Annotated in this window: 47 protein-coding genes (2 of these 47 cut by a window edge); 20 read left to right on the plus strand and 27 right to left on the minus strand. The window is 74.2% G+C overall.

The window, feature by feature from the left end; genetic code table 11:
• The 4 genes in view from ACFYVJ_RS04935 to ACFYVJ_RS04950 are tightly spaced (at most 20 nt apart) and all read left to right on the plus strand, a layout consistent with a single transcriptional unit that may run on beyond the window.
• Positions 1–825: the 3' portion of an ABC transporter substrate-binding protein gene (locus tag ACFYVJ_RS04935; RefSeq protein WP_388886670.1), read on the plus strand. The gene continues 492 nt to the left of window position 1, outside the view; only the last 825 of its 1317 coding nucleotides appear in the window; its start codon lies off the left edge, out of view; it ends in the stop codon at positions 823–825.
• Positions 826–835: 10 nt separating this feature from the next.
• Complete coding sequence (locus ACFYVJ_RS04940) at positions 836–1843, plus strand: carbohydrate ABC transporter permease (RefSeq protein ID WP_388886672.1); 1008 nt, start codon at positions 836–838, stop codon at positions 1841–1843.
• On the plus strand, positions 1836–2690 hold the full coding sequence (locus ACFYVJ_RS04945; protein WP_388886674.1) for a carbohydrate ABC transporter permease: 855 nt from the start codon (positions 1836–1838) through the stop codon (positions 2688–2690). The genes ACFYVJ_RS04940 and ACFYVJ_RS04945 overlap by 8 nt, the downstream gene beginning before the upstream one ends.
• Before the next feature lie 20 nt (positions 2691–2710).
• Complete coding sequence (locus ACFYVJ_RS04950) at positions 2711–4072, plus strand: GH1 family beta-glucosidase (protein ID WP_388886819.1); 1362 nt, start codon at positions 2711–2713, stop codon at positions 4070–4072.
• A gap of 81 nt (positions 4073–4153) precedes the next feature.
• On the opposite strand, the gene ACFYVJ_RS04955 is transcribed toward ACFYVJ_RS04950, so the two are convergent.
• A complete protein-coding gene (locus ACFYVJ_RS04955; protein ID WP_388886675.1) occupies positions 4154–5509 on the minus strand; it encodes an MFS transporter in 1356 nt (451 codons plus the stop codon).
• 61 nt (positions 5510–5570) lie between these two features.
• Here ACFYVJ_RS04955 and ACFYVJ_RS04960 point away from each other — a divergent pair, with 61 nt between their 5' ends.
• Complete coding sequence (locus ACFYVJ_RS04960) at positions 5571–6542, plus strand: ArsR/SmtB family transcription factor (RefSeq protein WP_388886677.1); 972 nt, start codon at positions 5571–5573, stop codon at positions 6540–6542.
• 159 nt (positions 6543–6701) lie between these two features.
• On the opposite strand, the gene ACFYVJ_RS04965 is transcribed toward ACFYVJ_RS04960, so the two are convergent.
• Positions 6702–7490: an SDR family NAD(P)-dependent oxidoreductase gene (locus tag ACFYVJ_RS04965; protein ID WP_388886679.1), complete on the minus strand. Its 789-nt coding sequence runs from the start codon at positions 7488–7490 to the stop codon at positions 6702–6704.
• A complete protein-coding gene (locus ACFYVJ_RS04970) occupies positions 7487–7909 on the minus strand; it encodes a limonene-1,2-epoxide hydrolase family protein (RefSeq protein WP_388886681.1) in 423 nt (140 codons plus the stop codon). The genes ACFYVJ_RS04965 and ACFYVJ_RS04970 overlap by 4 nt, the downstream gene beginning before the upstream one ends.
• A 164-nt stretch (positions 7910–8073) precedes the next feature.
• Here ACFYVJ_RS04970 and ACFYVJ_RS04975 point away from each other — a divergent pair, with 164 nt between their 5' ends.
• Complete coding sequence (locus ACFYVJ_RS04975) at positions 8074–8895, plus strand: SAM-dependent methyltransferase (RefSeq protein ID WP_388886682.1); 822 nt, start codon at positions 8074–8076, stop codon at positions 8893–8895.
• Positions 8896–8935: 40 nt separating this feature from the next.
• Here ACFYVJ_RS04975 and ACFYVJ_RS04980 read toward each other — a convergent pair whose 3' ends face one another.
• On the minus strand, positions 8936–9490 hold the full coding sequence (locus ACFYVJ_RS04980) for a pyridoxamine 5'-phosphate oxidase family protein (protein ID WP_388886684.1): 555 nt from the start codon (positions 9488–9490) through the stop codon (positions 8936–8938).
• Positions 9491–9690: 200 nt separating this feature from the next.
• On the opposite strand from ACFYVJ_RS04980, the gene ACFYVJ_RS04985 reads away from it, so the two are divergent.
• Complete coding sequence (locus tag ACFYVJ_RS04985; protein WP_388886686.1) at positions 9691–10839, plus strand: DUF4185 domain-containing protein; 1149 nt, start codon at positions 9691–9693, stop codon at positions 10837–10839.
• Here ACFYVJ_RS04985 and ACFYVJ_RS04990 read toward each other — a convergent pair.
• From ACFYVJ_RS04990 to ACFYVJ_RS05065, 16 genes are all read right to left on the minus strand, one after another.
• Positions 10808–11767, minus strand: a complete 960-nt coding sequence (locus ACFYVJ_RS04990; RefSeq protein ID WP_388886688.1) for a putative protein N(5)-glutamine methyltransferase — start codon at positions 11765–11767, stop codon at positions 10808–10810. The two genes, ACFYVJ_RS04985 and ACFYVJ_RS04990, sit on opposite strands and share 32 nt — an antisense overlap.
• A 40-nt stretch (positions 11768–11807) precedes the next feature.
• Positions 11808–13478 (minus strand): bifunctional 3'-5' exonuclease/DNA polymerase, encoded by a 1671-nt coding sequence (locus ACFYVJ_RS04995; RefSeq protein ID WP_388886690.1) that lies wholly within the window; start codon positions 13476–13478, stop codon positions 11808–11810.
• A gap of 406 nt (positions 13479–13884) precedes the next feature.
• Positions 13885–14913: a lysophospholipid acyltransferase family protein gene (locus tag ACFYVJ_RS05000; RefSeq protein ID WP_388886692.1), complete on the minus strand. Its 1029-nt coding sequence runs from the start codon at positions 14911–14913 to the stop codon at positions 13885–13887.
• On the minus strand, positions 14910–16487 hold the full coding sequence (locus ACFYVJ_RS05005) for a lactate racemase domain-containing protein (protein WP_388886694.1): 1578 nt from the start codon (positions 16485–16487) through the stop codon (positions 14910–14912). The genes ACFYVJ_RS05000 and ACFYVJ_RS05005 overlap by 4 nt, the downstream gene beginning before the upstream one ends.
• Positions 16488–16618: 131 nt before the next feature.
• Positions 16619–17857, minus strand: coding sequence for a zinc-binding dehydrogenase (locus ACFYVJ_RS05010; RefSeq protein WP_388886695.1), 1239 nt, complete (start codon positions 17855–17857; stop codon positions 16619–16621).
• A complete protein-coding gene (locus ACFYVJ_RS05015) occupies positions 17854–20220 on the minus strand; it encodes an HAD-IB family hydrolase (protein ID WP_388886697.1) in 2367 nt (788 codons plus the stop codon). The genes ACFYVJ_RS05010 and ACFYVJ_RS05015 overlap by 4 nt, the downstream gene beginning before the upstream one ends.
• 61 nt (positions 20221–20281) lie before the next feature.
• A complete protein-coding gene (gene larC / locus ACFYVJ_RS05020) occupies positions 20282–21538 on the minus strand; it encodes a nickel pincer cofactor biosynthesis protein LarC (protein WP_388886698.1) in 1257 nt (418 codons plus the stop codon).
• A 140-nt stretch (positions 21539–21678) separates the two neighbouring features.
• Positions 21679–22428, minus strand: a complete 750-nt coding sequence (gene larB, locus ACFYVJ_RS05025; protein ID WP_388886699.1) for a nickel pincer cofactor biosynthesis protein LarB — start codon at positions 22426–22428, stop codon at positions 21679–21681.
• Positions 22425–23423, minus strand: a complete 999-nt coding sequence (locus ACFYVJ_RS05030; protein WP_388886701.1) for a TIGR00268 family protein — start codon at positions 23421–23423, stop codon at positions 22425–22427. Before ACFYVJ_RS05030 ends, larB begins: the two co-directional genes overlap by 4 nt.
• Positions 23420–24337: a ferritin-like domain-containing protein gene (locus tag ACFYVJ_RS05035; RefSeq protein WP_388886702.1), complete on the minus strand. Its 918-nt coding sequence runs from the start codon at positions 24335–24337 to the stop codon at positions 23420–23422. Before ACFYVJ_RS05035 ends, ACFYVJ_RS05030 begins: the two co-directional genes overlap by 4 nt.
• Positions 24338–24501: 164 nt before the next feature.
• Positions 24502–25128, minus strand: coding sequence for a TetR family transcriptional regulator (locus ACFYVJ_RS05040; protein WP_388886703.1), 627 nt, complete (start codon positions 25126–25128; stop codon positions 24502–24504).
• Positions 25129–25346: 218 nt separating this feature from the next.
• A complete protein-coding gene (gene fdhD, locus ACFYVJ_RS05045) occupies positions 25347–26198 on the minus strand; it encodes a formate dehydrogenase accessory sulfurtransferase FdhD (RefSeq protein ID WP_388886704.1) in 852 nt (283 codons plus the stop codon).
• Between the two features lie 6 nt (positions 26199–26204).
• Positions 26205–27077, minus strand: a complete 873-nt coding sequence (locus ACFYVJ_RS05050) for a 2Fe-2S iron-sulfur cluster-binding protein (protein ID WP_326794785.1) — start codon at positions 27075–27077, stop codon at positions 26205–26207.
• Entirely contained in the window at positions 27074–29011 is a 1938-nt protein-coding gene (locus ACFYVJ_RS05055; protein ID WP_388886705.1) for an NAD(P)H-dependent oxidoreductase subunit E, read from the minus strand. Before ACFYVJ_RS05055 ends, ACFYVJ_RS05050 begins: the two co-directional genes overlap by 4 nt.
• Positions 29002–30948, minus strand: coding sequence for a molybdopterin oxidoreductase family protein (locus tag ACFYVJ_RS05060; RefSeq protein WP_388886706.1), 1947 nt, complete (start codon positions 30946–30948; stop codon positions 29002–29004). Before ACFYVJ_RS05060 ends, ACFYVJ_RS05055 begins: the two co-directional genes overlap by 10 nt.
• Complete coding sequence (locus tag ACFYVJ_RS05065; protein WP_388886708.1) at positions 30945–32039, minus strand: 2-dehydropantoate 2-reductase; 1095 nt, start codon at positions 32037–32039, stop codon at positions 30945–30947. Before ACFYVJ_RS05065 ends, ACFYVJ_RS05060 begins: the two co-directional genes overlap by 4 nt.
• A gap of 152 nt (positions 32040–32191) precedes the next feature.
• Here ACFYVJ_RS05065 and ACFYVJ_RS05070 point away from each other — a divergent pair, with 152 nt between their 5' ends.
• The gene (locus tag ACFYVJ_RS05070; protein ID WP_388886710.1) at positions 32192–33409 is read left to right on the plus strand and encodes a molybdopterin molybdotransferase MoeA; all 1218 of its coding nucleotides are present in this window, start codon (positions 32192–32194) and stop codon (positions 33407–33409) included.
• A gap of 138 nt (positions 33410–33547) precedes the next feature.
• Complete coding sequence (locus ACFYVJ_RS05075; RefSeq protein ID WP_125933826.1) at positions 33548–34237, plus strand: GntR family transcriptional regulator; 690 nt, start codon at positions 33548–33550, stop codon at positions 34235–34237.
• Positions 34238–34424: 187 nt separating this feature from the next.
• Here the strand turns inward: ACFYVJ_RS05075 and ACFYVJ_RS05080 are convergent, their stop codons facing one another.
• The 4 genes from ACFYVJ_RS05080 to ACFYVJ_RS05095 form a co-directional block, all read right to left on the minus strand.
• The gene (locus tag ACFYVJ_RS05080; protein ID WP_388886712.1) at positions 34425–35810 is read right to left on the minus strand and encodes an OFA family MFS transporter; all 1386 of its coding nucleotides are present in this window, start codon (positions 35808–35810) and stop codon (positions 34425–34427) included.
• A gap of 70 nt (positions 35811–35880) precedes the next feature.
• Entirely contained in the window at positions 35881–38019 is a 2139-nt protein-coding gene (locus tag ACFYVJ_RS05085; protein ID WP_388886713.1) for an acetate--CoA ligase family protein, read from the minus strand.
• 3 nt (positions 38020–38022) lie between these two features.
• Positions 38023–39252, minus strand: coding sequence for a formyl-CoA transferase (gene frc, locus ACFYVJ_RS05090; protein ID WP_388886715.1), 1230 nt, complete (start codon positions 39250–39252; stop codon positions 38023–38025).
• A gap of 9 nt (positions 39253–39261) precedes the next feature.
• Positions 39262–40971 (minus strand): thiamine pyrophosphate-binding protein, encoded by a 1710-nt coding sequence (locus tag ACFYVJ_RS05095; RefSeq protein ID WP_388886717.1) that lies wholly within the window; start codon positions 40969–40971, stop codon positions 39262–39264.
• A gap of 165 nt (positions 40972–41136) precedes the next feature.
• Here ACFYVJ_RS05095 and sucC point away from each other — a divergent pair, with 165 nt between their 5' ends.
• The 5 genes from sucC (at position 41137) to ACFYVJ_RS05120 (ending at position 46060) form a co-directional block, all read left to right on the plus strand.
• Positions 41137–42270, plus strand: a complete 1134-nt coding sequence (sucC, locus tag ACFYVJ_RS05100) for an ADP-forming succinate--CoA ligase subunit beta (RefSeq protein ID WP_388886719.1) — start codon at positions 41137–41139, stop codon at positions 42268–42270.
• Between the two features lie 5 nt (positions 42271–42275).
• Complete coding sequence (gene sucD, locus ACFYVJ_RS05105) at positions 42276–43151, plus strand: succinate--CoA ligase subunit alpha (protein WP_388886720.1); 876 nt, start codon at positions 42276–42278, stop codon at positions 43149–43151.
• On the plus strand, positions 43148–43582 hold the full coding sequence (locus tag ACFYVJ_RS05110; RefSeq protein WP_388886722.1) for a carbonic anhydrase: 435 nt from the start codon (positions 43148–43150) through the stop codon (positions 43580–43582). The genes sucD and ACFYVJ_RS05110 overlap by 4 nt, the downstream gene beginning before the upstream one ends.
• Positions 43579–45114 (plus strand): aldehyde dehydrogenase family protein, encoded by a 1536-nt coding sequence (locus ACFYVJ_RS05115; protein WP_388886724.1) that lies wholly within the window; start codon positions 43579–43581, stop codon positions 45112–45114. The genes ACFYVJ_RS05110 and ACFYVJ_RS05115 overlap by 4 nt, the downstream gene beginning before the upstream one ends.
• A 124-nt stretch (positions 45115–45238) precedes the next feature.
• Positions 45239–46060 carry an SGNH/GDSL hydrolase family protein gene (locus ACFYVJ_RS05120; protein ID WP_388886726.1) on the plus strand — a complete coding sequence of 274 codons (822 nt, stop codon included), beginning with the start codon at positions 45239–45241 and terminating at the stop codon, positions 46058–46060.
• Here ACFYVJ_RS05120 and ACFYVJ_RS05125 read toward each other — a convergent pair.
• Entirely contained in the window at positions 46044–47666 is a 1623-nt protein-coding gene (locus ACFYVJ_RS05125) for a glycerol-3-phosphate dehydrogenase/oxidase (protein ID WP_388886727.1), read from the minus strand. The genes ACFYVJ_RS05120 and ACFYVJ_RS05125 overlap by 17 nt on opposite strands.
• Positions 47663–48262, minus strand: a complete 600-nt coding sequence (locus ACFYVJ_RS05130) for a TetR/AcrR family transcriptional regulator (RefSeq protein WP_388886729.1) — start codon at positions 48260–48262, stop codon at positions 47663–47665. Before ACFYVJ_RS05130 ends, ACFYVJ_RS05125 begins: the two co-directional genes overlap by 4 nt.
• A gap of 19 nt (positions 48263–48281) precedes the next feature.
• Between ACFYVJ_RS05130 and ACFYVJ_RS05135 the strand changes: the two genes are divergently transcribed.
• Positions 48282–49952: an FAD-binding oxidoreductase gene (locus ACFYVJ_RS05135; protein WP_388886731.1), complete on the plus strand. Its 1671-nt coding sequence runs from the start codon at positions 48282–48284 to the stop codon at positions 49950–49952.
• A 126-nt stretch (positions 49953–50078) separates the two neighbouring features.
• The gene (locus ACFYVJ_RS05140) at positions 50079–50870 is read left to right on the plus strand and encodes a diacylglycerol/lipid kinase family protein (protein WP_388886733.1); all 792 of its coding nucleotides are present in this window, start codon (positions 50079–50081) and stop codon (positions 50868–50870) included.
• A gap of 75 nt (positions 50871–50945) precedes the next feature.
• Here the strand turns inward: ACFYVJ_RS05140 and ACFYVJ_RS05145 are convergent, their stop codons facing one another.
• Positions 50946–52022 carry a S1 family peptidase gene (locus tag ACFYVJ_RS05145; RefSeq protein ID WP_388886734.1) on the minus strand — a complete coding sequence of 359 codons (1077 nt, stop codon included), beginning with the start codon at positions 52020–52022 and terminating at the stop codon, positions 50946–50948.
• 399 nt (positions 52023–52421) lie between these two features.
• Between ACFYVJ_RS05145 and ACFYVJ_RS05150 the strand changes: the two genes are divergently transcribed.
• The 4 genes from ACFYVJ_RS05150 to ACFYVJ_RS05165 all read left to right on the plus strand — a co-directional run.
• Complete coding sequence (locus ACFYVJ_RS05150) at positions 52422–53315, plus strand: universal stress protein (protein WP_388886735.1); 894 nt, start codon at positions 52422–52424, stop codon at positions 53313–53315.
• 251 nt (positions 53316–53566) lie between these two features.
• Positions 53567–54724: a winged helix DNA-binding domain-containing protein gene (locus ACFYVJ_RS05155; RefSeq protein WP_388886736.1), complete on the plus strand. Its 1158-nt coding sequence runs from the start codon at positions 53567–53569 to the stop codon at positions 54722–54724.
• A gap of 329 nt (positions 54725–55053) precedes the next feature.
• Complete coding sequence (locus tag ACFYVJ_RS05160) at positions 55054–55671, plus strand: transglycosylase SLT domain-containing protein (protein ID WP_388886738.1); 618 nt, start codon at positions 55054–55056, stop codon at positions 55669–55671.
• 263 nt (positions 55672–55934) lie between these two features.
• Positions 55935–56891, plus strand: the 5' portion of a protein-coding gene (locus tag ACFYVJ_RS05165; protein ID WP_388886740.1) for a sensor histidine kinase. It continues 792 nt past the right edge of the window; only the first 957 of its 1749 coding nucleotides appear in the window; the start codon lies at positions 55935–55937; the stop codon falls past the right edge of the window.

The raw sequence follows: 56891 nt of genomic DNA on the forward strand, positions 1-56891 counted from the left end.
AAGCAGATGTTCGCCGACGCCGGCATCGAGGAACCCCCGGCCACCTGGGAGGACTTCGTCGCCGTCGGCAAGAGGCTGACGAAGGACGGCAAGTACGGCGTCGCCGTCGAGGGCGGCAACCCGGTGGAGAACTCGCACCACGCCTTCGTCTTCGGCAAGCAGCACGGCGCCGACTTCTTCGACGCCGAGGGCAACCCGACGTTCGACACCCCCGAGGCGGTCGCGGCCGTCAAGCAGTACGTCGACTTCCTTGCCAACGACAAGATCGCCGCCGTCGGCAACGCCGAATATGCGCAGAACCAGTCGATCAAGGACCTCGCCACCGGCAAGGCAGGCATGCTCCTGTGGCAGGCCGCCGGCAGCTCGCTCAAGGCGCACGGCATGAAGCCCGAGGAGTACGGCGTCGCGCCCGTACCGATGCAGAGCGAGAACCCGCCCGAGGGCCGGAACGTCAACTCCATGGTCGCCGGCATCAACATCGCCGTCTTCAAGAACACCGACAACCTCGACGGTGCCCTGGACTTCGTGAAGTTCATGACCTCCACCGAGGAGCAGCAGATCCTCAACGAGACCTACGGCTCGATCCCGCCGGTCGCGGAGGCGCAGGAGCACGAGGCGTTCAGCACCACCGACCTGACCGTGCTGCGCGAGGTGCTGTCCACCAGCTCCGCGCCGCTGCCGCAGGTGCCGGACGAGGCGCAGTTCGAGACCCTCGTCGGCGACGCGATGAAGGAGCTGTTCGCGGACGCCGCCGCCGGCGACGAGGTGACCACGGAGTCGGTCCAGAAGCGGCTGACCGAGGCCCAGCAGCAGATGCAGAAGTGAGCGGCGCCGGATGACCGCGACCGCCCTCGACACGCCCCCGGCCGGCCCCGGCGACAAGCCGCCCGCCGGCCGGGGCGCCGCCCGCAAGCGCCGCCGCACCGGCCGCGGCCGCGTGCGCCGCGGCGCCCTGCCGTACCTCCTGCTGCTGCCCGCGCTGCTGCTGGAGCTGCTGATCCACCTGGTGCCGATGGCCGTCGGCGTGGTGATGAGCTTCAAGGAGCTGACCCAGCACTACATCCGCGACTGGGGCGCCGCGCCCTGGTCGGGCCTGGACAACTTCCGCGTCGCGGTCGACTTCGACGCCCCCGTGGGCGAGGCGCTGCTGCGCTCGTTCTTCATCACGTGCGCGTTCACGGTGCTCGCGGTCGGGTTCTCGTGGCTGCTCGGCGTGACCGCGGCGATCCTGATGCAGGACGCCTTCCGCGGCCGCGGGCTGCTGCGCGCGCTCTTCCTCACCCCGTACGCGCTGCCCGTCTACACCGCCGTCATCACCTGGTCGTTCATGCTCCAGCGCGACAACGGCCTGGTGAACCACGTGCTCCACGACCAGTTGGGGCTGACCGACCAGCCGGCGTTCTGGCTGATCGGCGACAACGCGTTCGTCTCGCTGGTCGTCGTCTCGGTCTGGCGCACCTGGCCGTTCGCCTTCCTGGTGCTCACCGCCGCGCTGCAGAACATCCCGCGCGAAGTGTACGAGGCGTCCGCGATCGACGGCGCCGGGATCTGGCAGCAGATCCGCCGGATCACGCTGCCGTCGCTGCGGCCGGTCAACCAGGTGCTGGTCCTGGTGCTGTTCCTGTGGACCTTCAACGACTTCAACGTGCCGTACATCCTCTTCGGCAAGTCGGCGCCGGAGTCCGCGGACATCATCTCCATCCACATCTACCAGTCGTCCTTCGTGACCTGGAACTTCGGCGCCGGCTCGGCCATGTCCGTGCTGCTGCTGCTCTTCCTGCTGGTCGTCACCGCCGGCTATCTGCTGCTCACCTCCCGGGGAAGGAAGGCGGCCCGTGCATAGCTCCCCCACCGCGCCGCCGCGGTCGTTCGTCTGGACCCGGCGGATCGTGCTCACGCTGCTGACGGTCTTCGCGGTCACGCCCGTGTACGTGATGCTCAGCAGCTCGCTGAAGCCGCTGGAAGACGTCACCGGGGCGTTCCGCTGGATCCCCAGCGGGCTGACCATCCGGCCGTACCTCGACATCTGGGACACGGTGCCGCTGGCCCGCTACTTCCTGAACTCGCTGATCGTGGCGGGCGCCGCGACCGGCTGCTCGGTGGTCATCGCGGTCTTCGCCGCGTACGCGGTCAGCCGCTACCGCTTCCGCGGCAAGCGGATCTTCACGGTCACGGTGCTGTCCACCCAGATGTTCCCCGGCATCCTCTTCCTGCTGCCGCTCTTCCTGATCTTCGTCAACATCGGGAACACCACCGGGATCGCCCTCTACGGCTCCCGCGGCGGCCTGATCCTCACGTACATGACCTTCACCCTGCCCTTCTCGATCTGGATGCTGGTCGGCTATCTCGACTCCATCCCCCGCGACCTGGACGAGGCGGCGCTCGTCGACGGCTGCGGGCCGCTGAAGGCGCTGTTCCGGGTCGTGGTGCCGGCGGCGGTCCCCGGGATCGTCGCCGTCGCCATCTACTCGTTCATGACCGCCTGGGGCGAGGTGCTCTTCGCCTCGGTCATGACCAACGACGTCACCCGGACGCTCTCCGTCGGGCTGCAGGGGTACGCGACCCAGACCGAGGTGTACTGGAACCAGGTCATGGCCGCCTCCCTCGTCGTCAGCCTCCCCGTCGTCGCCGGCTTCCTGCTGCTCCAGCGCTATCTCGTCGCCGGGCTGACCGCAGGAGCCGTCAAGTGACCACGTCCGAAAGGAACTCCGTGACCGACCTGCACCTCGACCGCCTCCCGTCCGACTTCGTGTGGGGCACGGCCACCGCCGCGTACCAGATCGAGGGCGCCGTACGCGAGGACGGGCGCTCCCCGTCGATCTGGGACACCTTCTCGCACACACCCGGCATGGTCGACGGCGGCGACACCGGCGACACCGCCTGCGACCACTACCACCGCTGGCCCGAGGACATCGCGCTGATGCGCCGGCTGGGCGCCGGGGCGTACCGCTTCTCGATCGCCTGGCCGCGCGTCGTCCCGGGCGGCGACGGGCCCGTCAACGAGCCGGGGCTCGCCTTCTACGACCGGCTCACCGACGCGCTCCTCGAAGCCGGCATCACGCCCTTCCCCACGCTCTACCACTGGGACCTGCCGCAGGCGCTGCAGGACCGCGGCGGCTGGGCGGAGCGCGCCACCGCCGAGGCGTTCGCGGCGTACGCGGACGCGGTGGCCCGCCGGCTCGGCGACCGGATCACCGACTGGGCCACGCTCAACGAGCCGCTCTGCTCGGCCTGGATCGGGCATCTGGAGGGCCGGATGGCCCCGGGGCTCACCGACCTCACGGCGGCGGTACGGGCCTCGTACCACCTGCACCTCGGCCACGGCCTGGCGGCCCAGGCGCTGCGCGCCGCCGTGCCCGGGGCCCGGATCGGGCTGGTCAACAACCTCACGCACTGCGAGCCGGCCTCCGACCGGGACGAGGACATCGCCGCGGCCGCCCGCGCCGACGGGCACACCAACCGCTGGTGGATGGACCCGGTCCACGGCCGCGGCTACCCGGAGGACATGCGCCGGCTCTACGGCGTGGACCTGCCCGAGCGCCCCGGGGACCTGGAGACCATCGCCGCGCCGCTGGACTGGCTGGGCCTGAACTACTACTTCCGCCAGGTCGTCGCCGACGACCCGGACGGGCCGCTGCCGTACGCGCGCCAGGTCGACCTGCCGGGCGTGCGGCGCACCGCGATGGGCTGGGAGGTGCACGCCGAGGGGCTGACGAAGACGCTGGAGCGGATGGCCGACGACTACCGCGCCCGCTGCCTGTACGTCACCGAGAACGGCGCCGCCTACCCGGACGCGGTCGGCCCCGACGGCCAGATCGACGACCCGGAGCGCACCCGCTATCTGGAGGAGCACCTCGCCGCCTGCGCGGAGGCGGTGCGCAGGGGCGTGCCGCTGGCCGGGTACTTCGCCTGGTCGCTGCTGGACAACTTCGAGTGGGCGTACGGCTACGACAAGCGCTTCGGCCTCGTCCACGTCGACTACGCCACCCAGCGGCGCACCGTGAAGGGCAGCGGCCGGCGCTACGCCGAGCTGATCCGCGGCCACCGCGCGGCGGCGCGGCGCGCGGCGTAGCGCGTACGGCACACGCTCCGCCCGGGTCCGCCGCCGCGTGCCCCGCACGGCGTCCCCCCACCGCGACGGCGGCCCGGGCGGTCAGGCGCGCGGCGCGCGCTGCCCGGCACCGGACTCCCGGTCCCGCGTCCCGCCCCCGCCACCGGGCGGATGCGGGGCCGGGTCCCCGGCCGGTGCGGTGACCTCGGCACCCGCCGGACCCGCCGGACCCGCCGGACCCGCCGCGCTCTCGTTGCTCGCCGCGCTCGCGTTGCTCGCCGTACCCGCGGTGCTCGCCGCGCCCGCCGCGCGCAGGCCCGGGGTCAGGGCCAGCGTGACGGCGATCGACAGCGCCGCCATCGCGGCCATCGCCGTCGCCGGCGAGGTCAGCTCCGCGACGCCGCCGGCGAGGGCGGCGGCCACGCCCTGCATGGTGAGCATCCCGGAGGTGTGCAACCCGAGTGCCTGGCCGCTGAGTTCGTCCGGCGTGAGCGCCATCAGCCGCTCCTGCTGGACGAGGCTCGCGGCGAACCCGGCCGAGGCCAGGGTGACCGCCACCGCCGCCACCGCCAGCGGCGGACGCAGCGCGAAGACCAGGTACGGGACCGCCAGCAGCAACAGCAGCGGCACCCCGAGCCGGGGCCGCCACCGGGCCGGCAGCACCCGGCCCGCGAGCACGTCGCCGGTGAGCATGCCCAGCGCGGTGAGGGCCAGCAGGACGCCGGCGCGGTCCGGTTCGTACGGCACGAACTGCGACTCGGCGCCGACGACGAGGCCGTTGGGCAGCCACAGCGCGAGATACAGGGTGCGGCGGTGCCGCGAGGACCAGAGCAGCGCGTTGACCCGCCAGGTCTCCGCGACCGAGGGCCGCCCCGCCGCGCGCGGCGCCCGGCGGCCGAGCCCGGCGCGGGCGACGGCGGCGCCGGTGAGGAACGCCGCGGCGGCGACGAGGAGCGTGCCGCGCGGGGACAGCGCGGTCACGAGCACGCCGCCGACCGCGAAGCCGGTGATCTGCATGGCGCCGGCGGACATGTTGACCACCGACCTGCCGAGCAGGTAGCCGTCGCGCGGCAGGATCTCGTTGAGCAGCCCGTAGCGGACCCCGCCGCCCACCGAGGCGAGCAGCCCCAGGCAGACCAGGATCGCGAACGCGCCCCACACCGGCAGCCCGGGCGCGGCCTGCGCGGTGGTGGCGGCGGCGTAGACGAGGGCGAGCGCGGTCATGGCGCCGCGCGGCGGCACCCGGTCCGCGGCGGACAGCAGCAGGGTCGCGCCGAGCACCTGGGCGAGCGAGGGGCCGAACATCGCGAGGGCCGACAGCAGCGGGGAGCCGGTCTGCTCGTAGATGTGCGTGCCGAGCGCCAGGCCGCTGATCGTCAGCCCGGCGACCTGGAGGGAGGAGGAGGCGAAGAGGGGCGTGAACTCCGGGGTCCTGAACAGCTCGCGATAGGTGCGCATGCCGGGCAGCCTCGGGGAGATCGAGGCCGTGGGGTTAGAGTTTCGCCGGGAGGCGAAAGCAATGGGGTGGTGGCAGGTCGACGCGGACACGCTGGCGGGCAGCCGGTTCGTGGTCTCGCCGCTCGCCGAGACCCTCGCGTCTCTGAAGATGCTCGCCCGCGGCACGCCCTCGCACCCCGGGGAGCGCACCTGGCTCGACGCCCACCTGCCCGCGTACCGCGCGCGGCAGGCCGCGGACCCGGTGGCGGACGAGCTGGTCCGGGCGGGCCTGCTGCGGCCGTGGAACGCGGACTTCCTCACCCCGACACCCACGGGCGCGGTCGGGGTGTCCTTCGAGGAGGAGCTCGCGGCGGTACGGGCCACGCCCCCGGACGCCGCCCGCGCCGACGTCGCCGTCTCCCTCGACGGCCGGCTGCCGGAGCGGCTGCGCCGCGACGACCTGCCGCGGCGGGCGGCGGACGTCATGGAGTGGGTGTGGCGGGAGACGGTGCTGCCGGACTGGCCGCGGCGCCGGCGGATCATCGAGGCGGACATCGTCGCGCGCACCGCGCAGGTGGGGCACGGCGGCTGGGCGGCGGCGCTGGACGCGCTGCGGCCGGGGACGCGGTGGCTGGGGGCGAGCCGGCTGCAGATAAACGTGCGCGACTACCCGCCGCGGGACGTCTCCGGCGCGCAACTGCTGTTCGTGCCCGTCGTGCCGCGCACCGGCTGGGTCTGCTGGGACGCGCCGCACCGCTACGCCCTCGTCTACCCCTGCGCCGGCGCCCTGGCCGACACGGGTGCCGCCGCGCCGGCGGAGTCGCTGGGCCGGCTCCTCGGCCCGGGGCGGGCGACGGTGCTGGCGCTGCTGGACACCCCGAAGAGCACCACGCAGTTGGTCGCGCTCACCGGGCAGGGCCTCGGCTCGGTGGGGCGGCATCTGCGGGTGCTGCGCGACGCCCGTCTCGTGGGGCGGCGGCGCGCGGGGCGGTCGGTGCTGTACTACCGCACGGCGGCCGGCGAGGTGCTGGTCGCGGCGCAGCGGGACGACTGAGGCCGCGGCGTACGGGCGGCGCGGCTCCGGAGGCGTATGGGTGCGCTGTGCGGCTTACGCGCGGCCGCGGGACGGCCGTATGCGGCCGCCGGGAGCGGGCCCGGCCGTCCCGGTCCGCCGGGCGGTCCGGGACGGTCGCGTGCGTACCGCCGGGAGGGCTCAGCCGGCCGAACGGTCGCGCTGGTAGCCGCCGTCGATGTCCCAGACGGCGCCGGTGACGTACCCGCTCTCCGCGCTGTCGAGCAGGGTCAGCGCCGGCCGGGCGATCTCCTCCGGGGTGGCCATCCGCTTGACGAGGTTGGTGGCGATCGTGGCCTCCTCCAGCCCCGGAATCGCCTTCGCCGCCTCGTACATCGACGGCGTGTACGTGCCGCCGGGGCAGAGGGCGTTGACGCGGATGCCGCTGGGCGCCAGCTCGATGGCCCAGGTGGACACCAGGTAGTGCAGCGCCGCCTTGGTGGCGCCGTACACGCCGAGGCCGGGGACGGGCAGCCGGCCGGTGGCCGACGACGTGAGGGTCACCGCCGCGCCCGGCCGCTTGGCCAGCTCCGGCGCCGCCGCCCGGACGAAGGTGATCGGGCCGCGCAGGTTGACCGCGAGCATGCGGTCCACGTGGTCCAGCGGCTGCCCGGCGATGTCGCCGGGCAGCAGCGTGCCGGCGTTGAAGTGCAGCAGGTCCAGGCCGCCGTGGGTGTCGACGGCGTGGGCGACCGCGCGGGCGGCGGTCTTCTCGTCGGCGACGTCGCCGGCGATGCCGGAGGCGGCCGGGCCGAGCTTGGCGGTGGCCTCGGCGAGCACGTCCTCGCGCCTGGCGACCAGGACGACGTTGGCGCCGCCGGCCACGAGCCCGGCGGCGACCGCCAAGCCGATGCCCTCGCTGGCGCCGGCGACGACCGCGGTCCTGCCCGCGAACCGCCCCCCGGGGTCCTCCCCGGTCTGCGCGGTCACGCGTCGCCCGCCATCAGGTGGGCCAGGAGCGCGGAGTCGTAGTAGTCGCGCCAGGACGTGATCTTCCCGTCGACGACCTCGAAGGTGCCCATCACGGGCAGCGACTCGACCAGGACGGCGCCGTCCTTGCCGGTCCAGTGCTCGTGGCGCTGGGTGAGCACGGTGCCGCCCCGGCTGGCGATCCGCAGCACCTCTCCCCCGACGCTCTCCAGTCCGGTCTGGTCGACGAGCTGCTGGAGGAAGCCCAGGATCTGCTCCGTGCCGCGGACCTCCGGCAGCCCCTGGTTGTCCCAGACGCAGTCGTCGGCCAGATGGCGGCGGAAGGCGGGCACCATCTCGGCGTAGGTGCTGCCCATGTCGGCGAAGAACTGCACGACGAGGGCTTCTTCTTCGGTGGCGGGTTCGTTCGGCGCTGGCATGCCCGGGACGCTATTGAGCGCCCTTGCCGCCCGTCAAGGCGAACCCGTACTTCTCGCCATCACCAATCGCCCCATGGCTCAAGGTCGTTGACCCATGATGCGGCGCCGGGTGGCAGCGGCTAGGCTCGCCCCCCACGTCACCAGGCGGGCAGAAAGGGACTGTTGTGCAGGACGAGGGCAACGGGCGGGCGGCCAAACCGGGACCCGGCGACATCGACACCACCAAGCCCAGCATCGCCCGGGCCTACGACGTGGTGCTCGGTGGCAAGGACAACTACAAGGTCGACCGCGCCGTCGCCGACCAGTTGCGGCAGACCATGCCGCACATCGACGACCTGGCGTGGCTCAACCGCGAGGCGCTGGGCCGCACGGTGCGCTACCTGACCGCGGAGGCGGGCATCGACCAGCTCATCGACCTCGGCGCCGGGCTGCCGACCATGGAGAACACCCACCAGGTCGCCCAGCGCCACCTGCCGGGCGCCCGCGTGGTCTACGTCGACAACGACCCCATCGTGCTCGCCCACGGCCGCGCCCTGCTGCAGGAGAACGACGACACGTTCGTCATCACCGCCGACCTGCGGCGCCCCCGGGAGATCCTGGAGCACCCCGACGTGCGCCGGCTGATCGACTTCTCCCGTCCGGTGGCGATCCTGCTCGTCGGCATCCTCCACCACCTCCACGACGACGAGGACCCGCAGGGCATCGTGGACGCGTACATGGACGCGGTCCCCTCGGGCAGCCACCTGGTGATCACCGCGTTCTGCGACGTCGGCGAGGAGGCCCGGGCACTGCAGGACACCTTCCTGTCCTTCCTCGGCACCGGCCGCTTCCGCACCGCCGCCGAGATCGAGAGCTACTTCACCGGTCTCGAACTGCTGGAACCGGGCGTGGTCTCGCTGCCGCACTGGCGTCCCGACAGGCCGGTCCGCATGGATCTGAAGCTCTACGAGCGCCTGATGGCCGGAGGCGTCGGCCGCAAGCCGTGACGCGGCGGGCCCGCCGCCGCGCCACCCGGGCCCCCGCGGCTCAGGCTCCGCCGGGCCCGCCGGCGGCGAAGCGGTAGCGGGTCTGGCCGAACGGCTTGCCCTTGGCGAAGGCGAAGGCGACCCTCGGGACCACCTCGAAGACCAGCGGGCCCTCGCCGTTGCGTACGGCCTCGGGCAGGCCGTGGAAGGTGCCCTCGGGCGAGGTGACGGTACGGCCGTACTTGCCGATGTACGCGTCCGCGACCCGGCCGAGCAGACCGGGGTCGCGGACCTGTGCGGCGTCGCCCTCGACGACTACGTCGAGCCCTTCGTCCAGGGCGTTGGCGCCGGTGACGACGGTGCAGTGCGGGTTGGCGGCGAGGTTGCGGGCCTTGCGCTCCTCGGCGCCGGTGCAGAAGTAGACGGCGCCGTCCAGCCAGACGCCGATCAGCGGGGTGACGTGGGGGCGGCCCTCGGGGCGCACGGACGTCAGCCAGAAGACCCCGGCGGTCTCCAGTTGGCGGCGGGCGTCCGGCCAGGGGGTGGCGGTGGCCTCGGCGTCGCTGAAGCCGGGGTGGAGCGCCGGCTCGGGCTCGCGGGATGTCTTTTCGGTCATGCGGACTCCTCGTGGTGCGCGTTCTTCCGCGGTCCTTCGTGTGCCGCGTTTCCTCGGAGGTGTCGACCAGCCTGGCGGCCGGAACTCATCGCGCGCGGCTGCGCGGGGGCGTGTCGGCGTTGTTGACGGTGCGGGAACGCGATGGAAGGCTCTGTTGCCGAGTTCGTGAAATCGATTTCTCGGGACCTTCGGGAGGGCCCATGGGCAGTCATCGCGAAGTCGGAGCGGGCCGCGGCGCGCCCATGAGCAGGGCGCGGTTCCTGAGAACGGCGGCCGGTGCCGCCGTCGGCGGCGGGGTGCTGCTGGGGACCGGGAAGGCGGCGGCGGAGCCGGCGGGCGCGGAGGGCGGGGCCGCCCCCGGGGCCGGGCGCGGAGCCGCGGCCCTGGAGGTGACCAAGATCCGGGACCTCACCGGGCCCGGGATCACCACCGCGTACCGGATGGAGGCCACCGACCTGGGCATCCCCGTGCGTACGCCGGACGGCCGGATGCTCTTCGTCTTCGGCGACACCTTCGAGGAGGCGCGCGTCGGCGGCGGCTGGTGGCGCTCGCCCGTCGCCCTGTACTCCCGGACGGCGAACCTCGACGCCGGCGTCACCTGGTCCGGCGCGGTGGGCGGGGCGGCGGCGCAGCAACTCTGGGCGTACGAGCACGACAACCCCGTCTTCTCCACCGTCCTGCCGTCCGACGTCATCACCATCGGCTCGACGATGTATCTGCACGCCATGGTCAACAAGGGCCTCGGCAACGTCGTCTGGACGGAGATCTGGCGCTCCGACGACAACGGCGCCACCTGGGTGCACACCGGCGCGAAGTTCGCCCCCGACCTGCACGGCGGCCTCTTCCAGTTGCTGACCTGGGGAGAGGGCAACGACGGCTTCGTGTACGTGTTCTCCACGGAGTTCACCCGCAGCAAGCCGATGATCCTCCAGCGGGTGCCGTCGGCCCGGATCGCCGACCCCGGCGCGTACGAGCCGTGGGGCTACCGCAACGGCGCCTGGGCGTGGGGCAATCCGCCGACGCCGGTGCTGGAGGGGCGCTTCGGCGAGATGTGCCTGCGGCCGATGGCGGGCAAGTGGATCCTCACGTGGTTCAACGAGGCCGACTACCGCATCGACGGCATCCTCATGGACACCCCCACGTCCAACCTGTACGAGGCGCACCGGCGGACGCTGGTGTGGGGCGGGCAGTGGGGCAACGAGGACGACTCACACGTGGCGCAGTTGTACGGCGGCTACGTGATCCCCGGGTCGACGCCGGACAACCTGCATCTGGCGGTGAGCCAGTGGAACACCTCCGCGGGCTGGCCGTACCGGGTCATGCAGCACCGGGTGCGGGGGTTCGTGTAGGCGGGCCCGCGCCGGGCCGCGCGCCGCCCGCCCGCGGCGCGCGGCCGGTGACGACCGTCGCCGCCAGGTCCGCGCACGCCGCCGTGTGCGCCGTCAGTCCGGCGGCGACGACGGCCGCGCGGGTACGGGGCTCCTGCCGCTCGCTCGTCTCCACGAGCAGCAGCCCGCCGGGCGCCAGCCACTTTGGGGCCGCGGCGATCACGCGGCGCTGCACGTCCAGCCCGTCGGCGCCGCCGTCGAGCGCGGTCAGCGGTTCGTGGTCGCGGGCCTCGGGCGGCAGGAACGGGACCTCGTCGGTGGGCACGTACGGGGCGTTGACGACGAGCACGTCGACGCGGCCGCGGAGGCGTGCGGGCAGCGGCGCGTAGAGGTCGCCCTCGTAGACGGTGCCGGCCGGCCCGACGTTGCGCCGGGCGCAGCGGACTGCGGCGGGGTCGACGTCGGCGGCGTGCAGTTCGGCGCCGGGCACGGCGGCGGCGACGGCGGCACCGATGGCGCCGGAGCCGCAGCACAGGTCGAGCACGACGGGGCGGGGGGCGGTCGCCGCCGCTGCCGCGGCGTGCCGGACCAGGAACTCGCTGCGCCTGCGGGGTACGAACACGCCGGGCTCGACGGCGATGTCCAGCCCGCAGAACTCGGCCCGGCCCAGGACCTGTTCCAGCGGCCACCCGGCGACGCGGCGGGCGACGAGGGCGTCCAGCTCGGCGGGGGTGGGGGCGGCGGCCGTCAGGAGGCGGGCCTCGTCCTCGGCGAAGACGCAGCCGGCGGCGCGGAGGCGGGCTACGAGGGGGGCCGGGGGGTCGGGTCGGGTCGGTGGGGGCGGTGCGGGGTCCTGTCGTGCGGGGTCTTGCGGTTCGGGGTCCTGCGGTGGCCGTTCGTGCCGTGTGGCTTCTCGGTGCGGGGCGTTCTGCGGCGGGGTCTTGGGCACGTACCCGTTCTACCGTGTGGTCCGTACGCTCCGCCCCTCCTTATTTCGCGTCCGCGTAACACTCCACCACCGCCGTCGTGAACGAGAACACCACCGGCGTCTCCCCGAACATCACCTCCCCCGCCCGCGCCGACGCCGCCGTCAGCGCCTTCTCCACCGCCGGAGCCTCCGCCTCGGGGCAGTGCACGATCACCTCGTCGTGCTGGAAGAACACCAGCTCCGCCCGCATCCCCGCCAGCTCCTGGCGGAGCGCCGCCAGCAGGCACAGCGCCCACTCCGCCGCGCTCGCCTGCACCACGAAGTTGCGCGTGAACCGGCCCCGCGCCCGCGCCGCGGCGCCCCCGCGCGCCGTCGCCCCCTCCCCGTCGTCCTCCTGCGGCAGCCCCGCCTCGCCGTCGTCCGCCGCGTCCGACGGCGCGCACGTGCGGCCCAGATGGCTGCGGACGAGCCGGCCCTCCTCGCCGGCGCGGGCGGCCTCGTCCACGTACGCCACCGCGGCGGGGAAGCGGCGGCGCAGATCCGCCAGGTACTTCAGCGCGTCGCCTGAGGTCTGGCCGTAGATCGCGCCCAGCAGCGCGAGCTTCGCCTCCGCGCGCCCGCCCGCGAACGCGCGGGCCGCCAGCGCCTCGTACAGATCCCGCGTGCCGTCCGCCGCCGCCATCAGCCCCTGGTCGCCGGAGACGGCCGCCAGCACCCGCGGCTCCATCTGGTCGGCGTCGGCCACCACCAGCCGCCAGCCCTCGTCCGCGACCACCGCGCGGCGCACCACCCGCGGAATCTGCAGCGCGCCGCCGCCGTGCGTGGTCCAGCGCCCCGACATGGCGCCGCCCGGCAGGTACTCGGGGCGGAACCGGCCGTCGTGCACCCAGGTCTGCAGCCAGGACCAGCCGTGGGCGGTGTGCAGCCGGTAGAGCTTCTTGTACTCCAGCAGCGGTGCCACGGCGGGGTGGTCGATGTCCTGCAGCTCCCACTTGCGGGTGGAGGTGATCCTGACGCCCGCCTTGCGGAACGCGCGGACGACCTCCGCGGGCAGGTCGGGGCGGACCCGCTCGCCGAACGCACGGGACACGTCGTCCGCGAGCGCGGCGAGGCGGGGCGGCTCCAGGCCGCCGGGGTAGCGGCCGCCGAGCAGCTCGGTGAGCAGGGCGTCGTGCACGTCGGCGCGCCAGGGCAGGCCGGCGTGGTGCATCTCGGCGGCGACGAGCATCCCGGCGGACTCGGCGGCGAGGAGGAGGCGCAGGCGGTGCGGGTGGGCGGAGGCGGCGATCCGGTCCTGCTGCGCGGCGTGGACGGCGAGGAGGGCGGGCAGGTCGTCGGTGCCGTGGGGGCGGGCGGGGGCGGTGTCGAAGAGGGTGGGCTCCGGCTCGCCGGCGAACGAGCGGGGCGGTGGGTCCTTCGGCACGGGCAGTCCGCGGAGTCGTGCCCAGGCGGCGGCGAGGGAGCGGGGCAGGCCCCACATCCCCTCGTGGCCGAGGAGGACGGCTTCGGCGGCTTCGACGTCGTGACAGCGGGCGACGGTTTCGCCGGCGTCGAGGAGGCGGGGGTAGAACGCGGCGGTGGAGGACCAGATCCAGCGGTCGGCGGTGGGGTGACGGCGGAGGGCGTGGGCGGCGTGGGGGTAGGTGTGCTCGGGGCCTTGGGGGTTGCCGGAGGCGTCGACGGGGCAGACGACGACCCCGCCGCGGGGTCCGTCGGCCATGGCCCAGCGCATACGCCCGAGTCTGCCACCGCCCACTGACACGGGGCCCGGTGCCGGGGGGTGTTCCCCCACCCCGCCCCGCCCCGAACCCGGGGCTGCCGCCCCGAACCCCGCGACCGCGCCCGCCGCACGGCAAGCGGCATCCAGGGGCTCCGCCCCTGCGCCCCGGGGCCGCGCCCCGAACCCCGCTCCGATGCCTCCGGCACCGGGCAGGACCCGACTGCCCGCGCGGGCGGTGCGGGCAAGCCGGAGGGCGTTCCCCGACCCGCCCCTTCCCGAAACCGGGGCTGCGCCCCGGACCCCCTACCGCGCCTGCCGCGCGGCCCAGTCGGGGGCTCCGCCCCCGTACCCCCGCGGGGCTGCGCCCTGGCCCCATGACCCGCGCCTTCGGCGCGGGTGGGATTCGGGGGTGGGCGGATCAGTCGTCCCGCCACACCTTCCGGCGGCCGTCCCCCAGCGAGGGTCTCGTCGCCTCCCAGACGCGCCGCCACTCCGCCACCGGCTTGCCCTGTTCCACCGGCGTCGCCGTCAGCGGGAGCGCCGTCGTGCGGCCCTCCGGGAGGGTCAGGCGGCCCTCTTCCGCCGCGCGGAGCGACTGGTACCAGCCCAGGTCCTCCTCCGCCCACAGAGCGGCGATGTGGCGCAGCATGCGGGCGCGGAAGTCCGTGACGGACTCGCCCGTCTGCGGCGGCAGGGGGCGGCCGAAGCGGACCACCAGGCGGGTGCCCGTGCGGGTGGGGAGCGCCTTGCCGCGGGGCATAGCGGCGAACGTGCCGCGGACCGCCACCGGGACGACCGGGATGCCCATGTTCACGCACAGGCGCGACGCGCCCATCTTGAACGAGCTCATCCAGCCGTCGTGCGACCGCGTGCCCTCCGGGTACAGCAGCAGGCTCCAGCCGTCGTCGATCAGCTCCGCCGGCAGCGACACCCCGCCGCGGCGCGAGCCGTGGCGGTCCACCGGGAAGGCGTTGAACATCAGGGCGGTGGTGATGCTGACCGCCGTGGAGGTGAAGAAGTAGTCCGCCGCCGCGCCGACCGCCGTGCGGTCGGCGATGCGGCGGGGCAGGGACCCGAGGATCAGCGGGGTGTCGAGGTGGCTGGAGTGGTTGGCGACGAAGATCGCCGGGCCGCGCAGCGACTCCAGCAGGTCCAGGCCCTCGATCTGCGGCCGGGTCTTGGCCCACGCGTACTGCTTGAGCACCCCGCGCTGGAGGACGTTGCGCACCGCCCGGGCCGCGGGTGTCCGCGCCCACGCGGTGGGGAACGTCTTCTGCTCCACCTTCCCCGCCCCGAAGCCCGCCGCGCCGCCGCCCGGGGTGCGGTAGCCGCGGGGGGCCAGGGCCCGGCCGCGCCAGTCGCGGCCGGAACGCACCATCGCCAGGTCGCCGCGCAGGCTCCCCCGGCCCGGTTTGCCGCCCTTGCGCGGGCCCTTCGCGCCGCTCATCGGACGGACGCCAGGGTCAGCGGCGGCATGTGCTGGTACGTGATCGAGGGGCTGGTGCCCACCGTCTGCGAGGCCAGTTGCAGCGCGTCGTTCAGCGTCGACGCCGACTGCACGCCGAGCCGGGACGCCGCGCCGCGGTCCGCGCCGACGAAGATGACCTGGCCAAGGTGCTGCATCGCGTGCGCGCCCCAGTACCACATGTAGAAGGGGTGCACGCCGTGGTAGGCGTAGCTCTTGCGGTAGAGGTGCGTGTACCACGGGTCGGTGGCGAACTGCTTCTCGAACTTGGCCTCGATGACCGCCGGGTCGGTGGTCTCGGCCAGCACCTCTTCGTAGAAGTCGATGTAGCTGGGGTGGTGCACGGGGTGGAACTCGTTCGGCATCGGGTGGTAGAAGATCCCGACGCCGCCCTCGCGCACGATCGGCTTGTTCAGATACAGGTTGAAGAAGTAGCCGAGGCCCAGGCACATCGTCAGGATCGGGTTCATCACCGAGTTGACGTTGTACGGGCAGATGTACGGCAGCCCGTACACCGCGACGTCCGCCTGCCCCTGCACCTCGGTGAGCTGCTGGCGGTGGACGTTGCGCAGGGTGATCGGGTGCACCTCGCTCGGCGCGCCCGCGTTCACGCCCGTGACCCCGTACGGCGCCTCCGTCTTGTGCCACAGCCGGCGCCGCATCGACGGCGTCATCAGCGAGTTGCCGCGCCGGGAGGCGAGGTAGGCGGCCTGGTCGCCGTAGTTCCACTCCCACTCGCGCTTGTTGAGGAAGCGGGTGGCGGACGGGAAGGTGTCGTTGTTCAGCGTCGTCTCGACGGTGAACACCTTGACCTGGCCGCCGATCAGGTCGTGCATGCGGTTGTACGAGTGGTGCATGGCCGACTTCGGCGGGTCGTTGAACGACCGGGAGTGCCGCAGCGTGTGCACGTTGTGGTGGTGGCGGATGCTGCGGTAGCTGGCCAGGCCCACCGACACCGACTTGGGGCCGCCGCTCATCGCCGTCGAGGTGATGTTGACGTAGACGACGAGGTCGCTCTCGGCCGCCCGCCGGTTGATCTCGACCTCCTCACCCTCCGCGGTGTCGCCGAGGTGCACGAGGTTGTCGCGGTCCTCGGCGTCGTGGTTGGTGAGGTGCTGCGGGAAGAACGACCGGAACACCCGGTCGCCCACGACGTGCTGCAGCTCCGCCGGGGTCATGCGCCGGTGCAGGGCGTTGGCGGCGATCAGCTCGACGTCGTCGACGCCCTTCGCCGCCGCCATCTCCAGCACCTGCTCGATGATCCGCTGGCGTACGTCGGGCCGGCGCATCGGCGGCAGCGGGAGCGACAGGTCGTCGAAGACGATCGTCAGCCGCATGCCGGCGAACAGCAGCTCCGGCAGGGGCTCGCTGCCGTGCGGTTCGAGCAGCGCGCGGCGGATGACCCCGTCGACGTCGCGGATGCCGGGCAGCGAGTCGGGCGGGTAGATCACCCGGGTGCCGTGGGGCAGCCGCTCCAGCCGGAAATTCTCGCCCTCGTGCACCAGCAGGGGCGGGGTTCGTTCGTCGACTTCCAGCACGAAGCCTGGTCTGCTCACGCTCTCTCCTCAGTGTGGTCGCCGGCGCCTGCAGCGGGCGGCGGTGCGGGCGTCGGGTGCCCGGCGGCTGCGTACGGCGGTGGGGGGCGGCCGACTACGGTACCGGCCCCCAGCCTGCCATTCTTCCCCGGTCAGCCGTCCAGGGTCGGGTCGAAGGCGATCTTGACGGAGCCCGCCGAGCCGGCCGCGAACGCGTGCTCCAGCGCAGGGCGCCACTGCTGGAGCGCATAGCGTTCGACGTAGCCGTCGAGGGGCGCGGTGGCGGCGAGCTGCACCGCCTTGTCGAAGTCGGTGCCGGCGCGGCCGTCGGGGCCCGCGTCGGGGTCGTCGGGGGTGACGTCCTCGCGGCGTCTGGTCGTGTACGCACCGACGAGGCTCAGCTCCCGGTACCAGAGCGGGGTCAGGTCGGCACCCCCCGGGATGCCGGACACGACGACCGTCCCCCCGGCCCGTACGGTACGCAGCGCGGTGTCGAGGCCGGCGCCGCCGCCGGTGCACTCGAACGCGATGTCCGCCCCGCCGAGCAGGAACTCCGAGCCCATTTCCGGTCGCTGGGCGAGCGCCGAGGTCATCCGGCGGACGGCGCGCAGCGCGCGGTCCGGCTCGACAGCCTCGTCCGCGCCCAGCGCCAGCGCCCGTTCGCGCTGGTGGCCGTGCTTGGCGACGACGTGGATGGTGCCTGCCTCGGTGAGCTGCCGCAGCGCGAGCACGGTGAAAAGGCCCACCGTGCCGGCCCCGATGACCAGCACCGAGGCGCCCGGCTCGATCGGCACCCGGCGGACCGAGTGGATCGCGCACGCCAGCGGCTCGACGAGCACCGCGCGCTCGTCCGGCAGGTCGTCGGGCACCGGGCGGAGCTGGTGCTCGTGGGCGACCATGCGCTGGGCCCAGCCGCCGCCGGTGTCGGCGCAGTAGCCGGTCTGCATGCCGGGCGACAGGTGCCCGGAGGTGATGTGGTCGCAGCGGTTGGTGTGCCCGGCCCGGCAGGCGTCGCACTCGGGCAGGCCGCGTACCGCGCAGGAGAGCACCGGGTCGAGCACGACGCGGGTGCCGCGCGGGATGGTCGGCAGGTCGTCGACGGTGGTGCCGACGACCTCGTGTCCGGGTACGAACGGCGTGGACGTCAGCGCCGCCAGATACGGCGACACGGTGCCGTTGAGCATCCCGAGGTCCGAGCCGCAGATGCCGGACAGGCTGGGCGCCAGCCGGGTCCAGCCGTCGCCCTTGGGCAGTTCGCGCCGGTCGCGCGCGAGCCGCAGCGGCGCGAGCGAGCCGGCCAGCGAGCCGGCGGCGCGGCTGCGGGTGCGGCTGAGCCCGCGGGCGGCCAGGAAGCGCGCGGGCGAACGGTGGTACTGAAGCGCCAGGCTCATCGGGCCTCTCCGTCGGATGCGGTGCGGCCGGCCGCGGGCAGGGCCCGTACGGGACGCGGCCGGGTGTGGCTGATCACGGTGCCCGCGAGCGCGTCCCAGCGGCTCGCGGTGTGCGTCCCCCAGCGGGCGATCTCCCAGCGGTGGCGCTTGGCGTGCCGGAACAGCCGGGTGTCGGGGTTGACCGCGTGCGGCTTGCCCACGACCTCCAGCAGCGGCCGGTCCGAGTAGCTGTCGGCGTAGCCGAAGCTGGCGCCGAGGTGGATCTCCCGCTCGCGGGCGTGGCTCTGCAGCCAGGCCGCGCGGCCCTCGCCGACGATCGGCGGGGTGCGCAGGAAGCCGGTCAGGACGCCGTCGTGCTCGGCGAGGTGGGTCGCCTCGATGTCGTCGAAGAGCGGCCGCAGCGGCTCCACGAGCAGGTCGAGGCTGCCGGTGATGAGCACGGTGCGGTGGCCGGCGGCGCGGTGGGCGCGGATGCGGCGTACGGCCTCGGGCATCACGCGGTGCAGCAGCGCGTCGCCGACCTGCTCCTCGACCAGGGCGCGCAGTTCCTCGGCGCGTGCGCCCTCGTAGCGGCGGAAGAAGGTGCGCATCACGTCGCCGCGGTCGCGCCGCTCCGCGAGCAGGTAGCGCGGCGCGTTGCGGGCGAGGTCGAACAGCTCGGGGGCCCAGCGCCCGCGGGGCAGCGACGCCAGCCGGGTCCAGACGTAGGACTCGACGATGTCGGAGGCGATGATCGTGCCGTCCAGGTCGAAGACGGCGGCCGTGCTGCCGGCGGCGACGTCGCCGCCGGGCGGGAGCGCGGCGGGGTTGGGCTTGCGGGTCCTGCGGCCGCCGCCGGTCCTGGCCCGCAGCGGCGCGGTGACCTTGGGGCAGTGGATCTCTTCGAGGTACGTGTACCAGTCGATCCCGGCGGGGTCGAAGCCGTGCTCCGCGGCGCGGTCGGCGGGCAGCGCGGCGTTCAGCGCGCGCAGCTCGCGGTCGTCGTAGACGACGGCGGTACGGGTGTAGACACCGTACAGGTCGGAGTAGCGGCGCAGGGTCTCCAGCGAGCGCTTCTCCTTGTGCAGCCTGCTCGCCCACTCCTGGGTGCGCTCGGTGCCGGGCAGTTGGCCGAGGAGCTTGTCGGCGAGGTTCGCGGCGCGCTCCCCGGCGCCGAGCGCGAACTCCACCCGGGCGGCGCCCGGGAAGGTCCACGACGGCGGCCGGACGTGGCCGCGGCCGCTGCTCTCCGGCAGCGGGTCGCGGCGGAAGTAGGAGTGCACGTGCTTGTACAGGTCGCGCAGCGTGAGGGGGTTGGTGGCGCCGGAGCCGACGTGGAAGTAGTGCGGCCCCGCGCCCTCCTCGGGCGGCGCCGCCGCGGCGGCGAGGGTGGCGTTGACGACGAGGTCGACGGGGACGACGTCCATCACGGTGTCCGGCTGCCCCGGCATGTCGCGCAGCAGCCCGCTGCCGTACGCGATGATCAGCGGGTCGGCCATCTTGAAGCCGTCGATCCAGCCGGGGTACGGGTGCCGCAGTGCGCTCTCCACGATCGCGGGCCGCACGATCGACAGCGGCCGGTCCGCCCACAGCTCCTCGACGGCGCGCTCGGACATCGCCTTGGTGAAGGTGTAGACGTCGGAGAAGCCGAGGATCTCGGCGCGGATGGCGCCGTGTTCGACGAGCCGCTCCTCGACCCACGCGCGGCGGGCGTCCTCGGCGTCCTTGGCGGCGATCTGCGGGCCCGCCTTGCCGTGGTCGCGGCCGGCCTTCTCCAGCGCCTTGCGCAGCACCTCGGGGCGGCGGGAGGCGCGTTCGACGTCGTCGCGCGCGGCCAGGCCCTGGGCCAGCTCGCCGCGCCAGTCGACGTCGTGGGTGAGCCGGCCCTCCCGGACGAGGCCCTGGCCGCCGCTGGAGACGTACGCGGTGGAGATGTGCACGATGTGCGGCGGGCGCTCCTGCCGGCCCAGCTTCTCGTACAGCGCGACGGCGCCGGAGACGTTGCTGCTGAACGCCTCGTCGATGGGCGGGTCGAAGGAGACGGACGAGGCGCAGTGGATGGCGACGTCGATGTCAGCGGGGAACTCGACGTCCTCCAGCTTGTCGAGCGCGCCCTCGATGACGGTGACGCGCCGCTCCGCCTCGGCGAAGGCGGCCTCGTCGCCGACCTGTTCGCGCCAGGTGCGGAAGACGTCCTTGCGCAGCAGGCGGCGGAAGCGGTCGGCGGCGCCGCCGTTGCCCCGCGGGCGGACGACGATCGAGACGCGGGTGCCGGGATGGCCGGACAGCAGCCGCTCCAGCAGCGCCTGCCCGATGAAGCCGGTGGCCCCAGTCAGCAGGACGTGCGCGTCGTCGAGTCGCCCGATGCGGTAAGTCCCCGTCACTCGTGCCCTCCCCTGATCTGGTCTTGCATATGCCGGTCTCTGTTTCTGTTGCGGACCGGCGTCAACCGGTGGCGGGCCGCGGCACCGCCAGGTCGCCCCGGTAGCGGACTGCGGCAGCTTCGCACACCGCGCGTACGGGCCAGCCCAGCGCGGCCGCGGCGGCCTCCGCTTCGGCCAGCTCCGGCTGCACGGTGAGCGCGCCGCCGGGTGCTTCCGCGACCTTGACGGTGACCTGCTGCTCGGCGCCGGGCGGCCCCACGGCGACCACGGCGCTCTGCCGGGGCAGCATCAGGCGCCGGTGGGCGGACCAGCGGACGCCGAGCGTGGTGGTGTGCCGGAACAGCGCGTCGGCCACGGCGGGCCGCACGTCCGCCGCGCACAGCGCGGTGACGACGCGGCCGGGGCGGCCGTGCCTGCCGACGGTCTCGGTGGTCCAGCAGTCCCACGCGCCGGCGGCGCGCAGGGCGGCGAGGACCGACGGCCACAGCCGCGGGTCGAGGTCGTCGACGGTGCTCTCCACGACCGTGACCTCGCCCTCGGCGGGCCCGCCGGCCGCGTTGGCGGTGCGGGTGCCGACGACGACGCGGGTGATGTTGGGGCGGTCGGGGGTGTCGCGGCGGCCGCCGCCGGTGCCCACGGCCCGTACCGCCATGTCCGGCAGCGGTCCTGGCGCGGCAAGTGCGGCGACGAGCGCCGCCCCGGTGGGGGTGGTGCGCTCGCCGGCGAGCCCGCCGCCGGTCAGCGCGAGGCCGCCGGCGGCGGCCAGGTGCAGCACCGCGGGTACGGGGACGGGCATCCGGCCGTGCGCGCAGTCGACTTCCCCGCTGCCGGCGGCGAGCGGGGAGGTGGTGACGGCGGCGCCGGGGTCGAGCAGGCCGAGGTCGGCGAGGGCGGCGGCGCAGCCGACCACGTCGGCGAGCGCGTCGAAGGCGCCGACCTCGTGGAAGTGGACTTCCTCGGCGGTGGTCCCGTGCGCCTTGCCCTCGGCCTCGGCGAGCAGCCGGAAGACGCGGGCGGCGAAGTCCGCGGCGGGCGCGGCGAGTCCGGCCCCGGTGGCGCGGTCGAGGTCGGCGAGGACGTCCGCGAGGTGGCGGTGGTGGTCGGGCACGGCGGGGCGGTGGACGGTGACGCGGTTGCACCCGAAGCCGCCGCGGCGGTCGCGCGCCACCGACACGCCGAGCCCGTCGATCTTGAGCGCGGCGACCGCCTCCTGCACGGCGGCGAGGCGCGCGCCGGCGTCGAGCAGCGCGCCGAGCAGCATGTCGCCGGCCACCCCGGCGGTGCAGTCGAGATGGGCCGCGGCCGTCCCCTCAGCCACCGTGTGTCACCCCCGGCGAGTCCCGTTCATGATCGGTGGGAGAGCCCTTCCCGTACGTCTCCGCCGCCACACCGGCGCGCGGGGCGGCCTCCCCCGTGTGAGCGACGCCGTACGCGAAGGCGGGGCGGGCGCTGCGCTGTTCAGTCACCGGCGCGTACCCCCACGATCTTGGCGGCGTGCACCGCGGCGCCGAAGCCGTTGTCGATGTTGACGACGGTGAGCCCGGGGGCGCACGTGGCGAGCATCGCGCCCGCGGCGGCGCGGCCGCCGTCGGCGAAGCCGTAGCCGACGCTGGTGGGGACGCCGACGACGGGGGCGCTGAGCAGTCCGGTGACGACGCTCGGGAGGGCGCCGTCCATGCCCGCGACGACGATCGCGCAGTCCGCGGCGCGCACGTCGCCGAGCACCGAGAGCAGCCGGGAAAGACCGGCCACGCCGACGTCGGCGTAGAGCCGGGAGCCGGTGCCGAGCGCGTCGAGGGTGGCGACGGCCTCGCGGGCGACGGGCAGGTCGCTGGTGCCCGCGGTGAGCACGGCGACGGTGCCGCGCGGGGCCGGCAGCGGGCCCACGGTGACGGTGCGGGCGCGGGTGTCGACCCGTACCGGCTCGTCGGCGAAGGTGTCGGGCGCGTCCCGCAGCACCTCCTCGGGGCAGCGGGTGGCCAGCGCCGGGGAGTCCGGTGCGCGGCGGCGCAGTTCGGCGAGGAGCTGGAGGGTCTGCTGCGGGGTCTTGCCGTCCGCGTAGACGACCTCGGGCACGCCGGTGCGGCGCCGCCGGTCCACGTCGAGGCGGGCGAAGTCGCCGACCTCCGCGATCTCGCCGGCGAGCAGCCCCGCCTCTGCCCACGGGGTGCCGGTGGCGTCGAGGGCGCTGCCGCGCGGCTCGCTCATCGCGTCGGCGCTCCGTCGGAAGAGACGGTGCGCGAGGCGGCGCGGGCGGCGGTGCTCACCGCGCCCGTACGGTACGGGGCGAGGCTGCCCTCGCCGAGCGGGCCGACGGCGGCGACCTCGCGCAGCAGCGTGTCGCCGAGGCCGTGGGCGGCGGCGACCTCGCGGTGCGCGGGCGCGTCCAGCTCGATCCGGAATCCTTGCTTCAGCAGCCGTACGCGGACGTCGCGGGCGCCCACCCGGTGCTCGTCCAGCGTCTCGCGGACCCGCTCCTCGGCCCGTTCGACCAGGTGCAGCCGGTCCTTGGAGACCGTGACGCCCACGGCGATCCGCGACGCCAGGCACGGCATGCCCGGCTTCTCCGCGACCGGCAGCCCCCACGCCCGGGCGAGCGCGCGCACCGCGGCCTTGCCGAGCCCGGCGGCGGCCAGCGGCTCGGCGGCGGCGAGTTCCTTGGCGGCGCGCAGCCCGGGGCGGTGGGCGGCGCGGCGGTCGTCGAGGTGGGTGCCGGTGGCGACGTGCGCGAAGCCGTGCTCCGCGGCGTAGCCGGAAACCCGGCCGAGGACGGTCTGCTTGCAGAAGTAGCAGCGGTCGCCGGCGTTGGCGCGATAGCCCGCGACGGACAGCTCGTCGCTGTCCAGCACGACGAGTTCGGCGCCGAGGTCCGCCGCCGTATCGCGGGCGAGGGCCAGCTCGCCGCGGGCCAGGGCGGGCGAGTCGGCGATGACGGCGACGGTCCGGCCGGGGCCGAGGGCGCGTACGGCCGCGGCGAGGACGACCGTGGAATCCACGCCACCGGAGTATGCCACCGCGACGCTGCCGAGTCGTCCGACTTCCGCCAGCAGCGCGGTGGCGGCCGCGCCCGCGTCCGGCTCGCCGGACTCCGCGGCGGCCGGCCCCGGGGCGGGGGCGGCCGCGGGGTCACCGGCGGCGGTTGCGGTGGGCCCGCGCCGGTCGGCGGCGGGGCCTTGGTGCGCGGCGGGGCCGGCGTCCGTCATGCGTGCGAGCCCGCCGATCGACGTCGTACGGCGGCGATCCCGGCCGCGCCCGCGACCACCGCGGCGCCGGCGACCAGCCGCTTGCGGGAGCTGCGTTTGGCGCTGCCCAGGTCGTCGACGGGCACGCCGGCGCCGAAGCCCGCGACGCCGCGCTGGACCAGGTTGAGCCCGGCCATGCCGGGAAGCTTGTGCACCTTCTCGTCGATCTTGCGCACGGCGGCGGCGCCCGCGTCGTCACCAAGCAGGTGCCGCAGCACGAACCGGGTCTCCTCCACGGGCTGGATGGTGGAGCCGACGGGCTGCCAGAAGCGCTCGGTCACCCAGCGGGCCACTGAACGGGCGCGCTGGGAGCGCTCCAGGCGCTCCTTGGCCTGGCTGGCGTAGAACGCGAGATGACGGGACTCCTGACGCTGTATGCGGCCGAGCAGCTTGGTCAGCTCGGGGTGCTGCTCCTTCTCGATGAGGCTGCCGTACGCGGCGTGCGCGGACCACTCGTTTATGGCACCCCACGTCATGTGCACGGCCACGAAGTCGTCGCCGATGGCGTTGGCCGCGATGGACTGGTAGATCGGCGCCAGCCGGTCCTTGAGCCCCTGCGCCTCGCGCACCTCGCGGATGTGGTCGTAGTCGGCCTTCTGCCCGTGGGCGCGCAGCACCGAGTCGATCGCCTCGCCGTGCCAGAACTCCTCGAAGGCCCACATCGACATGAACGCCGTGACGTCCGGGTCCCGGTGCGAGGGGGTGACCAGCACGTCCCGCAGGTAGCAGACCGTGTGGCTCTCCACGTCCGACATGTACCGCAGACAGCGCAGCGCCTCCGCGGACAGCGGGCGCTCGGCGAACGCGTCGAGATCCAGATCGTCGACCTGGACGCGTCCGGCCGTGTTGATGTAGCCCGGTATGTCGAAGGCCATTGCTCTCCCTCCGGCAGATGCGCCGATTGAGCCGAGTCCATCACGGCACGAAGCCCTTTATCAACATCTGTTGAGTTAGCTCGCGATTCTAGATCGCGGCCGGACCCGCACGCCACTGCCCCCACCCGTGACGCAGCAGACACTCCTGAGGTTGACTCGGCGCGCTAACTCGGCGCGGCGGGAAGCGGGCCGAAGAGATAGCCGTCGATGGTACGGCCCACGATCTCGGCCAACTCCGGCCGCGGCAACTCGGCGAGCGGGCCGAAGCGCACCACGTAGCGCACCAGGGCGGTGCCCACGAGGTGGGACCCCGCGAGTCCTGCGCGCAGCTCCGCGCGGTCCTTGACGGCGCGGGAGGCGATGCGGGCGACCAGTTCGCGGGTGATGAAGTCGCGCAGGATGGCGGCGGCCGGCTGGTACGAGGCGGCGGAGAGCAGGATCGCCTGAAAGGGCCACCTGGTCTCGGCGTCGTCCCACAGATCGAAGTAATACGCGGCGAGCCGCCCGCCAAGCCCGTCGGAGGCGTCGCCGATGATCCGCCCGAGCACGTCGTCGGGGCGCATCACGTCGGCGATGGCGGCCAGGTACAGCCCTTCCTTGCTGCCGAAGAACTGGACGAGGAGGGACGGGTCGACGCCCGCCTCGCGCGCGACGGCGCGCAGGCTGCAGGCGCCGTAGCCGCGGGCGAACATGCGCTTGGCGGCCCGGATGATGTCCGCCCTGGTGTCGGGACGGCCGGGGCGGGGCCCGAGCGGCCGCACCCGAGGGCCCAGCGTTCTCTTCCCGGTCACGGTGGTCGCTCACGCTCCAACGCAGGTGTGCATTTTGCTCATTGCGTCAAGTCTTCGGTGAACGCGCGGCCGGGACAAGAGGGGCGGGCCAAAGCTCCGGTCAAGAGGGCACGTCGGCGGGGCGGCCCGTGAGCGGGCCGCGCGGGCGTCGGGGGCCGGCCGGCGCAGGGGGCGCACCCCGCCGGCCGGCCCCGCGCCCGCGCACGCGACGGGGCCGATCAGACGCCCGCGACCGTACGGTGCGGGGCGATGCGGTGTTCGCCTGCGTACACGTTCATGGTGTCGCCGCGGAGGAACCCGACGAGGGTCATGCCGGTCTCGGCGGCGAGGTCGACGGCGAGGGAGGAGGGAGCGGAGACGGCGGCCAGGACGGGGATGCCGGCCATCGCGGCCTTCTGGGCCAGCTCGAAGGAGGCGCGGCCCGAGACCATCAGCACGGTGCCGGCGAGCGGGAGGCGGTCCTGTTGCAGGGCGCGGCCGATCAGCTTGTCGACGGCGTTGTGGCGGCCCACGTCCTCGCGCAGGTCGATCAGTTCCCCGTCCGGGGTGAACAGCGCGGCGGCGTGCAGCCCCCCGGTGCGGTCGAAGACCCGCTGCCCGGCCCGCAGCCGGTCGGGCAGCACGGCCAGGGTCTCCGGCGTCAGCCGCATACCGCCGTCGGCCAGGGGCCAGCGCGTCGTCGTACGGACCGCGTCCAGGCTCGCCTTCCCGCACAGGCCGCACGACGACGTCGTATAGACGTTCCGCTCCAGCGAGACGTCCGGGACCGGCACTCCCGCGGCCAGCCGCACGTCCACGATGTTGTACGTGTTCCCGCCCTCCGTACCGTCCACCGCCCCCGCGCAGTACGTGATGCCCGCCAGCTCACCGCCCTCGGCCACCACCCCCTCGCTGACCAGGAACCCCGCCGCCAGTGCGAAGTCGTCACCCGGCGTCCGCATCGTGATCGCCAGCGCCCGGCCCGCCAGCCGGATCTCCAGCGGCTCCTCCGCCACCAGCGTGTCCGCCCGCCGGTCCACCCGCCCCCCGCGCACCCGCACCACCGGACGCCGCACCGTCACCCGACCCATCGCCGATCACTCCGTACCCTGGACGTTCTGGACGTGCTGGTAGCCGAACCGGCCCTTGATGCACAGGTTGCCCCGCGTGATGGGGTTGTCGTGCGGCGAGCCGACCTTGACGATCCGGTTGTCCTGCACGTGCAGCGTGAGGTTGCAGCCCACCCCGCAGTACGCGCACACCGTCGTCGTCTCCGTCTGCGCGTCCTCGTCCCACGTGCCGGCCGCGCGCATCTCGTACTCGGTCCTGAAGCTCAGCGCCCCGGTGGGACAGACCTCGATGCAGTTGCCGCAGTAGACGCAGGCCGAATCGGGCAGCGGCCCGTCGTGCTCCACGGCGATCGTCGTGTCGAACCCCCGGCCGGCAACCGCGATGGCGAAGGTGTTCTGCCACTGGTCGCCGCAGGCGTCGACGCACTTGTAGCACATGATGCACTTGCCGTACTCGCGCACATAGAGGTCGTTGTCGACCTTCGCGCCGCGGTCCCCCACCGTCGCCGCGTCCGGGCCGAACCGGCCGGGCTCCGCGCCGTACTCCTCGATCCAGCCGGCGACATGCGGCGTCGTCGACAAGTCGGTGGAGGAGGCGAGGAGTTCGAGGACCAGCTTGCGGCTGTGCCGGGCCCGCTCGCTGCCCGTACGGACCTTCATGCCCGGCTCCGCGCGGCGGGAGCACGCGGGCGCGAGCGCCCGGGCGCCCTCCACCTCCACGACGCAGACCCGGCAGGCGTTCTTGGGCGTGAGCGTGTCGCCGTAGCAGAGGGTCGGGATGTCCTTGCCGGCGGCGGTGCAGGCGTCGAGGATCGTGTCGCCCTCCAGGGCGTGGACGGTCTCGCCGTCGAGTTCGAACTCGACGCGGCGGCGCGGCAGGCCGAGCGGGACGCTGCTCATTCGTAGGCTCCCAGGCGGTCGATGGCGGACTCCACGGCGTTCCACGCGGTCTGGCCGAGACCGCAGATGGAGGCGTCGCGCATGACCTGGCCCACCTCGCGCAGCAGCGCGACGTCGGCCGCGGCCGCCGCGCCGCGCAGGTCCGCGATGCGGTGCAGGGCCTCCTCCTGCCGCACGGTGCCGACGCGGCACGGTACGCACTGGCCGCATGACTCGTCGCGGAAGAACTCCGCGACGCGGATGAGGATGCGGGGCAGGTCGACGGTGTCGTCCAGGACGAGGACGACGCCGGAGCCGAGGGTGGCGCCCGCGGCGCGGGCCCCCTCGAAGGTCAGCGGCACGTCCAGTTCGTCGGGCCGGACGAAGCCGCCGGCGGCACCGCCGAGCAGCACGGCGCGCAGGCCGGGCGGGGGGCCGCCGGCGAGGTCGAGGAGGTCGCGGAGGGTGGCGCCGAAGGGGACCTCGAAGACGCCGGGGCGGTCGACGGTGCCGGCGATGCAGAAGAGCTTGGTGCCCGTGGAGGACTCGGTGCCGGTCGCGGCGAAGGCGGCGGCGCCGTGGGTGAGGATCGGCAGGACGTTGACCAGGGTCTCGACGTTGTTGACGGCGGTGGGCTTGCCGAAGAGGCCCCGCTCGGTGGGGAACGGGGGCTTGCTGCGCGGCTCGCCGCGGTGGCCCTCGATGGAGTTGAAGATCGCGGTCTCCTCGCCGCAGATGTACGCGCCGGCGCCGCGGCGGATCTCGATGTCGAAGGCGTAGCCCTGGCCGAGGACGTCGTCGCCGAGGAGGCCGCGGGCGCGGGCGCGGTCCGCGGCGTGGGTGAGGCGGTCGAGGGCGCGGGGGTACTCGCCGCGGAGGTAGAGGTAGCCGCGGTGGGCGCCGACGGCGTAGCCGGCGATGGTCATGGCCTCGATGATGGCGTAGGGGTCGCCTTCCATAAGCACGCGGTCCTTGAAGGTGCCGGGCTCGGACTCGTCGGCGTTGCAGACGAGGTAGCGGGTGCGGACGGGCTGGGAGGCGGTGCCCTGCCACTTGCGCCCGGTGGGGAAGGCGGCGCCGCCGCGGCCGAGGAGACCGGCGTCGGTGACCTCGCGGATGACGCCGGCGGGACCGAGGGCGAAGGCGTTGCGCAGGGCGGTGTAGCCGCCGTGGGCGCGGTAGTCGTCGAGGTCGGCCGGGTCGGTGGTGCCGACGCGGCGGAGGAGGACGAGGCCGGGGTCGCCGGTCTGGGGAACGGCGGCGGCGGGCGGGGGTTCGCGGTCGGCCCGGGCGGGATCCCGGGCGGCGAGGACGAGGGCGTCGGGGGTGGCGGGGGCGACGACGGCGGTGGTGGGTGTGCCCCGGTCCCGCCCCTTCCCGAACCCGGGAGCCGCGCCCCCGCCCCCCGCCGCCTCCCCCTCCGGTACATCCCCCTCCGGTGCCTCTCCCTCCGGCGCCTCCCCCGCCCGTATCACCAGCGCCGCCGGGGCCCGTTCGCACAGGCCCAGGCACGGGCTCTCCTGCCATGTCGCGCCGCCCGCGGGAGTGCCCGGCGGGCCCAGGCGAGACGTCAGGGACTCCGTCACGCGTTTGGATCCGCTCGCCGCGCACGCGATGTCCGTGCAGACGTGGAGCACCGTCGCCGGGCGCGGGCGCAGGGAGAACATCGCGTAGAAGGTGGCGACCCCGTACGCCTCCGCCGGCGGGACCGTCAGGCGGCGGCAGATGTAGTCAAGCGCGCCCTCGCTGATCCAGCCCACCCGGTCGTTGACCGCGTGCAGCGCCGGGAGCAGGAGGTCGCGGCGGTCGCGGGCCTCGTGGCCGCCCTTCGCCCAGCGCAGGTCCGCCGCGTCGCGCTCGCCGCCCTCCCAGCCCGTCGGGGCCGGGCCCAGCAGCTCGTCGACGGCGGCGCGTTCGGCGTCGGAGGGCTTGGCGTCGGTGTACTTCAGGTCCACGACGGCACCGCCTGCCGGTCGGCGAGCTTGTCGATGCGTACGGCCGCGGCCTTGTACTCCGCCGTGCCCGCGATCGGGCACGTGGCCTCGATCGTCAACTGGTTGGTATCCACCTCGTCCGGGAAGTGCAGCGTCATGAACGCCAGCCCGGGCCGCAGCCCTTCGTCGATCCACACCGGGGCGACGACCGAGCCGCGGCGCGAGGTGATGCGGACCTCCTCGCCGTGGGCGACGCCGTAGGCCGCCGCGTCCTCCGGGGACAGCTCGATGTTCTCGCCGCGGCGCAGCGGCGATGCGAAGCCGCTGGACTGCACGCCCGTGTTGTACGAGTCGAGCCGCCGGCCGGTCGTCAGCCGCAGCGGGTAGTCGTGGTCCAGGAGGTCCACCGGCGGGGAGTGCAGCACCGGGCCGAAGGCCGCCCGCATACCGCGGCGTTCGGGGTCGGCCTCCCAGAGGCGGCCGTGCAGGTACGTCGGCTCCAGCCGGTCCTCGCTGGGGCAGGGCCACTGGATGCCCTGGTGCTCCTCCAGCCGCGCGTACGTCATCCCGCGGTGGTCGGGCGAGACCGCGCGCAGTTCGTCCCAGACCTCCTGCGCCTCGCCGTACTTCCAGTCGTGGCCCAGCCGGCGGGCCAGCTCGCAGAGGATGTCGATGTCGTCGCGCGCCTCGCCGGGCGGGCGGACGGCCTTGCGGACGCGCTGGACGCGCCGTTCGCTGTTGGTCGTGGTGCCCTCGGTCTCGCACCAGGCGGCGGAGGCGGGCAGCACGACGTCGGCGAGCAGCGCGGTCTTCGTCAGGAAGATGTCCTGGACGACGAGGTGGTCGAGGGCGCGCAGCCGCTGCACGGTGTGCTCGTTGTCGGCCTCGGACTGCGCGGGGTTCTCGCCGATGCAGTAGACGGCCTTCAGCGTGCCCCGTTCGATGCCGTCGAGCATCTCGGTGAGGTTGAGGCCGTAGCGGGGCTGGATGACGGCGTCCCAGGCGGTCTCGAAGCGCTCCCGCACCGCCGGCTCCAGGATGTCCTGGAAGCCGGGGAGCCGGTTGGGGATGGCGCCCATGTCGCCGCCGCCCTGGACGTTGTTCTGGCCGCGCAGGGGCTGGAGCCCGCTGCCGTGGCGGCCGACGTGGCCGGTGAGGAGGGCGAGGTTGATCAGGGCGCGGACGTTGTCGGTGGCGTTGTGGTGCTCGGTGATGCCGAGGGTCCAGCACATCTGGGCGCGCTCCGCCGTGGCGTACGCGTGCGCCAGCTCGCGGATCGCCGCGGCCGGGACGCCGGTGACCTGCTCGGCGGCGGCCAGGGTCCAGGGCTCGACGGCGGCGGCGTACTCCTCGTAGCCGCTGGTGGCGCGTTCGATGAACGCGGTGTTGGCGAGCCCGGCGTGGATGATCTCGCGGCCGACGGCGTGGGCGAGCGGGATGTCGGTGCCCACGTCGAGGCCGAGCCAGCGGTCGGCCCACTCGGCGGTCCCCGTACGGCGGGGGTCGACGGCGAACATCCGGGCGCCGTTGCGGATGCCCTTCAGCACGTGCTGGAAGAAGATCGGGTGCGCGAAGCGGGCGTTGGACCCCCACATCACGATCAGGTCGGTCTCCTCGACCTCCGCGTACGAGGAGGTGCCGCCGCCGGAGCCGAAGACGGCCGACAGGCCCGCGACGCTGGGGGCGTGGCAGGTGCGGTTGCAGGAGTCGACGTTGTTGGTGCCGATGACGACGCGGGTGAACTTCTGCGCGACGTAGTTCATCTCGTTCGTGGAGCGGGCGCAGGAGAACATGCCGAACGCGTCGGGGCCGTGCGCGTCCGTGGTCGCGGCGAAGCCGCGCGCGGCGGCGTCCAGCGCCTCCTCCCAGGTCGCCCGGTGCAGCTCGCCGTCCGCGCCGCGGACGAGCGGGTGGGTGAGCCGCGGGTACTGCTTCGGGGTCCTGTTGCGGTCCTTCATGAGGCGCTCCTGGCGGTGTCCTGGCTGCTGGGGTCGCTGGGGTTGCTGGGGTTGCTGACGCTGCTCGGGTCGCTGGGGTTACTCGGGTCGCTCGGGTTGCTCCGGTCTGCCGCGGCGGGGGTACGGGCCGTCGTCTCGGCGAGCAGTCCCGCGACCGCGGCGATGGCGCGCACGGTCGGCACGGGGACGCCGGTCAGGCCGGCCAGCTCGACCACGGCCGCGAGCAGCACGTCGAGTTCGAGCGGCTTGCCCCGCTCCAGGTCCTGGAGGGTGGAGGTCTTGTGGTCGCCGACGCGCGCGGCGCCGTCCAGCCGCCGTTCGATGGAGATCCCGGGCCGGCTGCCGAGCCGCGCGGCGACCTCCAGGGTCTCCCGCATCATGGCGGTGACCAGCTCGCGGGTGCCGTCGTGCCCGGCGATCTCGCCCATGGTGGCGCGGGTGAGCGCGCTGATCGGGTTGAACGAGATATTGCCGAGCAGCTTGATCCAGATGTCGTTGCGCAGGTCGGGCTCGACCGGGCACTTGAGCCCGCCGGCCACCATGGCGGCGCTGAAGTCGAGGCAGCGCGGGCTGACGGCGCCGTCCGGTTCGCCGATGGAGAAGCGGGTGCCCTCCAGGTGGCGTACGACGCCGGGCGCGGCCAGTTCGGTGGCGGCGTAGACGACGCAGCCGATGGCGCGCTCGGGCGGCAGGGTCCTGGTGACGGCGCCGCCGGGGTCGACGCTCTCGATGCGCTGTCCGGTGTACGGGCCCGGCAGCCCGTGGAAGTACCACCACGGGATGCCGTTCTGGGCGGCGATGACCGCCGTCTTGTCGTGCAGCAGCGGGTGGACGAGCGGACCGCTGGTGGCGTACGAGTTCGCCTTCAGCCCGAGGAAGACGTAGTCGACGGGGCCTACGGCCGCCGGGTCGTCCGTCGCCTCGGGGCGGGCGGTGAAGTCGCCTCGCGGGCTGAGCACGCTGACGCCTGCGCGGCGCAGGGCGGCCAGGTGCGGTCCGCGGGCGATGAGATGGACGTCGGCACCGGCGCGGTGGAGCGCTGCTCCGACGTAGGCACCGATCGCGCCGGCACCGACAACTGCGACTTTCACTGGCGGGCTCCCTTGCGTGCGATGCGATCGCGGGGGCTCTTTCCTAGTCGACAGAATATTGTCTACAGTATGCCTTTCACGGGGGTCAAGGGTCGTGACACCCCTTCTACGGCGGCCCGTTGGGCCGCGCCGCAAACCGCGGGAGGCCGCTCATGACGACGCTCGGAACCACTCCCCCGCCCCGCACCGCGCACGCCGCCGCGCGGGGCTGGCCGGAGGCGCGCGCCGCGGCGCTGGCCGCGGGCGGCCCGCTCGACGTCCGCGACACCCCGCTGCGCCGGGCCCACGGGCGGGCGCTCGCCGAGCCGTTGACTGCCCGCGCGCCGCTGCCGGCGTTCGACACCGCCGCGATGGACGGCTACGCCGTGGCCGGCCCCGGGCCGTGGACCGTCGCCGGGCGGGTGCTGGCGGGGCAGGAGCCGCCGGTGGCGCGGCTGGCGGCCGGGCGGGCGCTGGAGGTCGCCACCGGCGCCCGGGTGCCCGAGGGCGCCGAGGCGGTGCTGCCGTACGAGGACGCCCTGCGCACCGGTGCGTCGGTGGCCGGCGCCGTGGCGCCGGGACGGCACGTGCGGCGGCGCGGCGAGGAGTGCCCGGCCGGAGTCGAGGTGCTGCCGCCCGGCGCCGTGCTGACCCCGGCGGCGCTGGGGCTCGCCGCGAGCCTCGGGTACGACCGGGTCGCCGTGCACCGGCGCCCCCGGGTCGCGCTCCTCGTCACCGGCGACGAGCTGGTGCGCCGCGGCACCCCGCCGGCCGGCCGGGTCCGCGACGCGGTGGGGCCGCTGCTGCCCGGCGTCGTGGCCTGGGCGGGCGGCGCGCCGCAGCCCGTGACGTATCTGCCGGACGGCCGCCCGCCGCTGACCGCCGCGCTGACCCGGGCGGCGGCCGGGGCCGACGCCGTCGCGGTGTGCGGCGCCTCGTCCCGCGGCCCCGCCGACCATCTGCGCCCGGCGCTGGCCGACTTGGGGGCGGACCTGCTCGTCGACGGGGTGGCCTGCCGGCCCGGGCATCCGCAACTGCTGGCCCGGCTGCCCGGCGGCGGGCCGCCGGTCGTCGGCCTGCCGGGGAACCCGTACGCGGCCTTCGCCGCCTGCCTGACGCTGCTCGTACCGCTCCTGGAGCGGCTGGCGGGCCGCACTCCCCCGCCGCCCTGGCGCACCCGGCTCGCCCCGGCCCCCGCCGCGGGCTCCCGCGCGCCCGCCCCGCACCCGCGCGACACCCGGCTCGTCCCGGTGACGCTCGACGGCACCCGCGCCGTCCCGGTCGGCCACGACCGCCCCGGGCTGCTCTGGGGCGCGGCGGCGGCGGACGCGGTGGCGGTGCTGCCGCCGGGCGGCGCGGACGAGGTGGAGTTGCTGCGGCTGCCCCGCTGACACCGCACCACAAATGGTGTGAACTTCCTCACCACGGGGGGCACTCATCGTTCATCCACGCTCTCGGTAGACTGTAGACAAAAGCCAATTCGCCTTTCCGATGGGTTCCGGACGGGGCGACAGAGGGTGGGGAGATCGATGCTGTCCCAGGGACTGCCCCAGGGGGCGATGCCGCGGCTCGAGCGGCCGGGCCCCCTGCGCGAGCGGGTGTACGAGGCCCTGCTCGAGCTGATCATCACGCGCACCCTCCCGCCGGGACAGCACTTGGTCGAGACCGAGTTGGCCGGCCACCTCGGCGTCTCCCGCCAGCCCGTGCGCGAGGCGCTGCAGCGGCTCAACACCGAGGGCTGGGTCGATCTGCGCCCCGCCCAGGGCGCGTACGTGCACGAACCGACCGACGCCGAGGCCGACCAGCTCCTGGTCGTCCGCGCGCTGCTGGAGACCGAGGCCGCCAGGCTCGCCGCCGCCAACGCCTCCGGCCAGGGCATCGCCCGGCTGGAGGAGCTGTGCGCGACGGGCGAACGGGCCGTGGCGGCCGACGACCTGGAGGCCGTCGTCGCCGCGAACCTCGCCTTCCACGCGTACGTCATGGAGCTGGCCGGGAACGCCGTGCTGGCCGAGCTCGCCGCCCAGGTCGAGCGCCGCGTCCGCTGGTACTACACGCCGGTGGCCCGGCAGCGCGGCGCCCAGTCGTGGATCGAGCACCGCGAGCTGATCGCCGCCGTGCACGACCGCGACGAGGCCCGCGCCCAGGAGGTCATGCGCGCGCACACCGAGCACACCCGCCGCTCGTACCACCAGCGCCAGCACGACGACCACCCGCGCTAGGGCCTGTCGTCGATCTCCCGTCGTTCGCCCGGAGCCGCAGACGGGAGATTGACGACAGGTCCTGGGCCCCGGCCGGGTAGCGGTCGGCCGGGGCCTCGTCATGCGGGTTCCGCTCCTCGCGGGTTCCGCTCCCGCCGGAGCGGAACCCGGGCGGCGGAGCCGCCGGGTCGGGGACCGGGACCCGGGGCTAGTCCGTCTCTCTGCTGATCGGCCGCGGGTTGGGCTCGATGTCCTTCAGCCGCGGCCGTCCCGGTGGGGTCAGGAACAGCGCCATGAAGCCGGCGAAGAGCGAGATGGAGCCCGCCAGCGTGAAGGCGCCGGAGTGCCCCCAGGCGCCGACGACCACGGAGCCCATGCCCGCGCCCAGACCGGAGACGAGCTTGGCGCTGTAGACCATGCCGTAGTTCGAGGCGTTGTTGTTCTCGCCGAAGTAGTCCGCCGTCAGCGCCGCGAACATGGGGAAGATCGCGCCGCCGCCGAAGCCGGAGATCGAGGAGAACACCAGGAACAGCGGCAGGTTCTTCATGTCGGCCGACCACAGGATGCCGTACTGGGACAGGCCCAGCACGATGCACACCACGATCAGGCAGCGCTTGCGGCCGTAGAGGTCGGACAACCAGCCGATGACGCCGCGGCCGGTGCCGTTGACGACGGCCTTGAGCGACATGGCCGTGGCCACGACCCCGCCGGCGAAGCCGGCCTCGTCGCCGATGTCCACCTGGAAGGCGATGCCGAAGATGTTCACGCCCGACGTACACGCCAGGCAGAACCACATCAGCGTCACCCGGCCCGTCGCCCACGCCTCCTTGGGGGTGTACTGCTTGACCGCGGGCGGGTTCATCTTCAGCGAGCGGGCCGCCCGCGGGTCCTTCGGCGGGTTGAGCGGGTCGATCTCTGCGGGCCACCAGTTCTTCGGCGGGTCCTTGAAGAAGAACCCGGCCGTGCCCACCATCAGCGCGAGGAAGAGCCCGACCGAGACCAGCACCCAGCGGAAGTTGGTCAGGTCCATGTAGCCGGTGAAGAGGAACACGAAGGGCACCGAGCCGTAGGCGAAACCGCCGTTGACGAAGCCGGTCTTGCCGCCCTTGCGCTCCGGGTACCACTTGCCGACCATGTTGACGCAGGTCGCGTAGACCATGCCGGCGCCCATGCCGCTGAACATGCTGAAGCCGATGTACGCGACCACGACGTGCGGCGCGTACGCCAGGGACAGATAGCCGAGCAGGGTGCCGGTGGCGCCCAGCATCATCGCGAAGCGGGCCGGCAGCTTCCCGGTCTCGCGCAGCTTCCCGGCCGGGAAGGCGACCGCGGCCTGGAAGAACACCCACACGGTCATCATCCAGAAGATGTGCCCGCTGGCCCAGTGGTGCGCGGTGTGGAGCGTGTCCTCGGCGGAGGCGAACGCGTACTCCGCCGAGCTGATGCCCATCATGCCCACCCACGGAAGGATGACCATCCACTTCCGCTTGCGGCCCATGATGTCGACGTCGGACTCGCCTATCCGATAGGTCCTGCCGTTTCTGTCGGTCACCTCCCGGTAGGGGAGGACCGACCGGTCTTCGGTTGTCGTCATGGGTTGCACCCCTTGTATCGAGAATCCGGTCAGCGCCCCCTGTCCTGATCTCTGCGGTGGTGCGGGTGGTTCAGGCGAGCAGCCCCGCCGCTCTCGCCCAGCGGTACTTCGCGCCCAGTACCGCGACCGGCTTCTCGGTCGTGTACGGGTACGCGACGACACCGCGCTCGAAGAGGTACGCGCTCGCCTCCTCGACCTCCGTGTCGCCCGCGAGGGACGCCACGACAGGCTTGACGTTGCCCTTGGCCCGCTCCTCCGCCACCACGCGGGCGGCGAGTTCGGCGAAGACCATGGGCGGGGTGACGATCGTGTGCCAGTAGCCGAGGACCAGCGCGTGGATGCGCGGGTCGGTCAGGCCCAGCCGGATCGTCGCCTCGTACGTGGCCGGCGGCTCGCCGCCGGTGATGTCGATCGGGTTGCCCGCCGCCCCGAACGGCGGGATGAACCGCATGAACGCCTCGTCCAGGTCGGCCGGGATCTCCATCAGCCGCAGCCCGTTGTCGACCACGGCGTCGGAGAGCAGCACCCCGGAGCCGCCGGCGCCGGTGATGACGACGATGTCGTCGCCCTGCGGCGTGGGCAGCACGGGCAGCGCGCGGGCGTACTCCAGCATGTCGTTCAGGCCCGGCGCGCGGATCACGCCGGCCTGGCGCAGCACGTCGTCGTAGACCGCGTCGTCGCCGGCCAGTGCCCCGGTGTGGGAGCCCGCGGCCTTCGCGCCGGCGGATGTGCGGCCGGCCTTGAGGACGACCACGGGCTTCTTCCGCACGGTGGCGCGGGCGGCGTCGACGAAGGCGCGGCCGTCCTTCAGGTCCTCCAGGTGCATCGCGATGCAGGTGGTGTTCTCGTCCTCGCCGAAGTAGGTGAGGAGGTCGTCCTCGTCCACGTCGGACTTGTTGCCGAGGCCGACGATCGCGGAGACGCCGGTCTTCGTGGTCCTGGCGAAGCCGAGGATGGCCATGCCGATGCCGCCGGACTGGGAGGTCAGCGCCACGCCGCCCTTCACGTCGTACGGCGTGCAGAAGGTGGCGCAGAGGTCCTGCCAGGTGGAGTAGTAGCCGTAGATGTTGGGGCCCAGGACGCGGACGCCGTGCTCGGCGGCGATGTCCACGATCCGGCGCTGGAGTTCGTGCTCGCCGGTCTCGGCGAAGCCCGACGGGATGAGCACGGCGTTGGGGACGCCCTTGCGGCCCACCTCCTCCAGGGCGGCCGGGACGTACGCCGCGGGGATGGCGAAGACGGCGACGTCGACCTCGCCCGGCACGTCGGCGATGCTCTTGTACGCCTTGCGCCCCAGGATGTCGTCGGCCTTGGGGTTGACGGGGTGGATGTCGCCGGGGAAACCGCCGTCGACGAGGTTGCGCATCACCGAGTTGCCGATCTTGCCGGTCTCGTTGGAGGCGCCGATGACGGCCACCGAGCGCGGCTTCATCAGCCGGTTCATCGCCGTCAGGATCTCCTCGCGGCTGAACCGGCGGCGTGCCTCGGGCTCCCCCTCGCCGAGCAGGATCCGCACGTCGGCGGCGAGCGCGCCGTCGGGGGTGGCGATCACGGGGTTGAGGTCGACCTCTGCGATCTCGGGGAAGTCCGCGGCGAGCTCCGAGACCCGGCGGATCTGGTCGGCAAGCGCCCGCCGGTCGACGGCCTGCTCGCCGCGCACGCCGCGCAGCACCTCGGCGGCGCGGATGGAGTCGAGCATGCCGGCGGCCTCGTCCCCGGTCACCGGCGCGAGCCGGAAGGTGACGTCCTTCAGCACCTCGACCAGCACCCCGCCGAGGCCGAACGCGACCACCTTGCCGAAGGTGGGGTCGGTGACGGCCCCGACGATGACCTCCCGGCCCGCCGGCAGTTGCTGCTGGACCTGCACGCCGTCGATCCGGGCGGCCGGGTCGTACGCGCGGGCGTTGGCGACGATCCGCGTGAACGCCGCGCGTACGGCGGCGGCGTCGGCGAGGCCGACCTCCACTCCCCCGGCGTCGGTCTTGTGCACGATGTCCGGCGAGACGATCTTCAGCACGACCGGCCCGTCGAAGCCGTCGGCCAGCGCCACCGCCTCCTCCACGTCCCCGGCGAGTCCCTCGCCGGGCACGGCGATGCCGTACGCGTCCGCGATCCGCTTCGCCTCGGGGGCGGTGAGCGCGGTGCGGCCCTGGGCGCGTACCTCCGCGAGCACGTCGCGGACCGCCGCGGTGTCCTTGGCGCCGTCCATTTCTCAGATCACTCCGTCCGTCTTGAGGCCGGCCATGTCCTCGGCGGTCAGGCCCAGTTCGCTGCCGTAGATGTCGTGGTTGTGCTCACCGAGGAGCGGGGAGCGGCGGATGGCCGCGGGCGAGTCGGAGAGCCGCAGCGGGCTGCCGACGGTGACGTACGTGCCGCGCTCGGGGTGCTCGACCTCGACGACGATCCCGTTGTCCCGCAGGCTGGCGTCCTCGATGATCTCCTTGGTGGAGAGGATCGGGCCGCACGGGATGTTGTGCGCGTTGAGCTTCTCCAGCACCTCCCACTTGGGCAGGGTGCTCGACCACTCCTCGATGAGCTGGAACATCTTGCCTAGCTTCGGCAGCCGCGCCTCCGGGGTGGCCCACTCGGGGTCCTCGGCCAGCTCGGGGCGGCCGATCAGCTCGGTGAGCGGCTGCCAGCCGACGGGCTGGACGATGACGTACACGTAGTCGTTGGGACCGCCGGGCGCGCAGCGGACCGCCCAGCCGGGCTGGCCGCCGCCGGAGGCGTTGCCGGAGCGCGGCACCTCGTCGCCGAAGTCCTCGTTGGGGTACTCGGCGAGCGGGCCGTGCGCCAGCCGCTGCTGGTCGCGGAGCTTGACCCGGCAGAGGTTGAGCACGGCGTGCTGCATGGCGACGTTGACGCGCTGGCCGCGGCCGGTGCGGGTGCGCTGGTAGAGCGCGGCGAGGATGCCGGCGACGGTGTGCACGCCGGTGCCGGAGTCGCCGATCTGCGCGCCGGTGGCCAGCGGCGGGCCCTCCTCGAAGCCGGTGGTGGCCATGGAGCCGCCCATGGCCTGGGCGACGACCTCGTACGCCTTGAAGTCGGTGTACGGGCCCTCGCCGAAGCCCTTGATCGAGGCGTAGACGATGCGCGGGTTGATCTCCTGGATCCGCTCCCAGGTGAAGCCCATGCGGTCGACGGCGCCGGGGCCGAAGTTCTCCACCAGCACGTCGCTGCGGCGCACCAGCTCGGTGAGCAGTTCCTTGCCGCGCGGGGTCTTGGTGTTGAGGGTGATGCTGCGCTTGTTGCCGTTGAGCATCGTGAAGTAGAGGCTGTCGACGTCCGGGAGGTCGCGCAGTTGCTTGCGGGTGATGTCTCCTGCGGGCGCCTCCAGCTTGATCACGTCGGCGCCGAGCCAGGCGAGCAACTGCGTGGCGGAGGGCCCGGACTGGACGTGGGTCATATCGAGGACGCGAACGCCCTCAAGGGCCTTCGTCATGGGGTCACCTCACTTGTACATGGTCTGGTTCATGGTTCCGGGGGCGTACGCGTCCGGGTCGACCCAGACGTTGACGAGCGACGGCTTGCCGGACTCGCGGGCGCGGCGCAGCGCGGGGCCGATCTCGGCGGGGTCGCGGACCTCTTCGCCGTGGCCGCCGAGCATGCGGGCGAACTCGTCGTACGGGACGTCGCCCAGGGTGTTGCCGACGCGCTCGCGCTCGACGCCGTACTTGGCGGCCTGGCCGTAGCGGATCTGGTTCATCGAGGAGTTGTTGCCGACGATGCCGACGAACGGCAGGTCGTAGCGGACGAGGGTCTCGAAGTCCCAGCCGGTGAGCGAGAAGGCGCCGTCGCCGAAGAGGGTGACGACCTCCTTGTCCGGCCTGGCCTGCTTGGCGGCGAGCACGAACGGCACGCCGACGCCGAGGGTGCCGAGCGGCCCGGGGTCCATCCAGTGGCCGGGGCTGCGGGGCTGGACCACCTGGCCGGAGAAGGTGACGATGTCGCCGCCGTCGCCGATGTAGATGGAGTCCTCCGTCAGGAAGTCGTTGATCTCGCTGACCAGCCGGTACGGGTGGATGGGCGAGGCGTCGGAGGTGAGCTGCGGCAGCCGTTTGGCGCGCGCCTTCTCCTCCACCGCGCGCAGCTCCTCCAGCCACTCCTTGCGCTTGGCGGCGCCGCCGTTGAGGCGTCCCGACGCGGCCTGCGCGGCGGCGGCGAGGACGAGTCCGGCGTCGCCGACGATGCCGAGGTCGATGTCGCGGTTCTTGCCGACGGTGCGGTAGTCGAGGTCGATCTGCACGACGGTCGCGGTCGGCGAGAGCCGCCTGCCGTAGCCCATCCGGAAGTCGAAGGGCGTGCCGACGATGACGATGAGGTCGGCCTCGGTGAAGGCGTACCTGCGGGAGAGCTGGTAGTGGTGCGGGTCGCCGGGCGGCAGGGTGCCGCGTCCCGCGCCGTTCATGTACGCGGGCACGTTCAGGGCGCGTACGAAGTCGATGGCGGCGGCGGTGCCGCGGGTCGTCCAGACCTGGCTGCCGAGCAGCACGGCCGGCTTCTCCGCGTGCACGAGGAGGTCGGCGAGCTTCTCGATGGCCTCGGGGTCGCCGGCGCTGCGGGTGGAGGCGCGGTAGTGGCCGGCCCGGGGTATGCGCGCCTGGTCCACCGGGACCTTGGCGTCGAGGACGTCGCGCGGGATCTCCAGGAAGGACGGTCCGGGGGCGCCGTGGTAGCACTCCCGGAAGGCCATGGAGACCATGTCCGCGACCCGCGCGGTGTGCGGCACGGTGGCGGCGAACTTGGTGATCGGCGCCATCATGTCGACGTGCGGCAGGTCCTGGAGCGAGCCCATCTTGTGCTGGGTCAGGGCCCCTTGGCCGCCGATGAGCACCATGGGGCTCTCGGCGCGCAGGGCGTTGGCCACGCCGGTGACCGCGTCGGTGGTGCCGGGGCCCGCGGTGACGACCGCGCAGCCGGGCTTGCCGGTCAGCCGGGCGTATCCGTCGGCGGCGTGCGCGGCCACCTGTTCGTGCCGTACGTCGACGACCTCGATGCCCTCGTCGACGCAGCCGTCGTAGATGTCGATGATGTGGCCGCCGCAGAGCGTGTAGATGACCTCGACGCCTTCTGACTTGAGCGCCTTGGCGACGAGGTGGCCGCCGGAGATGTGGCCGGGGTCTCCGGGGGTGCCGGGGGTGCCGGATGTGCCGTCGGACATGGGGAGTTCAGTCCCTTCACCGGTGCGTTCGCTGTCACTCTGTACATTGCATACAGGACACGAATACTGTATGCAGACGGTTATCCCGCATCGGTGAGTCGATGTCCAGGGGGCGTGCACCGGAAATCTCCAAGTCGGATGCGACCAACGGAAGGTGCCCTTGAGATGGATCTGTTCGAGTACCAGGCGCGGGAGTTGTTCCGCAGGCACGGCGTTCCCGTGCCCGACGCGGCGGTGGCATCGGACCCGGCGGGGGTCCGGGCGGCGGCCCGGGTGCTGGGGGGCGGGACGGTGGTCAAGGCCCAGGTGAAGACGGGCGGCAGGGGCAAGGCGGGCGGCGTGCGGCTCGCCCCGGACGCGGCGGCGGCCGAGGCCGCGGCGCGGGACATCCTCGGCATGGACATCAAGGGCCACCGGGTGGACAGGGTGATGGTCGCGAGGACCGCGGACGTCACCGCCGAGTTCTACGTCGCGTTCCTGCTGGACCGCGCCGCGGGCACGTTCCTGGCGATGGCCTCGGCGGAGGGCGGCATGGACGTCGAGGAGGTCGCGGCGGCCCGTCCCGAGGCGCTGGCGCGGATCCCGGTGGACCCGGCGGAGGGCGTCACCGAGGCGGTCGCGCGGCGGATCGCCACCGCCGGCGGGCTGCCCGCGGCGGCGGTGCCCGTACTGGTGGCGCTCTGGGAGGTGTGCACGGCGGAGGACGCGCTGCTGGTCGAGGTCAACCCGCTGGTCACCACCGCCGACGGCGCCGTCCTGGCGCTGGACGGCAAGGTGACCCTGGACGACAGCGCCGGCTTCCGGCACCCGGAGCACGCGGCGTACGACGTGCCGGACGAGGCCGGCTCGCTGGAGGCGACGGCGCGTGCCAAGGGGCTCAACTACGTGAAGCTCGACGGCCGGGTCGGCATCGTCGGCAACGGGGCAGGGCTCGTCATGTCGACCCTCGACGTGGTCGCCAGGAACGGCGCCGCGCCCGCCAACTTCCTCGACATCGGCGGCGGCGCCTCCGCGGACGTCATGGCCGACGGCCTCAGCGTGATCCTCGCCGACCCCGACGTGGAGTCCGTCTTCGTCAACGTCTTCGGCGGCATCACCGCCTGCGACGCGGTCGCCGACGGCATCGTGCGCGCGCTGGAGCGGATCGAGCTGACCCGCCCGCTGGTGGTCCGCCTCGACGGCAACAGCGCCGAGCGCGGCCGGCAGATCCTCGCCGCCGCCCGGCACCCCCAGGTCACCCAACTGGACACGATGGACGGCGCCGCCGCGCGGGCGGCCGCCGTACCGGCAAGGAGCTGATCCGCATGGCAGTCTTCCTCACCGCGGCGAGCAAGGTCGTCGTCCAGGGCATGACCGGCGCCGAGGGCCGCAGGCACACCCGGCGGATGCTGGCGTCCGGCACCGCCGTCGTCGGCGGGGTCAACCCCCGCAAGGCGGGCACGAGCGTGGCGTTCGACGACCGGGAGGTCCCGGTCCACGGCACCGTCAAGGAGGCCGTCGCCGCCACCGGCGCGGACGTGTCCGTGGTCTTCGTGCCGCCGCCGTACGTCAAGGACGCCGTCGACGAGGCGGTCGACGCCGGACTCGGGCTCGTCGTCGTCATCACCGAGGGCGTCCCCGTCCACGACACCGTCGCCTTCCGGGCCCGCGCCGAGGCCGCCGGCGTACGGCTCGTCGGCCCCAACTGCCCCGGGCTGATCTCCCCCGGCCTGTCCAACGCGGGCATCATCCCCGCGGACATCACCGGCCCCGGCCGGATCGGCCTGGTGTCGAAGTCCGGCACGCTCACGTACCAGTTGATGTACGAGCTGCGCGATCTCGGCTTCTCCACCTGCGTCGGCATCGGCGGCGACCCGGTCGTCGGCACCACCCACATCGACTGCCTGCGCGCCTTCGAGGCCGACCCGGACACCGAACTCGTCGTGATGATCGGCGAGATCGGCGGCGACGCCGAGGAGCGGGCCGCGGACTACATCAAGGCCGACGTGACCAAGCCCGTCGTCGGCTACGTCGCCGGCTTCACCGCCCCCGAGGGCAAGACCATGGGCCACGCCGGCGCCATCGTCTCCGGCTCCTCGGGCACGGCCCAGGCGAAGAAGGAAGCGCTGGAGGCCGCCGGCGTACGGGTCGGCACCACCCCGTCGGAGACGGCGCGGCTGGCCCGCGAGGCGCTGGGATGAGCGGCACCGAGGACCTGCTCGCCCGGCGCCGGGGCGGCGCGGCCCTCGCCCCGCTCGATCCGGCCGCCCGGGCACCGGCCAGCAAGGTCGCCGTGCTGGCCTGCATGGACGCCCGGCTGGGCGTGGAGGCCATGTTCGCGCTGCGGCCGGGCGACGCCCACGTCATCCGCAACGCGGGCGGGTGCGTCACCCCCGACGCGCTCGACTCGCTGCGGCTCAGCCAACTGCGCGGCGGCACGCGTGAGATCGTGCTCGTCCACCACGAGGACTGCGCGGCCCTCGACGAACCGGCGGCCGACCTCGTGCGCTGCCTCGGCCTGCTCGCGGCGAGTCCCCGGCTGCCCCACAGGGACGTGGTGCGCGGCTTCCTCTACACGCGCGGCGGCGAGCTGCGCGAGATCCGCCCCGGACGAGCGGAGACACCCTCGTGACCCTCATCCTCAAGCCCGGCACGGCGTGGCCCGACGTCTGGGCACGCTGCCTCGCGGCGGCGCCCGAGGCGTTCCGCGACGAGCGGGTGCTGAACCACTGGAACGGCGTCTGGCGGGCCGACGGCCGCCCGCTTCCCGCCACTTCGCCGGTGGACGGCACGCCGATCGCGGGGCCGCCCCGGCTGGACGCGGACACCGCGCACGCCGCGGTACGCACCGCTCTCGACGCCCACAGGAGCTGGCGGCACCTGCGGCTCGCGGAGCGCAAGGCGCGGGTCTCGACGGCCCTGGACGCCATCGAGGAGCACCGCGACCTGCTCGCGCTGCTCCTCGTCTGGGAGATCGGCAAGCCCTGGCGGCAGGCCACGGCCGACGTGGACCGCGCCGTGGACGGCGTGCGCTGGTACGTCGAGGAGATCGACGGCATGCTCGCGGGCCGGACCCCGCTGCCGGGCCCCGTCAGCAACATCGCGAGCTGGAACTACCCGATGAGCGTACTCGTGCACGCCATGCTCGTCTGCGCCCTGGCCGGCAACGCGGCCATCGCCAAGACCCCGACCGACGGCGGCCTGGCGTGCCTGACCCTGGCCTGCGCGCTGGCCGTGCGCGCGGGCGTGCCGCTGACGCTGGTCTCCGGCAGCGGCAGCGAGCTGTCCGAGGCGCTGGTACGGGCGCCGGAGCTGGGCTGCGTGTCCTTCGTCGGCGGGCGCGACACCGGCGGGCGGGTGGCCGCCGCGCTGGCCGACCTGGACAAGCCGCACGTGCTGGAGCAGGAGGGGCTGAACTGCTGGGGGGTGTGGAACTACTCGGGCTGGGCCACGCTCACCCCGCAGGTGCGCGCCACCTTCGACTACGCCAAGCAGCGCTGCACCGCCTATCCCCGGTTCGTCGTCCAGCGCGCCGCCTTCGCCGACTTCCTGGCGGCGTACCTGCCGGCGGTCGGCTCCGTACGCGTCGGGCATCCGCTGGCGGTGGCGCGGCCCGGCGACCCGCTGCCCGACCTGGACTTCGGGCCGCTGATCAGCGCGGCCAAGGCCAAGGAGCTGGCGGACCTGGTGGCGCACGCGGTGGACCGGGGCGCGGTGCCGCTGTACCGGGGGCGGCTCGCGGACGCGCATCTGCTGCCGGGCCAGGACACCTCCGCGTACGCCGCGCCGGTGACGTTGCTGGACCCGCCGCCGGCCTCGCCGCTGCACCACGCGGAGCCGTTCGGCCCGGTCGACTCGATCGTGCTGGTCGACACCGAGGCGGAGCTGCTGGCGGCGATGAACGCCTCCAACGGCGCCCTGGTCGCCACCGTCTCCTGTGACGACCGGGAGTTCTACGACCGGGTGTCGCCGCAGATACGGGCGTTCAAGACGGGCCGCAACGCGCCGCGTTCGCGCGGGGACCGGGCCGAGCTCTTCGGCGGCTCCGGCGCCTCGTGGCGCGGCGCGTTCGTCGGCGGGCACCTGCTGGTGCACGCCTTCACCGAGGGCCCGGCGGGCGAACGCCCGCCGGGCAACTTCCCCGATTATCAGCTCATGCCCTGATGAACTCCTGTAACAGGGATTGAACGGCGCATCACGGGCGCACAGTTGCGACTTGGCATGGACATGGGTTTCAGGGGGCAGGGTGTGGTTACCACTCGGTACAACCTCACCCCCAGGGGGTTCCATGAGAACTACCCGGCCCTTGCGGCTGCTGCTGGGCTTCCTCGTCGCCACCACAGTGGCGCTGCTCGGCAGCGTGCCCGCGCAGGCCGCCGAGAGCGCGGCCGGCTCGAGCGCCTACGCCGAGAACTACGTGGCGCTCGGCGACTCCTACGCCTCCGGCGTGGGCGCCGGTTCGTACGACTCGGCGAGCGGCGACTGCAAACGCAGCAACAACGCCTACCCGGTGCTGTGGAAGAACGCGCACGCCCCGGCGTCCTTCTCCTTCACCGCCTGTTCCGGCGCCCGCACGGGCGATGTCATCAACAACCAGCTCGGTCCCCTCAACTCCGGCACCTCCCTCGTCTCCATCAGCATCGGCGGCAACGACGCGGGCTTCGCCGACGCCATGACCACCTGTGTGCTCCAGGGCGAGTCGGCCTGTATCAACCGCATCAACCAGGCGCGCACCTATATCGAAGGCACTCTTCCCGGGCGGCTGGACGCGGCTTACAACGCGATCACCGCCCGCGCCCCCAACGCGCAGGTCGTCGTCCTCGGCTACCCGCGGATGTACAAGCTGAGCGGCGGCTGCTTCTTCGGCATCAGCGAGCGCTCCAGGGCGGCCATCAACGGCGCCGCGGACGCGCTGAGCGACGTCACCGCCAAGCGCGCGGCCGACCACGGCTTCGCCTACGGCGACGTCCGGCCGGCGTTCTCCGGGCACGAGATCTGCTCGAACAGCGAATGGCTGCACAGCGTCACCTTCCCCATCGGTGACTCGTACCACCCCACGGCGGCCGGGCAGTCCGGCGGCTACTACCCCGTGTTCAACGCCCTGGCCTGACCGCCACGGGCACCGCGGACAGCACCTCGCGGGCGGCCGCCACCGCGGCCGCCCGCTCCGCCGCGACCAGCCCCAGCCGGGTGCGCCGGTCCAGCAGGTCGGCCTCGTCGAGCGCGCCTTCGTGGCGTACGGCCCACACCAGCTCGGCGCCGGTGACCGGATACCCGGGGACGACCGGCGCGGCGAGCGCCGGCGCGGCGGCGGCCAGCGCCTGCACCGCGGGTGCCTCCGTCCCGTAGCGCTGCACCAGCCGGCGCGGCGCGTCGAGCCCGGCCAGCTCCGCCGCGGGCGCGGCGCCGACGAGCGGCAGCCGGGCGGTGCGGCAGGCGCCCGCGGTCAGTCCCGCGCAGGACACCGCCGTGTCCACCGCGTCCTCCGCCATCCGCCGGTACGTCGTCAGCTTGCCGCCGACGACGGTGACCACGCCGTCCGGGGAGGTGAGGATCGCGTGCCGGCGGGAGAGGTCGGCGGTGCTGCCGTCGCTCTCCAGCAGCGGGCGCAGCCCGGCGAACGCGCCGACGACGTCGGACCGGCGCACCGGCACGTCCAGCGCGGAGTCCAGGACGTCCAGCAGGAAGCCGACGTCGGTCTCCGGTGCCGCCGGCACGTCCGGCACCTCGCCGTCGACCGGCTCGTCGGTCAGCCCCACGTACACCCGGCCGTCGTCCTGCGGCAGCACCAGCGCGAACCGTCCGGTCGCCCCCGGGATGGGGATGTGCACCCCGGCACCGCCGGGCTGGCGCCCCATCCCCAGCGCCTCGGCGCGCAGCACCAGATGCGTGCCGCGCGAGGGGCGCAGCCGCACCCCAGGCACCAGCGAACCGGCCCACACCCCGGCCGCGTTGACGACCGCGCGGGCGCGGATACGCAGCCGCTCCCCCGTCGTCTCGTCGCGGACCACCGCGCCGGAGCCGGTCAGCTCCACCGCCCGGACCCGGGTCAGCACCCGGGCCCCGTATCCCGCGGCGGTCCGCGCGACGGCCGTCACCAGCCGGGCGTCGTCGGTCAGTTGCCCGTCCCAGGACAGCAGCCCGCCGCGCAGCCCGTACCGCCGCAGCCCGGGCACGAGCTGCCCGGTCTCCACCGCGGAGAGCCGGCGGGGCGGGGGCAGCGCCGCGCGGGAGGTGCGCGCCGCGGCGCGCAGCAGGTCGCCCGAGCGCAGCCCGGCCCAGGCGACGGCTGCCTGCGCGCGGGTGGTGAGCGGGGTGAGCGGGATGACGAACGGCTGGGCGTGCACGAGGTGGGGCGCGATGTGCTCCAGCAGCGCGCCGCGCTCCACCGCGCACTCGCGGGCGATGCCGACCTGGCCGGAGGCGAGGTAGCGCAGCCCGCCGTGGATGAGCTTGCTGCTCCAGCGCGACGTGCCGAACGCGAGGTCGTGCGCGTCGATCGCGGCGACGGAGAGACCGCGCGCGGCGGCGTCCAGGGCGACGCCGGCGCCGGTGGCGCCGAGCCCGACGACCAGCAGGTCGACGCGCTTGCCCGCCGCAAGTCCGGCCAGCTCGCGGGCGCGGCGGCCGGCGTTGAGGGAGAAGTCCCGGGGGGCGCCGGCCGCGCTCGCGGCGGCGCTCGGGTCGGTGGGCTGCCCGGCGGGCCGCACGGTCATGGCGAGAGCATCCTCTCCAGCACCCCGCGCAGCTCGTGCTCGAACGCGGCGGTGCCGAGGTCGGGGTCGTCCTCCTCGGTCATGGTGCGCATGGAGAAGGTGAAGGACTGCACGACGAGCAGCGCGGCCCTGGCCTGCCGCACCGCGTGCCCCTCGCGTACGGAGCCGTCGGCGTGGCCCTTGCGGACGTCGTCGGCGATCAGGTCGAGCAGGACGTCCTGGCTGGCGCCGCGGCGGTCGAGCATGTACGGCAGCAGCAGTTCGGGGTCGACGTCGAGGATTTTCCGGAACAACGGGTGCGCGCGCAGCGCGCGCGAGCCCTCCGTGAGCCCTGCGACGAGCGTCTCGCGCGCGTTCGCCGCGCCGCCCGCGGCGGGCAGCGCCCCGCGCGCGACGTCGATCCACTCGCGCGTCATGAGATCGCCCACGAGGGACTGCACGTCGGGCCAGCGCCGGTACAGCGTCATCCGCGACACGCCCGCGCGGCGGGCCACGTCCGTCAGCGTGGTGCGGCGCACGCCCACGGCCAGGACGCAGTCCCGCAGCGCGTCGAGCGCGAGGTCGTCCAGCGAGGGCTTGTGACGTTTCGACTTCACCTGTCACAGTGTAACGAGGATGGCGGCGGAGGAAACCCCTCCGGCCGGGGTGGTGCACCCGTACGGGAGGTTCGCGGTGGACATGCGGTGGAACGGGTGGGGCGACCCCGGGCAGGCGGCGCCGCTCCCCGACGGCGTCCGCGACCTGCTGCGCGACCTGCTGGGGGTGCGGCCCGCGGACACCCCGCCGGTGGCCCTCGACGACCTCGCGGTGCCGCCGCCGCGGCTCGGCGCGGACGTCCTCGACGCACTCGCGCACGCGGCCGGCGGCGCGGCGCACGTACGCACCGACGCGGCGAGCCGGGTGCGGCACACCCGCGGCAAGTCCACGCCCGACCTGCTGCGCATCCGCGCGGGGGAGGTCGCGGACGCGCCGGACGCGGTGGTGCTGCCCGGCGGCCACGACGAGGTGCTGGCGGTGCTGCGCGCCTGCGCGGCGCGGCGGGTGGCGGTGGTGCCGTTCGGCGGCGGCACGTCGGTGACCGGCGGGCTCGCGCCGTACGCGAACGGGAGCGGCTTCTCCGGCGTGGTCGCCCTCGACCTGCGCCGGCTGGACCGGCTGGCGGCGCTCGACGAGGTCGCGCGCACCGCGGAGCTCGACGCGGGCCTGCGCGCGCCGGAGGCCGAACGGCTCCTCGGCGAGCGGGGGTTCACCCTCGGGCACTTCCCGCAGTCCTTCGAGTGGGCGACCGTCGGCGGCTTCGCCGCGACCCGCGGCAGCGGCCAGGCGTCCGCGGGCTACGGGCGGTTCGACGAGATGGTGGTGGGCCTGACGGTGGCGACGCCGGAGGGCACGCTGCGGCTCGGCCGCGCGCCGCGCTCCGCGGCGGGGCCGGATCTGCGGCAGTTGGTGCTGGGTTCCGAGGGTGCGTTCGGGGTGATCACCTCGGTGACCGTACGGGTGCGGCCGCTGCCGCAGGTACGGGCGTACGAGGGCTGGCGGTTCGGCTCCTTCGACGCGGGCGCGGCGGCGCTGCGCGCGCTGGCGCAGGACGGGCCGCTGCCGACGGTGCTGCGGCTGTCCGACGAGACCGAGACCATGGTGGGCCTGGCGCGCCCGGAGGACCTCGGCGCGCCGGACGGTTCCGCGCCGGGCGGCTGCCTGGTCGTGACCGGGTACGAGGGCGCGGCGGGCGAGGCGGCGGACCGCCGCGCGGCGGCGCGGGTCGTGCTGCGGGCGGCGGGCGGGGAGTTGCTGGGCGCGGAGCCGGGTGAGTCCTGGGCCGCGGGCCGCTACCGGGCCCCGTACCTGCGCGACGCGCTGCTGGACGCCGGGGCGTTCGCGGAGACGCTGGAGACGGCGGCCTTCTGGCCGGCGCTGCCCCGGCTGTACGAGGCGGTGCGCGGGGCGCTCACCGAGACGCTGACGGCGGCGGGGACGCCGCCGCTGGTGATGTGCCACATCTCGCACGTGTACGAGACGGGCGCGTCGCTGTACTTCACGGTGGTCGGCGCCCGCGGCGGCGACCCGCTGGGTGCGTGGGAGCGCGCCAAGGGCGCGGCGAGCGACGCGATCCTGGAGTGCGGCGGCACGATCAGCCACCACCACGGCGTGGGCACGGACCACCGTCCGTGGTACGCCCGGGAGATCGGCCCGCTGGCCGTGGCGGCGCTCCGTGCGGTCAAGTCGACGCTGGATCCGGCGGGCATCCTCAACCCGGGGGTGCTGCTGCCGAGGGCGGACGAGTGAGCGGGCGGCGGCGCCCGCGGGCCCCGTTCGGTACGGGACGGCCGACCGGCCGGTGCGCGGGCCGCCCTCCCCCGACGCGCAGGTGACCTCCTGACCGCCGTACGCACCATCGAACCGGAGCCCGCCATGCGCCGCTTCACCGCCATCGTCAATCCCGCCGCCGGCCGGGCCGCCGGGGCGGCCGCGCTCATTCCGCTGGCCCGGGCGCTGCGAGGGGCGGGGGCGCAGGTCGAGGCGGAGTACAGCCGGGGGTTCGGGCACGCCGCCGAGCTGGCGGAACGCGCCGCGGGGGCGGGACGTACGGTGCTCGCGGTCGGCGGCGACGGCATGGCCGGGACCGTGGCCGGGGCGCTCGCGGAGAGCGACGCGGTGTGCGGGCTGGTGCCCGGGGCGGTGGGGCGCAACGCGGTCGCGCGGGCGCTGGGGCTGCCGCGGGCGTCGGAGGAACTGGCGGAGCTGCTGCTGCACGGCGAGCCGCGGCCGGTGGACGTGCTGCGGGTCGAAGGCGAGGCCCCGTCCTTCGCGCTCGGCGCGGTGTGGATCGGCGCGGGCGCGGCCCGTACGGCACCGGGCCGGGCGCTGGCGTCGCGGCGGTCGGCGCTCTTCCAGGTCACGGTGGACGGCACGCCGTACGAGATGCGCGGCCACACCGCCGTCCTCGCCAACGCCCCCTGCCCCGGCGCCCCGGAGGCCCCCGACTCCGGCCCCGGTGTCCGGCTCGACGACGGCGCGCTGGCCGTCGCCGTCCTCGGCGGCGGCCCCGGGCGGCCGACGCGGGCGCGCGGGGACATGCTGCGCGGGCGGAGCGTGCGCGTCGAGGCGGACCGGCCGATGCCGTACGCCGCCGACGGCCTCCCCGCGCCCGGACTGCCGCTGACCGCGCGGGTCCTGCCGGGGGCGCTGCGGGTGCTGCGCTGACGGCCGGGCCCCCGGCACCGTGCGGTGCCGGGGGCCCGGGTCGTACGTGCTGCGCCGGTGCGCGAAGCGCTCCGGTTACGGGATGGTGGCCCCGTACTCGTCGAGGGCCGCGACCACCGGCTCGAAGAACGTCTCGCCGCCGTTGGTGCAGTCGCCGCTGCCGCCCGAGGTCAGGCCGATCGCGTCGCTGCCCGCGAAGAGCGAGCCGCCGCTGTCGCCGGGCTCGGCGCAGACGTCGGTCTGGATCAGACCGTCGACCGTGCCCTCCGGGTAGGTCACCGACACGTCGAGCGCCACGACGCTGCCGTCGTGGAGCTGCGTGGTGCTGCCGCTGCGCTGCACGGTCTCGCCGACCGTGGCCTCACGCGCGCCGGTGATCTCCTGGGCGCTGCCGTCGTAGGTGTCGACCTCGCTGGGGTGCTCGACGTCCGCCGTGTACTTGACGAGCGCCCGGTCGTTGCCCGGGAAGGTCGCGCCCTCGGCCTCGCCGATGACGGGCCCGCCCGAGGACTCGGACCACGAGCTGCCGCCGAGTTCGACGCAGTGACCGGCGGTCAGGAAGTAGGGCTCCCCGTCCTTGGTCACGTTGAACCCGAGCGAGCAGCGGGAGCCGCCGGTGTAGATGGCGTCGCCACCGGAGATGTACGGCTTGAACGTGCCCGCGGTGCGCTTGAGCACGGCCTTGCCGTCCTGCGCCGCGACCTCCCTCTTCAACTGGGCCAGTTCCGCGCCCTCGACCGTGCTGTCGGCGGTGACGACGACCTGGTTGGTGACCGGGTCGAGCGCGCGCGACGTGCCGGCGGTGGCGCCCTGCGTGAGGTCCGCCTTCGCGGACTTGAGCTCCTTCGTGGTGTGGTCGACCGTACGCGCACGGGCGCCTGCCGCCTCGGCCTGCTCGGCTGCCTCGTCGGTCACGACGTTGACGACGAGTTCCTTCGCCTGGGCGTCGTAGTACGCCCCGGCGGCCCCGCCCTTGAGGTCCTGGACGAGGGTGCCGGCGAGTTCGCCCGCGGCTGCCGACGACAGCGTGTCGGCGACGGGCTCACTCGGGCTGGCGTTGGCGGTGGCGAGCGTCAGACTGCCGGCGATCAGCGCGGCGGCGCCGACGCCTGCGATGGCGTACCGGCTCTTGGATATGGCTCGATACCTCAACGTGCTGCCTCCTATGGGGGGTTGGATCCGCCCGGCGACGGGCGGACTCTGGAGGATTTAGTTGGACATGCGCATGCCAAGCAGCGAACAGATTTATCACTGCCAGACAACTCGCCGAGTATGACTAACTCGTGAGTAGCACACAAGGCCACTCTCCTTGTGCGCCCGATCACTTGAGGCCGGGGCAACGGAACGCGTCCGGCTGCGCGCCCGTACGGGCCCGGGCGCGGGCGGTGTTGCCCGGCGCACACGGGGCGCGCGGCGCGCGCCGTGCTCCCCCGAGGTACCCCGAGCACCGGCGGCGACGGCGGGAGAGGGCGCCCGCGGGGCGCGCCCCAGCCGTCAAGGGGAAGTGCGCCCCCTCGCCCGCGCCGGGCGCGGTGTGCAAGCCTCGTGGTCATGAGAAAGCTGGTGGCAGGGGTGGACGGCTCGGACGCGAGCCTCGCGGCGCTCGACTGGGCGGTGGCCGAGTCGGTCCGGCGCGGGGCGGAGCTGCGGATCGTGTACGCGCCGCTGTGGGAGCCGTACGAGCGCACGTGGCCGGAGTTCACCGCCACCCGGCCGCGCGGCCGGAGCGTGGCGGAGCACGTCCTCGTGACCGCGGCCGACCGCGCCCGCGAACAGGGGCGGGGCATCGAGGTGGAGGCGGAGCTGCTCTCCGGCGACCCGGTGCCGGCGCTGCTGCGCGAGGCCGAGAAGGGCACGGTGCTGGTCGTCGGCGACCGCGGCCGCGGCGGGCACGACGCGCTGCCGCTGGGCTCGGTGGCGCTGACGGTGGCGGCACGGGCGGCCTGTCCCGTGGTGGTGGTACGGGGTGAAGGGGCGGCGCGGCGCGGCGAGTTCGGCCGGGTCGTGCTCGGCACCGGCAACGACGGGGCGGAGCCGGCGGCGGTGGACTTCGCGTTCCGGGCGGCGCAGGCGCGCGGCTGCAGGGTGACGGCGGTGCACTCGTGGCGCTCGCCGGAGCGGGGCGTGGCGACGCACGCGCACACCCTGGGCGGGGCGCCCGACCCGCGGATGCGGGAGGCGGAGTGGGCGCTGGGCCGCGCGGTGCGCGCGGCGGTGGAGCGCCATCCGGACGTACCGCTGGAGCGGCAGTCGCCGGAGGGCCTGGCGCGGGACACGCTGCTGACGGCGGCGGCCGAGGCGGACCTGGTGGTCCTCGGCGCCCGCCGCACCCCGCTCGCGGACGCGACGGCGGGCGCGGGGGCGACGGGCATACAACTGGGCCCGGTCAGCCACGGGGTGCTGCACCTGGCCCCGTGCCCGGTGGCGGTGGTCCGGGAGGACTAGGAGAAGCAGCGGGAAGAGAAGACCGGAGAGACAAGAAGACAAGAAGAGGGGGACAAGGGGGGACAGGAGAGGGGACAGGAGGGGGGACAGGAGGGGGGACAGGAGAGGGGACAGGAGGGGTGACGGCCCGGCGGGGCGTCCGGCGCCGCCGGGCCGTCCGGGCACCGGCGAGGGCGGCCGGCGTACCCGCGCCGGGCCGCACCCGCCGTCGCGTACGGGCCGGTGTCAGACCCGCTCCGTAGGGTGGCGGCATGGTGATCACCACCGCGCAGCGCCGCGCCCGCCTCGCGCACCGCCAGTTGCTCGCCGGCCCGGCCCGCGCCGCGTCGCCCGAGGAGGTGGCGGCGGCGCTCGGGGGGCTGCACGCGACCGACTCGCCGACCGTCGCGCTGTCCGCCCGCGCCCGGCTGCGCGAGCCGTCGCTGGCCGCGCTGGACCGCGCGCTGTACGAGGAGGGGTCGCTGCAGCGCATGCACGCCATGCGGCGCACGCTGTGGGTGGTGCCCACGGAGCTGGTGCCCGTGTTCCGCTTCGCCGTCGGCGAGACCGTCGCCGCGCGCGAGCGCGCGCTGCTGGTGAAGCAGCTCGGCACCGCCGGGCCGCAGTACGGCGAGGCGTGGCTGACCGCCGCGCAGGAGCGGGCGCTGGCCGCGCTGGCGGAGCTGGGCGAGGCGAGCGCCGCCGAGGTCACGGCGGCGGTGCCGGAGCTGGCCCTGACGTACACCCTCTACCCGGGGAAGCCGTACGAGTCGCACCCGCGGGCCGGCAGCGGGGTCATGCGGGTGCTGGGCATGGAGGGCCGGATCCGGCGCACCCGGCCGCTGGGCGGCTGGACGTCGGGGCAGTTCCGCTTCGCCGTGGCACCGCCGGTGGCGCCGATGGATCCGGCGCGGGCGCGGGCCGAGCTGGTGCGGCGCTGGCTGGCGGCGTTCGGGCCGGGGACGCTCGCGGACGTCAAGTGGTGGACCGGGCTGCCGCTGGGCCAGGTCAGGGCCGCGCTGGCGGAGCTGGGGGCGGAGGAGGCGGCGCTCGACGAGGGCGTGGGGTACGTGCTGCCGGGCGATCTCGGCGAGGATCCGGACCCCGGCCCGTGGGCGGCGCTGCTGCCCGGCCTCGACCCGGCCACGATGGGCTGGCGCGACCGCGACTGGTACACGGACCCGGCCCACCGCACGAGGCTCTTCGACAGCGCGGGGAACGCCGGGCCCACGGTCTGGTGGCGGGGTGAGATCGTCGGCGCCTGGGCGCAGCGCCGGGACGGCGCCGTCGTGCACCGGCTGCTCGCCGACCGCGGCGCCGAGGCCCGCCGGGCCGTGGCCGCGGAGGCGGAGCGGCTGGAGGGCTGGCTCGCGGAGCAGGGGCTCGTGGTCAGCTTCCCGGCGCCGATGACCAAGGAGCTGACCGGCTGACGCCCCGCTCCCGGTATCCGCGGGTCCGGTGGTTTGTAGGCAAAGAGATAGAGATGCCGGTTTTGGCGAGTAGCGCCCGCTTTCATTTGTGACCTCGCCCACATGGGCTGCGTCACATACGAAGCGCGGTCGTACTCCGCCTCCCGGCACGGGGGCGCGCGGCGCCCCAGCGAGGGGGCATCCTTTCCGGCTTGTCGCACTATGAGCGGTAGTAACAGGGGTGCGTGACATTCCCGGTTTGTGTCCGTTAAAACTTCCCGAGTCGCCCGTTTTCGTCGACTCCGGGCGGCTGTCCCCCCACGTAGGCACACGGAAAGAGACCCGCTCACATGTCTGCTCCCACCCTTCTGCGACCCGCCGCCGCCCGCCGACGACTGCTGGCCGCAGGCGGCTGGGCCGCCGCGGCCGTCGCCCTCACCGGCGTGGTCGCGCCGCAGGCCGTCGCCGCCGCGCCGCAGAGCGCCGCCCCCGCCTCCGCCCACGCCTCCGCACCCGCCAAGCCCTCGGCGCCCTCCAAGGCCCAGGCGCCGTCCAAGGCCCCCGCGCCCTCCAAGGCCCCCGCCGCCCCGTCCAAGCCCTCCGCACCGTCCTCGTCGTCCTCGTCGGCCGCCACCCACGCGACGACCGGCGACACCCTGGACGAGTGGATCAAGCAGGCGATGGACGTCATGGACCGCCACGGCATACCCGGCTCGTACGACGGGATCCACCGCAACATCATCCGCGAGTCCAGCGGCGACCCCCGCGCGATCAACAACTGGGACATCAACGCCATCAACGGCGTCCCCTCGCAGGGCCTGCTGCAGGTGATCCCGCCCACCTTCGACGCCTACCACGTGACCGGCACTACCAAGAGCATCGTCGACCCGGTCGCCAACATCGTCGCCGCGTGCAACTACGCCGCCGACCGCTACGGCTCGATCGACAACGTCTGGGGCGCCTACTGAGCCCGCCGCGCACCGTCCCCCCAGCGGCCCGCCCCGCGCGTACGTGATCCCCGGGACCCCGCCGTCCGGCACTCTCTCTCCCCCCGCCGGTCGACGGGGTCCCGGCTTCCCGTACGCCCGTCACACCGGCTACCGGAATTCACCCTTCCGGTAGCCGGTACTGCTTTCTCCGGGGTCCCGCCCCAGGTCAGACGACCCGCCAGGGCCGGCGCCCGGCCCGCTCGCGGCGACATCCACCCCTCCGGATGGCTTAGCGTTGGCCCGTGCACTCCCGGGAACCGACGCAGGTCATGCGCTGCTGGACGGTGGCGGCCGCGCTGGCCGCCGTCGTCTCCGGCGGTGTCGGCGCCTGGGCGTACGCCGGTACCGGCGCCTCCACCGCCGACCTCCTGCGCGACCTCGCCGTCGGCTGGGCCTACGCGGGCGCCGGCCTCGCCGCCTGGTGGCGGCGCCCGGCCAACGCCACCGGGCCGCTGATGACCGCGGTGGGCGTCACCTGGTTCCTCGGCAACCTCCAGGGCACGACGATCCCGGCGCTCTTCGCCGTCGGCGCCTGGTGGGAGGGCCTGAACGTGGCCGTCCTCGCCCACCTCGTCCTCGCCTACCCCGACGGCCGCACCGACTCACCCGCCACCCGCCGGATAGTGCTCCTCGGCTACGGCCTGGTGGCCACCGGCGGCCTGTTGCGCACCCTGGCCTTCGACCCGGCGGCCCACCCCGGCGGCTCGTACCTGGCCTGCCGCGACTGCGGCCCCAACCCGCTCTTCACCCCCGGGCTCAGCGACCTCTTCCCCACGTTCGACGCCGGCTTCCGCGCCATCGGCTGGGCCGTCTCGATCGCCGTGGTGGTCGCGGTCGTACGGCGCTGGCGGCGCGCCTCCGTCGCCCGCCGCCGCGCGCTGCTGCCGGCCTGGCTGGCCGTGCTGGTCGCCACGTCCTTCCTGCTGTGGGACGTGCTCGTGGTGCTCGTGCCCGCGGGCGAGCCGGTCGAGGGCGCCGTGGGCGTGTTCTCGGACGTGGCGCAGACCGCCGTGCCGCTCGCCTTCCTCGTCGGGCTGCTGCGCATGCGCTTGCAGCGCGCGGAGGTCGGCGGCCTGGTGATGGAGGTCGGCGGCGACCCGGACCCGGGGCGGCTGCGCGAGGCGCTGGTGCCGGTCCTCGGCGACCCGGGGCTGCGGCTGGGCGTGTGGCGGCCGGAGGCCCGCGCGTACGTGGACGCC

It is taken from the genome of Streptomyces sp. NPDC004134, assembly GCF_042874195.1.
Classification (GTDB): domain Bacteria; phylum Actinomycetota; class Actinomycetes; order Streptomycetales; family Streptomycetaceae; genus Streptomyces.

Coding starts and splice junctions, on each gene's coding strand:
- ACFYVJ_RS04940 (WP_388886672.1), top strand. CDS start 836: ATGACCGCGACCGCCCTCGACACGCCCCCGGCCGGCCCCGGCGACAAG.
- ACFYVJ_RS04955 (WP_388886675.1), bottom strand. CDS start 5,509: ATGCGCACCTATCGCGAGCTGTTCAGGACCCCGGAGTTCACGCCCCTC.
- ACFYVJ_RS04960 (WP_388886677.1), top strand. CDS start 5,571: ATGGGGTGGTGGCAGGTCGACGCGGACACGCTGGCGGGCAGCCGGTTC.
- ACFYVJ_RS04970 (WP_388886681.1), bottom strand. CDS start 7,909: ATGCCAGCGCCGAACGAACCCGCCACCGAAGAAGAAGCCCTCGTCGTG.
- ACFYVJ_RS04980 (WP_388886684.1), bottom strand. CDS start 9,490: ATGACCGAAAAGACATCCCGCGAGCCCGAGCCGGCGCTCCACCCCGGC.
- ACFYVJ_RS04985 (WP_388886686.1), top strand. CDS start 9,691: ATGGGCAGTCATCGCGAAGTCGGAGCGGGCCGCGGCGCGCCCATGAGC.
- ACFYVJ_RS04995 (WP_388886690.1), bottom strand. CDS start 13,478: ATGCGCTGGGCCATGGCCGACGGACCCCGCGGCGGGGTCGTCGTCTGC.
- ACFYVJ_RS05000 (WP_388886692.1), bottom strand. CDS start 14,913: ATGAGCGGCGCGAAGGGCCCGCGCAAGGGCGGCAAACCGGGCCGGGGG.
- ACFYVJ_RS05010 (WP_388886695.1), bottom strand. CDS start 17,857: ATGAGCCTGGCGCTTCAGTACCACCGTTCGCCCGCGCGCTTCCTGGCC.
- larB (WP_388886699.1), bottom strand. CDS start 22,428: ATGAGCGAGCCGCGCGGCAGCGCCCTCGACGCCACCGGCACCCCGTGG.
- ACFYVJ_RS05030 (WP_388886701.1), bottom strand. CDS start 23,423: ATGACGGACGCCGGCCCCGCCGCGCACCAAGGCCCCGCCGCCGACCGG.
- ACFYVJ_RS05035 (WP_388886702.1), bottom strand. CDS start 24,337: ATGGCCTTCGACATACCGGGCTACATCAACACGGCCGGACGCGTCCAG.
- fdhD (WP_388886704.1), bottom strand. CDS start 26,198: ATGGGTCGGGTGACGGTGCGGCGTCCGGTGGTGCGGGTGCGCGGGGGG.
- ACFYVJ_RS05050 (WP_326794785.1), bottom strand. CDS start 27,077: ATGAGCAGCGTCCCGCTCGGCCTGCCGCGCCGCCGCGTCGAGTTCGAA.
- ACFYVJ_RS05060 (WP_388886706.1), bottom strand. CDS start 30,948: ATGAAGGACCGCAACAGGACCCCGAAGCAGTACCCGCGGCTCACCCAC.
- ACFYVJ_RS05070 (WP_388886710.1), top strand. CDS start 32,192: ATGACGACGCTCGGAACCACTCCCCCGCCCCGCACCGCGCACGCCGCC.
- ACFYVJ_RS05075 (WP_125933826.1), top strand. CDS start 33,548: ATGCTGTCCCAGGGACTGCCCCAGGGGGCGATGCCGCGGCTCGAGCGG.
- ACFYVJ_RS05080 (WP_388886712.1), bottom strand. CDS start 35,810: ATGACGACAACCGAAGACCGGTCGGTCCTCCCCTACCGGGAGGTGACC.
- ACFYVJ_RS05085 (WP_388886713.1), bottom strand. CDS start 38,019: ATGGACGGCGCCAAGGACACCGCGGCGGTCCGCGACGTGCTCGCGGAG.
- frc (WP_388886715.1), bottom strand. CDS start 39,252: ATGACGAAGGCCCTTGAGGGCGTTCGCGTCCTCGATATGACCCACGTC.
- ACFYVJ_RS05095 (WP_388886717.1), bottom strand. CDS start 40,971: ATGTCCGACGGCACATCCGGCACCCCCGGCACCCCCGGAGACCCCGGC.
- sucC (WP_388886719.1), top strand. CDS start 41,137: ATGGATCTGTTCGAGTACCAGGCGCGGGAGTTGTTCCGCAGGCACGGC.
- sucD (WP_388886720.1), top strand. CDS start 42,276: ATGGCAGTCTTCCTCACCGCGGCGAGCAAGGTCGTCGTCCAGGGCATG.
- ACFYVJ_RS05110 (WP_388886722.1), top strand. CDS start 43,148: ATGAGCGGCACCGAGGACCTGCTCGCCCGGCGCCGGGGCGGCGCGGCC.
- ACFYVJ_RS05120 (WP_388886726.1), top strand. CDS start 45,239: ATGAGAACTACCCGGCCCTTGCGGCTGCTGCTGGGCTTCCTCGTCGCC.
- ACFYVJ_RS05125 (WP_388886727.1), bottom strand. CDS start 47,666: ATGACCGTGCGGCCCGCCGGGCAGCCCACCGACCCGAGCGCCGCCGCG.
- ACFYVJ_RS05135 (WP_388886731.1), top strand. CDS start 48,282: ATGGCGGCGGAGGAAACCCCTCCGGCCGGGGTGGTGCACCCGTACGGG.
- ACFYVJ_RS05140 (WP_388886733.1), top strand. CDS start 50,079: ATGCGCCGCTTCACCGCCATCGTCAATCCCGCCGCCGGCCGGGCCGCC.
- ACFYVJ_RS05150 (WP_388886735.1), top strand. CDS start 52,422: ATGAGAAAGCTGGTGGCAGGGGTGGACGGCTCGGACGCGAGCCTCGCG.
- ACFYVJ_RS05155 (WP_388886736.1), top strand. CDS start 53,567: ATGGTGATCACCACCGCGCAGCGCCGCGCCCGCCTCGCGCACCGCCAG.
- ACFYVJ_RS05160 (WP_388886738.1), top strand. CDS start 55,054: ATGTCTGCTCCCACCCTTCTGCGACCCGCCGCCGCCCGCCGACGACTG.